Genomic DNA, 46,028 nt, shown 5'->3' on the forward strand with positions numbered 1-46,028 from the left:
CCTTTTCTACTTGTCTTCTTTCAAATTCAAGTATAAGAAATTCAGGTGTTTTTTTCTTGCTTCAGGTGGCTAAACTAATTTTACAATTTGCCATCTTAAAAAAAACTCAATTTTTTAAATAATAAAGTAGGGTGAAAAATATAATTTGCATTTCTTTCTTCTATTGTGTTAATCAATTCGATTAAAGTATAAAACAAAAATAAAAAATATCAATCAAATTTTGCAATTTGCCTTCGATAAATAAACTTGTTCGGTCAAAAAATTAAAGGGTATGAACAAAATATATATTCAGAAACCACAAAAATAGATTAGTGTTTTCAATAATTTCTTCAGCAGAAATAAATTTAGGTCTTGACAAAAGAATTAGGGAACACTTAGGCCGGAATTGTTAGGTTTTTTTTAAGGAGAATACTTAATCATATTCACAAGGTTTAAACTAGGAAAACTTCTTGAGAATTACACAAATAATTGAACGTTAATAAAAAAACATACAAAATCATTTATTGGAACAGTTACAGATAAACGTGCTTTAAGTTCATTTAACTTTAAGTATGACAATTTGATAGGGTATAATAGAAGAATAGATAGGAGTTTCATGGAAAACTATACAAAAATTGCTGAAAAATTGAATATCTCTCAAAAGCAAGTAAAAACGATTTTAGATTTGACCGCTGAAGGAAATACAGTGCCTTTTATTGCCCGTTATCGTAAGGACATGACTGGTAGTTTAGATGAGGTACAGATTAAGGCAATCATTGATGAGAATGGTTTGATGACCAAGTTAGCTGACAGGAAAAAATCAGTCTTAGCTAAGATTACAGAACTCGGAAAACTAACAGATGCTTTAGAAGCTTCGATTCAAGCAGCTGAAAAGCTCTCTGAAGTAGAAGATCTTTATCTCCCATACAAGGAAAAGAGGCGCACTAAAGGAACAATTGCGAGAGAAGCAGGACTTTTTGATCTTTCACAAATGATGGTAAAAAATCAAGTCGATATTCAGGCGGAGGCATTAAAATTCTTATCAGAGTCATTTCCAACGGTAGATAAAGCCATCCAAGGAGCTATTGATATCCTGTCTGAAATGATTGCAGAAGCAGCGCCTTTAAGAAACTGGGTGCTTTCAGAAATTAAGCGTAATAGTACTATGACGTCGACACTTAAGAAAACAGCGGTTGATGAAAAACAAATTTTTAAGATTTATTATGAATTTTCGGAAAAAGTTTCTGAGTTGCCAAATTACCGCGTGCTTGCATTAAACCGAGGAGAGAAATTAGGAATTTTAGCTGTAAAATTTGAGAATGATGACGAAAAGATAAATCGATTTTTTGAATCAAGGTTTTCTGCTCAAGGAAATCCTTATATGATGGCAGCCATCAAGGATGCAACGAAGAAGAAAATCATCCCAGCCATGGAGCGCATCGTGCGTTCTGAGTTGAATGAAAAGGCTGAAGCATCTGCAATTGAAGCATTTGGTCAAAATCTGAAAAATCTTTTATTGGTAGCTCCTCTCAAGGGTTACACAGTTTTAGGTTTTGATCCGGGCTTTAAGAATGGCTGTAAGCTTGCAGTGGTCGATGCAACTGGGAAGTTTCTGGATGCCACAGTGATCTATCCGACAAAACCTGCCTCAGCTTCACGAATTGAAGCATCAAAAAAAGAGTTAGTAGCTCTCATTAAGAAATATCATGTTGACATGATTGCGATTGGTAATGGGACTGCAAGCCGAGAGTCTGAAGCTTTTGTTGCCGAAGTAATTAAGGAAAATAAACTTGATAAGACTTTTTATGTGATTGTCTCAGAGGCTGGTGCTTCCGTTTACTCTGCAAGTGAAATTGCACGTGAAGAGTTTCCTGATCTTTCGATTGAGAAGCGATCAGCTGTCTCAATTGCTCGTCGTATACAAGATCCACTTGCTGAACTAGTAAAGATAGAACCTCAAGCGATTGGGGTAGGACAGTATCAGCATGACGTGTCTGAGAAAAAGTTGGAAGAAAATCTTGACTTCGTCGTTGAAACTGTGGTCAATCAAGTTGGAGTTAATGTAAATACAGCAAGTCCGTCACTTTTGAGCCATGTTGCAGGTTTGAATGGAACATTAGCCCAAAATATTGTGGCTTACCGAGATGAAAATGGTGCATTGAAATCTCGTGCGCAGCTAAAAAAGGTTCCTCGACTTGGAGAAAAAGCATTTGAGCAGGCGGCAGGTTTTCTACATGTTCCAGAAGGAGAAAATTTCTTAGATAATACTGGTGTTCACCCTGAATCCTATTCAGCTGTTAAGAGAATCTTTGACTTACTTCAGATTGATGAAGGAAAACTTGAGCAACTTAAGTCAGTTGATATAAAGGAGCTCGCTACAAAACTTGAAGTTGGTCCCGAAAGTTTAAAAGACATCATCGAAGACCTACTGAAGCCTGGTCGAGATTTGCGGGATAGTTTTGATGCACCAGTTCTACGTCAGGATGTTTTAGACATAAAAGACCTATTTATTGGACAAAAATTAGAAGGCGCAGTGCGAAATGTGGTCGACTTTGGCGCCTTTGTAGACATCGGTCTTCATGATGATGGTTTGGTACATATTTCAGACCTCTCAAAAAACTTTGTTAAAAATCCACATGAGGTGATTGCCGTGGGTCAGATTGTGACAGTTTGGGTTAAATTAATAGATAAAGAGCGTGGAAAAATCAATCTAACGATGATAGAGCCAAGAAGTTCAGAAAGAAAATAAGTTCAAAATTAGAGAAGTGCAATGGAGCACAATTTTTAGAATTTAAAGGAGTAGTTTTAATAATGAAAGTTCAAAAAGATTGTTGACACATTTATAAAAAAAGTATAAAATCTGAAAACTTTGAAAAAATCTGAATATTGAATTAAAAACATAAAAAGACCTTTTGAATTGTGAGCAAATCATTAAAGAATGTGTTATCCTATAAATATGTTTAAAAAAATTGTAACGGTTTTCGTTGTAATATTGGGGCTAATTGTCTTGTCTTATGGCTATTTTCACTATCAATCCAAACTAAAGAGTGTAAGTGAAAATAACATAACAAAAAGTGCAATAAAAGGTTCTGTTTTGAACAGTCAGATGGTAAGTTCATCTTCCAGCACTGCAATTAGTAACATTTCGAAGTTGGATAAAAATCTTCCAACCACCGTGCAAGAGGGACTCAAAAAGGCAGCAGCTGAAAATAAACCATTTGTTTTGACTATTTTTGTAAAATCGAATTCAACGCTTACAGATACTTTGAAAAAATCGATTTTGTCAGCTTATGGGGATGGTAGCTGGACAATTAATGTGATTAATTATAATCAAGAAACTTCAGCTGACCTTGTAAATAGTTCTCTTCTTAGTCAGGTGGGTCAAACTCGGCCAGATTTGATTTTGTATGAAGCTCCATTATTCAATGATAATTTGAATAATATTATAGATGGCTCAATCCAAAATGAAGAAAGTATCTTGTCAACGTTGTCTAAGACAGGAGCAACATTGATGGTTGAACCTTCAGCACCTATCTATAATGGTATTGTCTATCCAACGCAGGAAACAAGTTTAAAGCAAGCTGTTACAGGAAAGTATAATTACGTTGATACTTGGTCTACCTTTCCCGCTGGTAATAGTGTAGAGATGAAAAATCTCACGGTTAACGATGGTAGCTTTTATACTTTAAATGATGCCGGAAATAAAGTATGGTTAGATTATCTTAATCAGCTTTTTATATCAAAATAAGAATAAAATTTGCCTAAGAATAAAATTTATGAATTAATAGAGAACAATATTGGAGGAAATATGCAAGAGCAAACAGTGGCAACGATTGATTTAAGAGGAATGCTTGGAATATTCCGCAAACGAATTGGCTCCATCATTTTGATAATCTTCATTGTGACCGTCCTTGGTTCAGTTTATACATTTTTCATTGCAACACCAAAATATACTGCAACAACACAGCTTGTTGTCAAGTTGCCTTCATCCGATAATTCAGTAGCTTATGCGGGACAAGTTACAGGTAACATTCAGATGGCAAATACCATTAATCAAGTCATTACGAGTCCTGCAATTCTTGATAAAGTAAATACTAACCTTAATCTTGGTTCAAATGTGAATTTAACCAACAATATAAGCGCAACAAACACAACAAATTCTCAAGTAATTACGATCAATGTGACATACAGCAATCCATACACGGCTCAAAAAATTGCAAATGAAACTGCTAAAGTCTTTAGCGATAATGCCCAATCAATATTAAATGTTACGAACGTGAGTGTGCTAGCAAGTGCCACAGTCAACACCTCACCAGTCAGTCCTAAACCGAAATTTTATATTTCGATTTCAGTTATAGTCGGGCTGATCATTGGACTTGGTTTTGCTTTACTCACTGAGGCCTTGAACAACAAGGTCAGAACAGAAGAAGATATTATCGCTTTAGGATTTAACAGTTTAGGTTCAACGCCGTATGTGGATTCAAAAGATCTTCGGGTCGGTTATGAAGTAGGGACTTTACATAAAGAAGTTAAGACTGAAGTTACTTTGAGAAGAAAACACTAAGAGAGGGGGAAAGATGGCAAAGAGAAGCAAACAAATCAACACGAATCGTGAATTGATCACAAGTGTGAACCCAAAGTCTCCAATCTCAGAGCAGTATCGTACCATTCGTACGAATATTGAGTTTATGATGAGTGATCGGAATCTCAAAGCGATAATGATTACATCACCTGAAGCAGAAGTTGGTAAGTCAACGACCATTTCAAATCTTGCGGTTACCTTCGCACAACAAGGAAAAAAAGTCCTTCTGATTGATGCAGATCTTCGTAAACCGTCAGCATATATTACTTTCCATGTTGAAAATCGTGTGGGGTTGACGAACGTTTTAACAAGACAAGTGGACATTAATTCCGCTTTGCAGGGAACACGAATCAATGAAAATCTAACGATCTTAACCTCAGGCCCTATTCCCCCCAATCCTTCAGAGCTTCTTGGCTCGGAAGCTTTTCGTCTACTTATTGAAAATGTATCTCGCAGCTTTGATGTGGTTCTGGTTGATGCACCACCAATTCTTGCAGTTACTGATGCTCAGATCTTGAGCCGAATTACAGATGGTGTAATGCTTGTTGCGCGAGCAAACCAAACCAAAAAGGAAGAATTGGTTAAGGCTAAAAAATTACTTGACCAAGTTCAAGCAAATGTTTTGGGCGTGGTTCTACATGGTGTAGACTCAAAAGAAAACGCCTACTATTACTATTATGGAGCCGAATAAAGGATAAAAAATGATAGATATTCACTGTCATATATTGCCGGGAATTGATGATGGAGCAAAAACATTGGAGGACACTCTAACGATGCTGAAAGTTGCTATTGAGGAAGGAATCACTGTCATCACGGCAACTCCTCACCATAATCCTGAGTATAAAAATGAACGGCCACTGATCTTGCAGAAAGTACAAGAAGTTGAACAGATTATTGAGGAGAATAATCTTCCAATTCAAGTTCTTCCTGGGCAAGAAGTAAGGGCATATGGTGAAGTGATCGCAGACTTTAAGGATAACAAGCTTTTGACGGCAGCAGATAATTCGCGGTTTGTGTTGATTGAATTTCCAAGTGATCATGTACCAGGTTATGCAAGTCAACTCTTCTACCAAATGCAGTCAAATGGGTTCCAACCCATACTTGTACATCCAGAGCGTAATTCAGAGATTATTGAAAATCCAAATATCCTCTATGATCTAGTTAACAAAGGCGCGTTAAGCCAGATAACAGCGTCTAGTGTGACAGGACATTTTGGAAGAAAGATCCAAAAGTTAACCTATCAAATCGTCGAAAATAATCTAGCTCACTTTATCGCCTCTGATGCCCACAATGTGACATCACGAAGCTTTAAAATGAAAGAAGCATTAAAAATTATAGGGGACGAATTCGGTTTTGAATTATCAGAATATTATAAAAATAATTCTAAGCAGGTTATTATTGATGGACAAATCTACCCAGACAAGCCATCAAAAATTAAAAACAAAAAAATTTTAGGACTATTTTAAAATGTAAATTTGGAGAGTATGCATGGAAGAAGGCAATAGTTTATTTTTAATGGATAAACATCATCATAGGGAGTATGATGAAATACTAATTAAAAAAGGGTTAGTGGATCTAAAAAAATGGTCTATGACTGAGCTTTTCATCAAACGATTCTTGGATATTTTTGGAGGAATTGTTGGTACTTTAATTTGTATTATTGTTGCACTTATTTTGATAATTCCATATATAACTAGTAATGAAAAAGATAAGGGACCTATATTTTTTAAACAAAAGCGCAGGGGAGTACATGGAGAAATTTTTTATATCTTAAAATTTCGGACTATGATTGTGGATGCTGATACTTATCTAGAAAACCATCCAAAAGTGAAGCAAAAGTATCATGAGAACGGAAATAAATTGTTGGATGATCCCAGAATTACAAGGCTAGGTCAATTTATAAGGCAATACTCGATTGATGAACTTCCTCAATTTATTAATGTACTAAAAGGGGACATGGCACTAGTTGGTCCAAGACCAATTTTACTCTTTGAAGCAAAAGAGTATGCCGAAAAACTTCCCTATTTACTCATGTGTAGGCCCGGTATTACAGGATTTTGGACTACTCACGGAAGAAGCAAGGTACTTTTTCCAGAGAGAGCAGATTTAGAACTACAATATCTCAAATATCATAGTACTACCAAGGATATAAAACTTCTCGCAATTACTATTTGTCAAATTTTTAAAGGAACGGATGCGTACTAATAAAAGAACATGAAAAATAAAAAAATGAAGCTCTTGTTAATTAGTCAAAGTGGAAGAGGCGGTCTAAGAAAGCATTTATGTGACATATTAACGAATATAGATTACAGTAATTTTGATATATGGATTGCATACAATGACTTTGAAGTTGATGATAAATTTAGAGATACAATAAATAAATTAGGTGAAAAAGTGAAACCTATTTTGATTGAGGAATTTGTTAGAGAGATCAATTTAAAAAAAGATTTTCAAACTTATCTAAAAATAAGTGGGCTTATTAAAAAAATCGAACCAGACATAGTACATTGTCATAGTTCAAAAGCTGGAGTAATTGGAAGAATTGCTGCTAAAATCAACCATGTGCCAAAAATTTTTTATACGGCACATGGCTATGCTTTTTTATCACCGGAGTTTTCAAATAAAAAGAAAAAGCTATTTGTATTTATCGAACGTTTTTTAAGTAAATATGCAACAACCAAAAATATTAATACTTCTTACGGTGAAAAAGAAGCAGCTCTGAAAGAAAAAATTGACATATCTTCAAAGTTTGATGTCATTTATAATGGACTAGAAGTTATAAAGTATCCTTTAAAAAAAGATATCAGAAGATTGTTACGAATTCCTCTAGACAATTTTCTCTTTGGTACAATGGCTCGTATGGATTTTCCTAAAAATCCAGAATTATTTTTCTCAATTGCAAATAAGGTTGTTAAAATTGATTCCAATATTCATTTTCTATGGATTGGAGATGGCGAATATAAATCAAAAATTAATAAGTATATTTTAGACAATAATTTGAGTTCTAATGTCCATTTAATGGATTACCAAGAAAACACAGATATCTTGGTAAAGGGGTTTGATGCTTTTTTATCAACGTCCAATGGAGAGAGTTTTGGTTATTCAGTAGTAGAAGCACAAAGAGCAGGGGTTCCTTTATTATTAACAGATGTGATGGGGCATCAAGAAATGATCTTAGAAAATATTAATGGAAGACTTTTTTCGAAGGAAAGTATTTTGAATAATATTTCTGAGGTCTTTAATTTCATTGAGTGGGCAAAATATATGGATAGATCGAAAATAACAGATTCTTTTTCAGGGCGATTTTCAATTGAAAAAATGATTGATCAAATAACTAAGGAGTATGAATGAAAAAGCAAGTTTTAAGTTATACCAGTAATTTACTTCTTTGTCGCACAGATAGGAAACGATATTTTAAATATTTGAACATACTAAATAATGAAAGTTCGAAAAGACACCTTTTCAATATTTACAGACTTTTTTGGATTAAGAGACAAGATTCTAGAAATAATTGTTCTTTTGGGGCAAATATAGGTAAAGGAGCTACATTTGAAGAAAAACCTCATTTTCCACATGGATTTAATGGAATTATTATTCATCCTAATGTTAAAGGTGGGAAGAATATTACTATATTACATCAGGTAACAATTGGAGAAAGTTTTAGTAACAATGAAGGATGTCCAATATTAAAGTCCGATATTTTTATTGGGGCAGGGGCCAAAATTTTGGGTAATATAGTAATTGGTAATCATGTTAAAATAGGTGCAAATGCTGTTGTGACTAAAAATGTTCCGGACCATTGTACAGTGATTGGTTATAATAAACAACTAACTGGAAAAAAATTATGAAAGTCTAGTATCTAATGTTAATTTATTTTATTTTACCTACTATTATGCTTATAGTTTATCTGATAACTAAGCCTTATCAGCTAAGGGCATTATTTATAATTATTTCATTTGGTATGATGGGGTTAGTAGGGGCTTTAAGGGCAAGTAGTGTAGGTGTAGATACAGGAACTTATGAATTTCTTTTTACATATTTTACAGGTGATCCTACAACTGCAAGGCACTATCCAACTTATGACTATTTAAGTCGATTTGTTCAACTCTTTTCATCCAATCCGCATGCAATTACAGTGGTAGTTTCTACTTTGACAGCTATCTTATTCGCAATATTTTTAATTAGAGTTAAGGAAGTTAACGCATTGTTTGCTGTCTTTCTGTATCAGGCATTCCTACTTTTTGGGACAAGCATGAATTCATCAAGACAATTTCTGGCAATTAGTTTAGTAGCAAACGCAGCAATATTTTTATTTAAAAAAAAGTGGATTTATTTTATAGTTCTTGTTATAGTGGCAATTGGGGTTCATTCAACAGCGGTTGTTTCATTAGTCTTAATTCCAATTTATTTTTTAAAGTGGAGTAAAAAAACAATGATTTCTTTTCTAGGTATTATTTCTATTATATTCCCGATTAAAAATTTCATGTTAGTTCAATTTATGAAAATTTTCCCAGATTATGCCATTTATGATGGCCGTGGCGGCCTGAGTGCTAACACACAGGGAGCTGGGGGCTCAGCCCTATTTAATTTATTTATTTTTGTTGTTTACTTTGGAATAATTTACTTTCTTTTACAAAGAGAAACAGCATTCACAAAATTTGAAAGTAATATTATATATAGTTATGGAATTTATGCTTATCTTGATTTAATTTTATCTAATCTAGTTATTTTGCAACGGATCTTCATGTATTTCTCATTAATGGGAATTATTGCAATTCCTCTTTTATTTAGAAAATTGTCCGAAAATGTTGACAGAAGGACATATTATTTTATAAATTCAGTATTTATCCTTTTTATGATATTTTATCTATATATTCAACTTGAACATGACTATATTGGAATTGTACCTTATTTATTTTTTTAGGAGAAGCAAAGATGAAGAAGATAGTTGTTATTATGTCTGCATATAATGGTGAAAAATATATTCGTGAACAAATCGATAGTATTTTGAATCAAGATTATACAAATTTTTACATAAGCATCCGAGATGATGGCTCCTTGGATAAAACAAATAAAATTTTGAATGAGTATAAATCAAACAATGCTCAGATTAAAGTTGAATTTGGGGAAAATCAAGGATATAGTAAAAGTTTTTTTGATTTATTGAAAAAAGAAGAAGCTGACTACTACGCTTTAGCAGATCAAGATGACATTTGGTTAGCTAATAAATTAAGTACAGCTATTTCTGATATACAAAATCATGAAAGAGATAATTTACCATTATTATGGTTCTCAAATTTAGATTTATATGATGGAGAAATGAATTATATAGGTACACCAAATCCTGATAAACGTAACTATGATCTAGCAAGTTCTCTTTTTACTTGTATTGGTCCAGGCATGTCTTATGTTATAAATAGGGAAGCTCGAGATAGAATAATAAATTATTCTACTGATACAATTCACGAGCATGATTTTTGGATATCACGTGTAGTGGAGGCTACAGGAAAGGTAATTTACAATCCAAAATCCTTCATAAAGTATCGAAGACATAAAAGTAATGCTTCCCAATACTCTAAAAGCACAAGTGAACGTATTAAACTTGGGTTAAAAAGGTTAATCACTTCAGATGTTTATAAGAATACAAAGGAAGAAAATATACTTTTAGAAGAGCGTTATAGATACCAGATGAACGAGAAAAATTTAAAAATTCTTTCAATGTATAATGATCATAGTTTAAAAGGGCGCTTAAAGAAAGTACTAACTAAAGATAGATTAAAAGATAATTTGAGAAATGAAATTATATTCCGTCTTATATTGTTATTAAATATTCTATAAATGAGGTAACTATGCAAAGAATCAAAGAACTTATTAAAATGACCGGAAATCCTACAATATTTTTTTTTAGTATTATTAAATCTTTTTATTGGAATTTTAGGATTTTTGGTTTAAAGAGAGCTTTATCAACACCAATTTTGTTTCATTACAGAACAAAAATAAAAGTTCCTAAAGGAAGCATAAAGGTATTTTATGGTAAGAGAGTATACTATGGATTTGATGGATCTGCTTGGATCTCGCGTGTTCCACAGACTAGCCTAGTCATTACAAGTGGGATTCTCGAATTTAAAGGTAAGGCTTTGATTGGACAATCACCCAATATTAGAATTGATAGTGGTGGAAAAGTCATATTCGGGGATGGTATTTTTATAAATAAGAATTTTAGATTAAAAATTGTTTCTGAGTTTTATTTAGGAAATAATGCTTTAATTGCCTCTAATATAAGTATTCGTGATGATGATGGACATGAAATTAATGGTAAACAAGAAGTTATGCCTATAAAAATTGATGAACATTGCTGGATTGGAGATGATGTTTTGATTTTAAAAGGGACTAAGTTGGGAAAAGGTTGTGTAGTAGGTGCTAGAAGTGTAGTTACACAATCAATTTCTAGAAGTTTTCTTCCAACTTATGATGTAATAGGCGGTAACCCAGCAAAAATTATAAAAGAAATTGCATGCTGGAAAGCATGGTAAAAGGGAAACGGGAGAAATATATAATGAAGCAAATGAATTTTGGAATAGTTTATAAATGTAAACGAAGAATTCAGGTTTTTTTTTTGAATCGTAAAGGTAATAGAGTTGACTACTCTGTCACAACTTTTAGCCAATGTCACTATGAGGGAGCGGTTTCTATTTTTTATAATTGTTATATTTCAAGTTCAGATATAGGATATGGTAGTTTAATTAATCATCATTGTCAATTATCAAAAACAAAAATTGGCAGATATTCTTGTTTAGCACCTTATTGCAATACGATGCTAACAAATCATCCGGTAACTGAGTCAGTTGCAACAAGTTCAATATTCTATAGCGATACACATTCAAAAATTATTGATTACAATCCACAAAGTAATTTCAAATCTGAAAAATTTACTGATAACTTAGGAAAATATACTGTTGAAATTGGAAATGATTGCTGGTTAGGATTGGGCGTAAAGATTTTAAACTCCATCAAAATTGGAGATGGGGCAGTAATTGCTGCTGGAGCAGTTGTTACAAAAGATGTTCCACCGTATGCAATTGTCGGAGGAGTGCCAGCCAAAATTATTAAATATAGATTTACAGAAGATTTAATTGAGAAATTATTAAAAATAAAGTGGTGGGATTGGGATATTAACACTATCAAGGAGCGCGCTAAAGAGTTCGATGATATTTATAACTTTGTAGATACCTATTACAAGAATTGAGAAAAAATGGATAAATTGAAAAAGATTATTTACACTTGTATCACAGGAGAATATGATACCCCTGAAGAACATTATTATGTGGATCCAAATTTTCGGTATATTTGTTATACTGACAAAAAGGTTTTACCCCAAAAAAGTATATGGGAATTCCGTCCTTTGAAATATTCTTCTGCTGATAATGTTCGAAATGCTAGATGGCACAAACTTTATCCTCATAAATTGTTTCCCCAATATGAGGAGAGTCTATGGATAGATGGAAATATAAATATTACCTCGAAAGAATTTTTTGAAAAAATGTATTACTTAAGGGGGAGTGAGTTTATTGCAACAGTAAAACATGAGCGTGCAAAAACGTTATCAGATGAAGTTCATGAATGTATTATTCAAAAAAAAGATAGTAAAAGTACAATCTGTGCACAACATCAATTAATTAAATCTAGTGGATTTGACGGAAATTATGATGGTCAACGATTCTTTGAGACAAATGTTATTCTCCGTCGTCATTGTGATATGAGAAGTCAAAAATTGGCAGATGATTGGTGGTATTGGATTAAGAATTATAGTTATCGTGATCAACTAAGCTTTACTTTTGTACTTTGGAACAATCAGTTTATTGTTCAAGATCTTTTTGAAGATTATCTTCGTTATGCTAACTTTATTAAAATAACAAATCACGGTAATACTCCTAAATTACTTGAGAGAAAAGTAGCCGGACTTAAAAGAAAACTTAAAATTTACTAAATTAAGGGACATGTTAGTAGTAAAAAATTATAAATATATTGAAATTTATTTATATTGTAAGGAATGTTTATGAATTCAGAAAAGAATTTTTATCTCAAAACAAAAAATCGAGCAGTAAATTTATTTAGAAATATTCAAAATTTTAATTTGAGAAGATATTTCTATTATTCAAAAACAAAAAATAAGAAGGATTTTAAATATTATTTGTCTGCAGCCATTATTATCAAAAATGAAGCAGATTATGTTGCTGAATGGATTGAATACCATCTACTGGTGGGCTTTGATCATTTTTATATTTATGATAATGGCAGTGATGATGATATTCAAAAAGTATTAGCTCCTTACGTAGCGGAAAATATAATTGAATACATTAATTACCCAGGTGAAGGAATGCAACTTTCAATGATAAATGATGCAATCAGGCGTTCATCATCTGAAACATTTTGGCTTGCAATCAATGATATTGATGAGTTTTTTGTCCCTAAAACTTCCAACACAGTATCAGTTTTCTTAAAAGAGTTTGAATCATTTCCAGCTGTAGAAGTTAACTGGTTAGTTTATGGCAGTAGTGGCCAATTTAAAAAAAATAAGGGACTTGTAATTGAACGATTTAATAAACATTCAAGTCCATCAGAGTATTTTTCTAATCATTTTGTTAAACTTATATATAATCCTAGAGCAACCAGTTATGGTGATGTCCATCGGGGATTTTATTGGAACCTAAAACTTGCTGTAAATACAGACAAAGAAAAAACAAGACTCACTGCACTACAACGTCAAGGAAAATTTGATAAGCTTGTCATAAATCATTATTATACTAAAAGTTTTGAGGAGTATCAAAATAAAATGGGAAAACCACAGGTTGATGGTACAGCACCACTTCACAATATGAAAAGTTGGGAAAATGATGATGAAAAATCAAAGATTGAAGATAATATCATGGGCAAATATATAATGGAAGTACGTAAAAATATCTTTAACAGATTTAAAGAGTAATCAAGATAAATTTTTGTATTAATCAACTAGTTAGTTCGATGATTAAAAATTTTCGTATTAAACTAGCTGAGAAAGGTGCAAATAAAAATATTATCTTTTTACAAATCAATTTGAAAGCAATTTTGAAATACAGAGGTGGTGGAATTTACGTAAAAAATATATAAAAGCAACAGGTTATTATAAAAAAATCTTTATCATTGTCTTACTGGATTTGATGTAAAAAATGTAGCTTATATGGAAATTGGTTATCCAGAAGTCGTAGAAATTGAGCAACTACCAAACTTTAGACATGGGTCTCATGTGATTCATATATCATCAATAAGCAGTATTGGTTATAATGTTACGATTTTTCAACAAGTAATAATTGGTGGGGTATCTGCCGGTAAACGTATCAAGATAGGTGCAAATTCAGTTGTAACGAAAGATGTTACCACAGATTCTACTATTGTTGGGTTTAATCGGATTATCTATCATGAAAATTTTATAAAATTTGATAACGAAAAGATAAAAATATGTTAAATTTTTTATATACAAATATGGGAAATAATATGCGAAATTTTATGCGCTTGGTTTTTAAAATGACAAGGTTTTTAGTGGTTCATAAATCGTACCCAGATGTGATGACTGCTGATGAGACTATAGATTTTATCATAAAAAACCATTGTTCTGTTTCAAGGTTTGGTGATGGGGAACTTTCCTATTTGGTTGGAAATCGCAATCCTACTTTTCAGCCATGGAGTAAAAAACTTGCAAATGAATTGAAAAATCTATCAAAATATAATGACAGTAATGAAAAAATTTTGGTTTGTATTCCAGATATATTTGATGATGCACGTTTGGATAGATTAACAGATAATATTAAAAGTTTTTGGATAATAAATAGGAAGAAGTACGCCTTTTATTGGAAAAACTTTTCTAAAAGTCATCAATATGGAGACTCACTGTTTTCACGTTTTTACACTATATTGAAAAACAAAGGGGAGGCAAAAATTTTTATTTCAAAAGTTAAAAATATTTGGAATAAAAAAAACGTACTGATTATTGAAGGAGAACTGTCTAGGTTAGGTGTAGGAAATGATCTTTTTGAAAATGCTTTAAAAGTTAGAAGGATTCTTGCTCCTTCTGTTAATGCTTATTCAAAAATTGATCAAATTGAGGAATACGTTACTTCTAAAATATCACGTAAGGATTTAATTCTTTTGGCATTGGGACCCACAGCAACAGTCTTAAGTATACGTCTATCAAATCTTGGTTATCAAGCTATTGATATTGGACATTTAGATATTGAGTACGAATGGTTAAAAATTCAGGCAGATAAAAGAGTTCCAATAGAAGGGAAATTTGTTTATGAGGCCGGTGATATGGATAAAAAAAGGATAATATCATCTCCGAAAAATGAACAGTATCAAAATGAAATACTCGTTAAAATATTATGAAAATATTAAAAAATTTCTTGTACTCTAGTGGCAATCAGATTTTGATAATGTTAATCCCTATTGTTACTGCTCCATATATCACACGAACACTTGGTACTACAGCGGTAGGAATAAATGCTTTCACTAGTTCAATAATTTCCTATTTTTTATTAATGGCTGCACTAGGAACGGGGGCTTTTGGATCAAGAGAAGTCGCATATGTGCAGAATGATAAAATAGCTAGAAGTAAAATTTTTTGGGAGATTAATTTTGTACAAGCAGTGACAACTCTAGTGTCTTTGATTATTTTTGTTACTTTTAATTTGTTTTATGGACAGTATACTTTTTTCTTTTACTTACAAGGAATTAATGTTTTTGCTGTATTGTTTGATGTAAGTTGGTATTTTTCTGGACGTGAAAACTTTAAGCTTATTATGGTGAGAAATATTACTGTTCGCATCACATTTGCATTAATGATTTTTATGTTTATAAAAAGTCCTAGAGATCTACCACTTTATATTTTGTTATATGCTTTATCTAACTTGATTGGCAACATTTCACTTTGGCCTTACTTAAGACTTGAAATATGTAAGCCAAAATTTAAAAAATTAAGGTTTTGGCGTAATTTAAAACCGTCGTTGGCATTTTTTACAGTGAGCGCACTGGCTCAGGTATATCAAATATTAAATAAAACTTTAATTGGTTTTTTTGCTTCGACTACTGCAGTTGGTTTTTTCAGTTTATCTGATCAAATAATTCGTCCATTTTTATGGTTAGTTCAAGCACTTTCTATTGTAATGGTCCCTCATATAGCAAAAAAGTTCGCATCTGGCGATAATAAAGGGGTAAAAAGCTCTATTTTACGCTCTTTTAATATTGGCTCAGGACTCTCTATTGCATTTTCATTTGGCTTAGCAGCAATTTCAATCAATTTTGCACCATTTTTCTTTGGGAATAAATTTGAAAAGGTTGGAATGATTATGTTTATCGAATCATCAATTATCATATTTAGTTATTTTGGTTCGGTTTTTGTGGGTCAATACTTACTTTCCGTTAACAGAATGAGAGAGGCTATGATCAGTTTCGGAATTGGTGCAATAACAAGTATTATATTAGGAATTCCACTAACAATAGCTTGGGGAGTCACAGGTGGAACTATTGCTACTGTTATAGCTGAACTAGTAGTTGCATTAGTTTCATCCTACTTTGTAAGAAAAGATATTGATTTATTTACCGCCTTTTTAGGACTCATTAAATATATTTTTGCTGGGTTAGTCATGTTTATAATTGTTTTTTGGATGAATAATCAGTTCGAAATGACGATTGTCCAATTGCTGTTACAGATTTTGGTGGGCGCTTTAGTTTATGTTATGGTTAATGCATTGTTGAAGACACAACTTTGGCAATTAAGTGCGGATATTTTTAGTAAATCTATTCGACATAAACAAAAAACTAAGTAATATTTAAGAATAAAGTTAATAAATAAATCGGCAAATTTATGTCTAGAGTACAAGGGCAAAAATGTTTTTCGATTTATGTTGCCATAGTAAAAGTAATAATATCGATGAAAAATATTTTTTCGAAAAATATAAAGAGAGTAGTTAGATTTACTGTTCTCGAAAAAATTTTTTATATTGAGTATTAATTTAATACCTTATCCTTCTTTAAGATATAAACTTAGAAAATAAATAGGATAAATCATATTTTTAACCAAATCTAAAAACAAGCAAAAAAAATATGAATTTGTTATAAGTGAAATTGAGGGTTCTAGAATAGTTAGATATTATTAAATTTATTTTAAAACAAGTTATTAGCTAATTTATTGATAATGCAAGGTAAAAAATAGGAAGGTGAAAAAATTAACATTCTTTTAGATATAAATTATTATCTTAAAATTTAGTATATAAAAATTAATATAAGAGATTGGATCTTAAATGAATTATATCTATGTCAGTCGAACTAAATTTTATTCAAACAAGTTTTTATATTTAAGCTTGGTCCTATCACTTTAAAATGGGAAAGATTTTGGGAGGAAAAAAGTGAAAATTGCAGTTGTTGGAACGGGTTATGTTGGCCTGTCAATTTCAGTACTCTTAGCACAACACAATGAAGTTGTTGCTTTGGATATAATTCCGGAAAAGGTAGCCTCGATTAATTCTAAGCGCTCGCCTATTGTGGATAAAGAAATCGAGGAGTTTTTGGCAAGTAAAGATTTGAATTTAATTGCGACTACTGACACAGAAATGGCAATCAAAGGAAGTGAGTTTGTGATTGTAGCAACACCTACTAGCTATGACGATTTAAAAAAATACTTTAATACAGATTCTGTGGAAGAGGTGATTGAAGAAGTCTTAGAGCTAAGTCCAAAAGCGACAATCATGATCAAGTCTACTATTCCAGTCGGATTTGTGATAAAGATGAGGGAAAAATATGGCGTTGATAACATCATCTTTTCACCTGAATTTTTACGAGAAGGAAGAGCATTGTATGATAATCTTTATCCTTCTCGAATTGTGATAGGAGAGCAATCTGAACGTGCCTCTCAATTTGCAGGGCTTTTGTTAGAAGGTGCAGTCAAAAAAGACGTTCCTGTCCTTTTGACGAATCCTACAGAGGCTGAAGCAATCAAACTTTTCTCAAATACATATTTAGCACTACGTGTGGCTTATTTCAATGAACTGGACACTTATGCAGAAATCCGCGGATTGAGCACCAAACAAATTATTGATGGTGTGGGACTTGATCCTCGTATTGGCACACACTATAATAACCCTTCATTTGGTTATGGAGGCTATTGCTTACCTAAGGACACTAAACAGCTTCTAGCCAATTATCAGGATGTTCCTGAGAATTTGATTGAGGCTATTGTAGCATCAAATAGTACTCGTAAAGATCATATTGCAGAAGTAATTTTGAAGCGAGAGCCATCTGTTGTTGGCATTTATAGGCTGACTATGAAATCAGACTCAGATAATTTCAGATCAAGTTCTATCCAAGGTATAATGAAGCGAATCAAAGCAAAAGGAATCGAAGTAGTAGTTTACGAGCCAACTTTGAAGGAAGATAATTTCTTTCACTCACGTGTCATCCGTGACCTTGAAGAATTTAAAAAACTTTCCGATGTTATCGTTTCTAATAGATTTGCAAAAGAGTTAGCTGATGTTGAAGGTAAGGTCTATACACGGGACTTATTTGGAAGAGACTAGATTTTAAAAATATATTTGATTGTATATAAAAGTCATTAATATTTGTTTGAAGATGGACCAAAGTTATTTATGAGAATATTAATAACTCAATGGTTAATAATATTCTCTTTGAAAAAATGTTTTATGGTACAATAAATTACATAAAAACAGGGAGTGAGAAATGCAACGTAAGAGAAAAAAGAAAAGGCGATCTTTATGGTTGTTTCTCATCATTTTGGTGATTCTTATCATTGGAATAGGTACATATTTTGTTAAAAGTTTTTTTGCCCCAGCAAATTCTGTATCCAAAACAATTTTGAGCAAAACTAACAGTCCAACTCAAACGAGTGTTCAAAACGGTTATGTGTCCCAAAGCAGTAGTGAAGTTCAAGCAGCTTTAAGTACTGGGTTTGTTGCTGATGCAGGCACTCCTGAGTGGGTAAAGGTTCCTTCTCCTAAAAAATTAAATAAATTCACGGATCTTTCAAAAAATGGTCTCACGATTTATCGAATCAATAATCCAGAAGTATTGAAGACGACACAGACTCTTGCACAGACTCTTGTACGTATGTCTGATATGATTGCTATTTATCCCAACACACTCATAATGAATGCTTCCGCATTCGCTATGGGGACTACAAATGAAGTGGTTGGACTTCAAATTAATAATGGGAAGCTTTTAGGTGACTGGCCACCAACAGGAACACAATATGCTTTTGTCATTAATAAAGATGGCTCATGTAAGATTTATGATTCGGCTACGTCAGCTGACACGATTATTCAAAATGGTGGGATGCAGAGTTATGACTTTGGAGCAGCATTAATCCGTGATGGTCAAGTTGTTCCAAGTGATGGCTCAGTCAATTGGGAAATTCACGCTTTTATTGCTAATGACAAAGATAATAATCTTTATGTTATTTTAAGTGATACAAATGCTGGTTATAACACAATCATGGCGGGTGTTAAAGACTTGAACCTAAAGAATATGCTTCTTTTAGATAGCGGTGGATCTAGCCAACTTTCTGTTAATGGTAAGGTAATTGTGGCAAGCCAGGATGATCGTGCTGTTCCTGATTTTATTGTGATGAGGTAAAAAAGTTACCTGGATAAAATAAGTAATTATACTATATAAAGATATATAAAATAAAAAAATGGATTGAACATTTAAATTCAATCCATTTTTTATTTTAAAGTTTTCTCAAACAGTGCTTTGACATTATTAAGCTCATCTGCACTAATCATTTGAATTCCATTTTGATCAGAAGAATGAAGATTTAGTTTACCAGTATTAGTAAGGGCCTTGTTGTAGTGCAACGCAATTTCTTTAAATTCATTGAAGCTAATATTTGTTTTGACTGTGTCCCCAAAAGCATAAAGGATATTTCGATAATAATTAAAGTTTAACTTAAGATTGCTTTTATTTGTTAAGCCCTTAATGTTTTGGTAGAGTGCCATTGAAACGTTTTGTAATCGTGTAATCATAGCTGCTTGATCGTTTGTGTCAATTTGAGAAAGATAGGCCGTGACTTGATCGGAGGTACTTAGTGTAACAGTACCTTGATTAAATTTATAACCATTTGAGACAAACGTTCTAGGATTTTGTATACTCACACCACCTGTAGTTTCGATTAATTCTCCCATTTTATTAACATTTACATTGACAATTTTATTTATTTTCAATCCCAACAATGTTTGAATGCTTTGAAGTAGGCCATTTGTACCTCCAGTTGAGTAAATTGAATTAATTGTGGTTTGATCAGGTAGAACATCTGTCACAGGAAAGTTCAGGATGGTTGTTTTCTGAGTTTGATCATTAGTTGAGGAGACCGCAGTAGCATAGACCTGTTTCTGATTGTTGGTTGTTCCAGTAAGAACCAACAAAGTTGTGAAAGGTTGCTTCTTAGAAAAGTCAACTGCAGTTGTTTTAGAATTGGCACTATAAGCATTATTATAGCCATTTTCTACGCTTTTATAAACACCATAAGTGATGCCACCAATGAGAAGGACTAGAAGTACAAGAACACTTAGAAAGATCTTTAGACCTAAATGTCGTTTTCTGCGATGGCGACGATGATGGTGGCGTTGTTGCTCACTCATTTATACACTCCTCAAAACTAACATATTTTTTATTATAGCATAATATTAGCTCTGTGATAGGCTCAGTTGAGGATAGATAGTATCAAGGTCGATAAAAGAATAAGCATGAGTTGAGTTTTAAAGCTTAAATAAAATCAAATAATTGTATAAGCAATAAGTATTGTCGGGTATATTTTTGTGGAGAAAAGTTCACCTTGGAAATTATAATTTTGAAGCCTGTGATATAATTATTTTATGAAATTTAAAGCTGTAATTTTTGATATGGATGGTGTAATTGTAGATACTGAACGTTTTTTCCACCAAAAACGTTTAGACTATCTTGAAAATATGGGAATCGATACTTCTTCATTTCCTCGATCATACTTTGCCGGTGGACGTATGAGAGATATGTGGCCGTTTTTACTTGGTGAGAGATATCATGAAGAGGATGCTGAGACTCTTCAAGCAGATTACACGGCCTTTAAAGAGTCTACAAATTACTCATATCATGATCTTCTTTTTTCAGATGCGTATGATTTGCTTGATTTTTTAAAAATCGAAAACTATAAAATTGGAATTGCTTCAAGCTCTGATCATAAGCAAATTCAACGCTGTTTTGATGAAGGCGGGATTGGCAACTATTTTGATGTTGCTTGCTCCGGTGAAGATTTTAAAGAAACAAAACCAAACCCAGAAATTTATTTAAAGACGATGGAGATGCTTGGAGTTAGCCCAGAAGAAACTTTGATTATTGAAGATTCAAGTATGGGAATTGAAGCAGGAAAATCAGCAAAAGCGACCGTATGGGCAATCAGAGATACATTTTTTGGGTTAGATCAGTCTCATGCAGATCGTTTAGTTGAAAGCTTGACTGAAGTAAAAGAGATACTTAATAGGAGTTCTGGGAAAAGTGCTGACAGATCTTGAGTTAACCCAATATGTTGATCAGCTAAGCCACTTGAAATTTGGCCAGTCTTTCAGACATAATGCTGTCTGGAACATCCGTTTGCGTACAACGGGTGGTCGTTTTTTTCCAAAAGATGGCCACTTGGACTTTAATCCAAAATTTGCTGATCATGAGAGCCTAGATAAAATTATTTTGCATGAGCTTTGCCACTATCATCTCTATTATGCCCACGCTGGATATAAACACGAAGATAAAGATTTTAAGATGCTTTTGAAGAAGGTAGGCGGCTCTCGGCATGCTCCATCTCTTTCATCCAAAAAGATTCATTACCTTTATATGTGTGAGTCCTGCGGTCGCTCATATCCTCGCCAAAGAAAGATTGACACATTGAAATATCGCTGTGGCAAATGTCGCGGAAAATTAAAAGCTATCAAAAATGCTTCCTGATTTCTCAGAAAGCATTTTGTTTTTCAATTATATCTTTAATTATTTATCTGGACTCATGACCATAGGCACCACCAAAGGTTCTCTTTCAGTCTCACGATAGAGGAAAGGACCTAAAGCATCGCGCATTGCACGTGCCACGCCAGCTTCATTGATACCTTCTTCATTTAAAGCGGTACGAATGGCATTGAAGAGGACACGTTGCCCGCTTCGAATCAAATCGCCTGATTCACGCATATAGATAAACCCACGACTGAGTAAGTCTGGACCCGCAACAATTTTCTTCTTGGCAATGTCTACGTTGGCAACTGCAATCACGATACCATCTTCAGACAACTCATGACGGTCATGTAAGACCGCATTTCCGATCCCACCAATATCATTACCGTCAACATAAATGTCATCAGCACGGAAGTGATCTGCGAGACGAGCAGTATCACGTGTTAAAGCAAGGACGTCTCCATTTTCATGGATGAAACAGTTTTCTTTAAGAACACCAGTGTCTTGAGCAAGACCAGCGTGGATCTTCAACATACGATACTCACCGTGGATTGGCATGAAGAATTTAGGCTTAATCAATCTCAACATGAGCTTTTGTTCTTGTTGACCACCGTGACCGGAAGTATGTATGTTGTTCATCTTACCGTAAATAACTTCCGCACCAGCTTCTGCGATCGTATTAATCAATCTATTCACGCCAGAAGTGTTACCAGGAATCGCGTTTGATGAAAAGACAACTGTATCACCTGTTTGTAGGGTGATATGCCGGTGCATCCCATTTGCAATACGTGACAAAGCAGCCATTGGTTCACCTTGAGAACCTGTACACATAATGACAAGCTTCTCTGAAGGGACTTTACTCACTTCAGAAGGGTCAATAATTGTTCCTGCAGGTGCATGAATATAACCAAGCTCAAGTCCGTTCACAATAGATTTTTCCATAGAGCGTCCAAAGACGACAACTTTACGGCCAGTTTTTACAGCGCCATCAATGGCTTGTTGTAAACGGAACATATTTGAGGCAAATGATGCGAAAATGATACGGCCTTCAATACGTTCAAAAATGTTAATGATATTGGCACCGACAACCTTTTCAGAATTTGAGAAAATTGGAATTTCTGCATTAGTTGAATCTGACATGAGAAGAAGGACACCTTCTTCACCAAGTCTTGCCATCTTATGCAAATCAGCTGGCTCACCTACTGGTGTAAAGTCAAACTTAAAGTCACCTGTTTCAACAATGACACCTTCTGGTGTGTGAATTGCTACCGCCACTGGTTCTGGAATTGAGTGTGTGGTGCGGAAGAAATCAACCCACATATCACCGCCAAATTTCAAGACTGAATCGACATTGATTTCGAAAAGTTTGGCATCACGAAGGAGCCCGTGTTCTTCCAATTTACCACGGATTAAAGCAAGAGAAAGTGGACCTGCATAAATTGGTAGGTTCACTTGTTTTAAAAGCCAGGGAATTCCACCAATATGATCTTCGTGACCGTGGGTGATTACTACCCCCTTGATTCGATCTTGGTTCTCAATGATGTAATTGTAATCTGGAATGATATAGTCAATCCCTAAAAGATCATCGCCTGGGAACATAACGCCGGCATCAATGATGATGATTTCATCCTTGTACTCGACTCCATAACAGTTTTTTCCAATTTCGCCCAGTCCGCCTAAAGCATAGACTGCCACTTCGTTGGATTTAATTTTTAATTTTGTAGGCATCTGGCCCTTTCTATAGTTTTCAATAGAATGCTTGAAAACTAATTTTCTATTGTATTTTTATGGTTTTTAATAATTTCATAAAATAACAAAAAACTCTGTCATTCCACTAATATAAAGTGATTGACAGATTCTAATTTATTCAGTTGTTTTGATTACTTAATTTCTGTTAATTTGAATGGTGCATTCTCTTTTTCGTATTCGAGAGCCCCACCTGTAAGAGCATCCATAAACTCAATACGATAATTTGTTTTTGACATGATTAATTCGCGAAGAAGGATGGTACCTTCAAGTACCTCAGTTGCATCAACTTCAACATACATGCTATAGGTATTTTCACGGCGGGGTGTTGTATCTTTATTTTCTTGATAAAAAACTTTAAAAATCATCTAATGTTTATTCCTTTTATTATTTATTTAATTTTCTGCCTTTTGCAATTACTTTCATTTTACCATATATCATGAAATATAAAAAGGCTTGAGGTTCCTTCCTTGAGAAGAATTTAAAAAATTGCTTGTTTTTATGTGGCAAAGAGCTTTTGTGTCTGGCTTAGATGACGATCTTTTTGGTAAACTTATGTAACTTTATTAAAAACTTTTCAGAAAGAACAAGCTTCATTTATGGAAATTATGCACAGAATGTCAACTCTGAAGAGTGAATCTGTTGGGTTAGCAAATAATCACACATTGTCTTCGTTTTAATTATGAAAATGTCCTTGAATTGATTTAGGAGATTTTCTTCACTTCGTAGAGTGCTTAAAACTTTATAGCGTGTTGTTTTACTTGGATTATTTTTGATTCTGAATTTTGCATTTAGTCCTCTTTTACCCTATAATAAATAGATATGAAAGTACTAGCATTTGATACCTCAGCCATTGCTACATCGGTTGCGATTGTTGATGACGGAAAGTTATTAGCTGAAATTTTACTTAACACCTCTTTGAATCACTCAGTGACATTAATGCCAACGATTGATTTTTTAATGGCTCAGGTTGGTTTAAAGCCCAAAGATTTGGATCGGATAGCTGTCTCTCAGGGCCCTGGTTCTTATACAGGGTTGCGTATAGCAGTCACGGCAGCAAAGACGCTTGCTTGGACTCTAAAAATTGACTTGGTTGGTCTTTCAAGCCTTGAAGCTATTGCGGCTCGAGTTAAAGAAAACACGGTTGTTATTCCATTGATGAATGCCCGTAGAGGAATGGTTTATGCAGGTGTTTATCGTTCGGGTCAAAGTTTGATAGAGGATCAACATATTGAGCTGTCTAAATTCTTACCAACTCTTTCTTCATATGATAATCTCATTTTCACAGGAGATGCAGAAATGTTTGTGGAAGAAATTCATTTAGTCTTTCTAGATGCAAAGATTATTATGGATGCACCAGAGAATCTTCCCTCAGCTTTTGACTTGGCAAGAATTGCAAGTCATCGAGAACCAGTCGAAAATATTCATGATTTTAATCCAATTTACCTAAAAAAAGTAGAAGCTGAAGAAAAGTGGGAGGAAGCAAGTGGGCTTGTGGCAGATGATAAAGACTTGGTTTCACAGGTCTAAAAAATCTTCTGAAGTTTCAGATTTCAAATTTAAAAATGCAAAGACAGTCGATTTTCGTTTTGCGACAGAGGCTGACATTAAGCAGCTACTTGCTGTGGAACGTGAGGTCTACGAGGAAATACCTTGGACTGCCAGCCATTTCAAGCATGAAATAAATGAAAATCGCTATGCTTGCTTTATTGTGGCAGAAGAATCGGGAATAATTCTTGGTTACATTGGCCTTCGTTGGGATAGAAAACATACAGATTTTCATATTTCTAATTTCATTGTGAGGAAGACTGAACAGGGTCAAGGACTTGGTTCAGAGCTTTTTGATAATGCGCTTGAGCTGTCAAAGATTCTTGAGATTTCTAAAATGTCGCTTGAAGTTGCACTGGAAAATCGTGGAGCTCAGGGATTTTATAGGAAGCGGGGCTTTGAAAGCGAACGAATTCTGTCTCATTACTATTCCGATGGAAACGACGCACTGGAAATGCTTAAGGAGATTTAATGAGGATTAAGAATAACCGCTTGGTGGCTAATTGTAATGCTCTTGCAAAAGAAATCTACAATATTTTATCCAGCAATTATGAAAAATCTCCATGGACTTTGAAGCAAATTAAAGACGATATGAACCTTCCTAGTAGTCTTTATTTCCTAGCATATGATGATAAGAAGAACTTGGTTGGCTTTATGGCGACTGTGCAAGTTGTAGATGAGACAGAAATTACGAATATTGCTGTTTCATCTGATTCTCAACGACAAGGAATTGCTGAAGCCTTATTGAGCCAATTAAATGAACGACAAGGAATTTTATTTCTTGAAGTACGTGAAGGAAACTTTCCAGCTCGAAGGCTTTATCAAAAACTTGGTTTTGAAGAGTTTAATCGAAGAAAGTCGTATTATTCTAATCCAGTTGAAGATGCCTTACTTATGAAAAAGGAGCAGTTTTTATGAAAGATAAATTTGAAAATTATATATTAGCCATAGAGTCTTCTTGTGATGAGACTTCAGTGGCTGTTTTAAAAAATGGCCAAGAACTTCTGACAAATGTAATTGCGACACAGATAGCTAGTCACAAACGTTTTGGGGGAGTAGTGCCTGAAATTGCAAGTCGTCACCATACTGAACAAATTACTTACTGTATTGATGCCGCTTTAGATGAGGCTGGGATCCCTCTTGAAGAGTTGTCTGCGGTCGCAGTAACTGAGGGACCGGGTCTAGTAGGAGCTCTTTTGGTTGGTATGACTGCTGCCAAAGCTTTTGCTTGGGCACATGAACTTCCGTTAATTGGCGTGAATCATATGGCCGGTCACTTAATGGCTGCCAATTTACCAGATTCAGGCGGCCCGATTGAATATCCAGCTTTATCTCTCCTTGTTTCTGGAGGACACACAGAACTTGTTTATGTTGCAAAAGAAGGGGAGTACAAGAAAATTGGTGAAACCCGGGATGATGCAGTTGGCGAAGCCTATGATAAGGTAGGACGTGTGATGGGGTTGACCTATCCATCAGGTAAGGCCATTGACCAAATGGCTCACGAAGGAAAAGACGTTTATAATTTCCCTAGAGCGATGATCAAAGAGCCAGGTTATGAGTTTTCATTTTCAGGGTTAAAATCTGCTTTTATTAATCTCGTTCACAATGCTGAACAAAAAAGCGAGGTTCTGAAAAAGAGAGATTTAGCAACAAGTTTTCAGGCAGCTGTCCTCGATATCTTATTGGCAAAAACGAAATCTGCTTTGGCAGAGTTCCCAGAGATCAAAACTCTTGTTGTAGCTGGGGGAGTCGCAGCTAATAAAGGCTTGCGTGAACGCCTTGCCGAAGAAATAACAGATATTAAAGTAATTATCCCACCACTCAGGCTCTGCGGAGATAATGCTGGGATGATCTCGTCGGCGGCATATGCAGAATATAAAGCTAAGAGTTTTGTAAAATTAGATGAAAATGCTTATCCGAGTATGGCATTTGACACAATCAAATAAGAATGAGGATTTAGAATATGAAATTTACTTTTCAAATTGAGAATGGAATGACCTTTACAGAGGAGTTTGATACACCTGCTGACTTTATTGTAGGGCAGTTGGATGATTATGATGTGCTACCAGATAGTGGAAAAGTTTTAGAACTTGTGGTAAATGGTGAAAAAGTAGACTTTGAGGGGACCGTTCTAGATCTCTATAATTTATACGCTTAATGATTAATACGAATTAATTTTTATGATTAAAAACTTATTGGTCCAGGGTTACTCAGCTTTTGACTTAGGTATATTTTCGGATAAAGACCCTAAGTTGAAAATTATTAGAAAAGCCATCGATGAGCGTTTAGAGACTTATCTCAATGACGGACTCGAATGGCTTGTTTTTGGTGGAAATCTGGGCTTTGAGTATTGGGTCCTTGAAGAAGCACGAAAATATTCGAAAGATTATGGACTGAAGTGCTCGACGATTTTCCCATTTAAAACGCATGGGCAAAATTGGAATGAAGCCAATCGTGCCAAGCTTCAAAAATTTAAACAGGTTGATTTTGTAAAATATAGCTTCGATGACTATCAAGACCCTGGGCAATTTCGAGCTTATGATCAGTTTTTAATTGAAAATACGGATGCCGCATTGGCCTTATACGATTCAGAAAATGAAACAAAACTTCATTTTTTGATTGACATGATGGGGAAGTGGCCGAATTATTCAATTGATTTCATTACTTTTGAAAATTTACAAAATATTGCAGAAAATGAAAACGGCGATTGAATTTAACAATTGCCGTTTTATTTTGAAATAGATCAACGTGATCTTTTCCTAGATTTTTGTACACTGTACTTATAAAAAGTTGGATAAGATAAGTGAAGAATTGATAAGCCAAAAAGAGCACCAGCAATTGTATCCGTTGGGTAATGAACGCCTAGATAAACACGGCTTGCCATTACTGTTAAAACAATTACGGAAGCAACAATTCCTAATAGAACTTTCAAAGGCAGAGATCTTATGTTGGAGACTATTACCAGAAATAATCCACCAATTAATAAGGTAGCTCCAGTGGAATGCCCTGAAGGGAAAGATTTATCAGTTTCTGTTATCAGCTGTGTTACAAAAGGACGAGTTCGACCGACGAGATTCTTAATTTCGGTATTTAAGCTGATCCCAACACCACTAGTTGTCAAAAGATAAATGGATGAAATCCAGCGATTAGCCTTTTTGAAAATAAGGACTAAAATGACAAAGACAAATATCATGACCAATCCTCCATTAGGGCCAAAACCAACGTTGATGTATTTAGCCAACGTAGTTAAAAGATTAAAATGAAAACTAAAGATAAATTTTTGAATGGTAGTATCATTAATAAAAATATTAACAGGCGCCTTTTGAAATTTTAAATGGACCATAATTGCCAACATGGTAAAAAGAACAAGGCAAGTACCACCTAAGCTGTAATGAAACTTTTTATGCATTTAGGTTTATTCCTCCAATTTTTTCTGAGTTAAGGGAAGTTACAATGACACGTAAATATTTTTGAGCTTGATGGAAATCATCAAGGCTAAAAAGTGTTTGGTGGCTATGAATATATCGTGCACATACACCAATTGTAGTTGAAGGTACCCCTTCATTCGCGAGGTGAGCTGCGCCTGCATCCGTGCCACCTTTTGCAATATAGTATTGAGTCTTAATATTTGCCTCAGTGGCTGTCTCAATTAAGAAATCTTTCATTCCAGGAAGCATGATATGACCAGGGTCAAAGACACGCAGGGTTACACCCGCACCTAATTTGCCGTTGTCATCTCCAAAAGTATCAGCGGCAGGTGAACAATCAACCGCAAAGAAGAGATCTGGATAGAACTTTGTCGTCGATACACGAGCACCACGTAAACCAACCTCTTCCTGGACATTGGCACCAATAATCAATGTTACAGCGAGTTCTTTGCCCTTCAAGTATTCTAAGAGCTCTAAGATTTCTAAACAACCATAACGATTATCCCAAGCTTTGCTGATGATGTTTTTGCCATTCGCTGTTAAAATAGTTTCTGTTTTTGGAACGATCACGTCACCTTGACGAATACCAAAGCTCTCAGCCTCGGCTTTATCTGCGAAACCTGCATCAAAGACGATGTCGGAAATATTTGGAAGATTTGGCTGAATTCCATTTCCACGTGTGAGATGTGGTGGAACACCACCAGTGATAACAGGAATTTCATTTCCTTCGGACGTGAAAAGACTAAACCGTTGAGCACTGACAACGAGGGGATTCCAACCTCCGAGGTTAACTGCACGGAAGGTCCCGTCGGCTTTTATTTCAGAAAGCAGGAAACCTACTTCATCCATGTGGCTTGCAATCATTACACGAGGAGCATCCACAACTTTAGATTCTATCGTTGTAAAGATACCTCCAAGGCCGTCGTAAAAAGGTTCATAGCCCAAATTGATCATTTTTTTCGCCAAATAGTCACGCATTTTTCCTTCGTGACCACTAGTAGCTTGGATTTCAGTAATTTCTTTAATTTTTTCAAAAAGTTTCATTATAGATGTGATTTTTCGAGCAAGCATTTGGCTTGCTGCCTTTCTCTGATTACTAATGTCATCTATTATACCTCTATCGAGAAAATATCTCTAATCAAATTATTATTAAAGGACAAATTGTCAGTTTTTTCGTCATTTTTAAGTGTTTCGCTTTAAAATATGATAAAATCTAGGCATGAGTAAATTTTGGAAGTTTGGTCTGGGTCTTGCAGTCGGTGCTGCGGCAGGTGCAGGTCTTTATATGGCCTATCAAAAAAATGAAGACGACTTGCGCCGTGACTTAGTTGATGCAGTTCGAACACATTTTGATTTAGAAGAAATCGATGTAGTTTGGCTCTTTGATGAACCAATTCGTGAGGGCGTCTTTGCAGGTGGCTTGAATCTCTCGTCAGGAAAGTCAATTTCTTTTGAGATTGAAGAAAAGTCACAAAAAATTATTAAAGAAGAGAAAGAAGAGATTGTAGAATGATTTTCCCAGAAAATATAGAGAATCTTGCCACTTTGGTTAATGGCGAAGGTAAAACTGTTTTCTTTTTTAGTGCTGGATGGTGTTCTGATTGTGCTTTTATCAAGCCAAAGATGCCAGAAATTGAAGCTGAAAATCCAGAGTTTAAATTTGTGGAAGTTGATCGAGATGAATACATTGACGTAGCTCAAGAATGGGATATTTTTGGAATTCCAAGTTTTGTTGTTTTAGAAAATGGCAAAGAGATTGGTCGTCTTGTTAACAAAGCACGTAAAACTAAAGATGAGGTTAATAGCTTCCTCTCAGAATTTAAATAAACCAAAATAAATAATTAGAAAAAAACACATGATTGCATTTTTTAATAAGAATATTGGGAATGTCTTGATGCTCGTCATTGCAGACAATCAAGGCACAAAAATCGATTACGAGCGTAGGGCTGATATTACACGCATCTTTCGTGAGGATACGGGCGAGACGGTCGCTTGGAACTTCTTTGGTAAGGAATTTGAAAAGAATGGTGAAATCAAGCTGAGTGAGAAAAAAGTTTGGAAGCTTGAGGACGAGATCGCCGAGGCGGGATTTATGGATACAATTGAAGGGACGGCGGCTTCGCAATTTAAGGTGGCTGAAATCGTTGAGATGGAAGATCATCCTGATTCAGATCACCTTCATGTTTGTCAAGTGAATGTTGGCAACCCAGAGCACTTGGTCCAAATCGTTTCGGGAGCTCCTAATACACATGTTGGTTTGAAAACTGTGGCTGCACTCCCAATTTCATTGATGCCTAACGGTACCTTGATTTTTGAAGGTAGTCTACGAGGTGTAACAAGCTTTGGGATGCTCTGTTCAGCTCGTGAATTAAATTTGCCAAACGCACCACAGGTACGTGGCATTATTGAATTGTCAGACAATTTAGTAGCAGGTCTTGACTTCAAAGAAAAGGAAATGTGGCATGGCTAAGATTTCTGTTATAGTACCTTGCTATAATGAAGAAGAGAGCCTGCCTTTTTTCTATAATGAAATTGAGAAAATTCGTCCGCAAATTCCAACAGATTTTGAGTACATTTTTGTAAATGATGGTTCAAAAGACGAGACTTTAAAGATTTTACGTAAACTTAATCTTGAAAATCCCGAATTGGTTCATTATATCAATTTATCAAGGAATTTTGGTAAAGAAGCTGCCATGTATGCAGGGCTATCAGAGGCAACCGGAGACTATGTGACATTGATGGATGCAGATTTGCAAGATCCCCCAGAAACCCTGATAGAGATGTATCATATATTGCAAGATCCAGATGTAGATTGTGTTGCCGCTCGTCGTTCAGATCGTAAAGGTGAACCCTGGTTACGTAGTTTCTTTAGCCACCTCTTCTATAAGATTATGAATAAGATCTCAGAAACACCTGTAATTGATGGGGTCCGTGATTTCCGTTTGATGAAACGCCCGATGGCGGATGCAGTGTTGGATTTAGCAGAATACAATCGTTTCTCCAAAGGTCTCTTCACTTGGGTAGGGTTTAATACAGAATATGTGGCTTATGAGAATCGTGAACGTGTTGCAGGGGATACTCACTGGAATTTCTTCAGGCTTTTAAAATATTCAATTGATGGTTTTATTAATTTCTCCGAAGCGCCATTGAATTTAGCAGTTTACTTTGGTTTGTTCGTTGTGTTTGTGGACATTATTGCGGTTATTTTTGTAATAGGAAGAGCAATTTTCTGGAGGGATCCTGTAAGTGGCTGGGCCTCAACCGTGACAATTATGCTCTTTGCTTTTGGAGTTACACTCTTAATGCTTGGAATCATTGGTAAGTATATCGCGAAGATTTTTTCTGAAGTCAAAGGCCGTCCAGTTTTTATTATTAAAGAAAAGAAATAAGTTCGAAATTTTTATTTTGAGCTTTTTTATTGCTTATGAAAAAATTTTGTTGATGCTAAGAAATGTGTAAAGATTTACAACTGTCAAATTTGAACCTTGTTAAGGTAATTAATATCAAATTGTTAGTATATCGAAATAGAAAATCGAAGTTGAAAGATATAAATATTCGGTTTTACTATTTTGGGGAAGATTAATATTATTTCCACATATTTATAATTGAAAGCCATCATCACAAATAAAGATAAATAATAAAAAATTTTAAAAGGATGATTTTCATACCAAACTTTTCAAATTTGGTATGAAAATCATAGGCTTTATACAAGAAGAATAATAATTTTTATAAAAAACTCTGATCTTTTCAAAAAAATGGCAAATTGGTGATTTTTTCAAGTTTACTTCTTGACTATTCTTGACCTTTGAGCTAAAATAAGAATGTAAGTTAGCAGTCTTGATAAAAGAGTGCTAATATAAAATATTGGAGGTCCAAAATGTTAAAACCCTTAGCAGATCGCGTCGTTTTACGTGTTAAAGAAGAGGAAGAAAAAACAGTTGGCGGTATTGTCTTGACAAGTGCTGCCCAAGAAAAGCCTCGTACAGCCGAAGTTGTTGCTGTTGGAGCTGGCAAACGTAATGAAGAAGGAAACTTAATTCCACTTGAAGTTAAAGTTGGAGATACAGTTATTTTTTCTGAGTATGGTGGCAGCAAAGTTAAAGTTGAAGGCGAAGAGTTTTTGATCACACATGAATCTGACTTGCTTGCGATTCTCTAAAATTTAGTAAAAAGAAGGTATTTATAAAATGGCAAAAGAAATTAAGTTCTCATCTGATGCACGTGCCTCTATTGTACGTGGTATTGATATTCTAGCTGATATAGTTAAAATAACCCTTGGTCCAAAAGGACGTAACGTAGTTCTTGAAAAGTCTTTTGGTAGCCCATTGATTACTAATGACGGTGTCACAATTGCTAAAGAAATTGAGCTTGAAGATCACTTCGAAAATATGGGCGCAAAGCTTGTCTCAGAAGTTGCTTCAAAGACAAATGATATTGCAGGTGATGGTACAACTACAGCAACATTGCTGACCCAAGCAATTGTTCGTGAAGGTTTGAAGAATGTAACTGCAGGTGCTAACCCTATCGGCATCCGTCGAGGTATCGAGCTTGCAACAGAAGCTGCAGTTGCTGCTCTTAAAGAATTAGCCATTCCAGTTTCTGGTAAGTCTGCGATTGCTCAAGTAGCGACAGTGTCAAGTCGTTCTGAAAAAGTCGGCGAGTACATCTCTGATGCGATGGAAAAAGTAGGTAGCGATGGTGTAATTACGATTGAAGAATCAAAGGGAATGAGCACTGAGCTTGATGTTGTCGAAGGGATGCAATTCGATCGTGGTTACTTGTCACAATATATGGTAACTGACACTGAAAAGATGGTTGCAGACCTTGAGAATCCTTACATTTTGATCACTGACAAAAAGATTTCAAACATTCAAGAAATCTTGCCTTTGCTTGAATCAGTTGTAAAATCAGGACGTCCTTTGTTAATTGTGGCTGATGATGTAGATGGTGAAGCTTTACCAACACTTGTTTTGAATAAGATCCGTGGTACTTTTAATGTAGTTGCTGTTAAGGCACCTGGTTTTGGTGACCGTCGTAAATCTCAACTTGAAGATTTGGCAATCTTGACAGGTGGTACAGTTATCACTGAAGAACTCGGTCTTGAGTTGAAAGAAGCCACAATTGAGTCACTTGGTACAGCTGCTCGTGTCACTGTTGATAAGGATAAAACAACAGTTGTAGAAGGTGCAGGCAATAAAGATGCAATTTCTCAACGTGTTGCAGTAATCAAGGCTCAAGTTGAACAAACAACTTCAGATTTTGATCGTGAGAAGCTCCAAGAACGTTTGGCTAAATTGGCTGGCGGAGTAGCTGTAATCAAAGTTGGTGCTGCTACAGAAACTGAACTTAAGGCTATGAAGCTTCTGATTGAGGATGCTTTGAATGCCACACGTGCCGCTGTTGAAGAAGGTATTGTTTCAGGTGGTGGTACAGCTCTTGTCAACGTTATCTCTGCTCTTGATAAGATTGAAGCAAAAGGAGATGTTGCTACTGGTGTAGCTATCGTCCGTCGTGCTCTTGAGGAACCTGTTCGTCAAATAGCCGTTAATGCAGGCTTTGAAGGTTCAGTTGTCATTAACAAACTGAAAGAACTTAAAGCTGGCGAAGGTTTCAATGCTGAAAATGGAACGTGGGTGAACATGATTGAAACTGGTATCATTGATCCAGTCAAAGTTACACGTTCAGCATTGCAAAATGCTTCAAGTGTTGCGGCTTTAGTCCTTACAACTGAAGCAGTTGTAGCATCTAAGCCAGAGCCAAAAGCTCCTGCAGCTCCTGCAATGGACCCTAGTATGATGGGTGGCTTCTAAGTAAACATTATGAATTTGAAATCTCGTTCCTAAGGGAATGGGATTTTTTTATAGTAGGAAAAGCCGTTATCGTGGCTTCACCAGGTCGAAATAAGCTTTTTTTTGCTATACTATAAAGTGAGATTTCTCAAATAACAGGTTTCATTTGCCTGAATAGAAGGAGAGGCTTAAATTAAATAGCAACTGCTAATTCGACTTAAGCTAATTAATCAAAATGACAGAAAATAAAACTTTTTACATTACAACACCAATCTATTACCCGTCAGGTAAATTGCATCTAGGCTCTACCTATACAACAATTGCCTGTGATGTTTTAGCACGTTACAAACGTCTTATGGGCTATGAGACTTTCTATTTAACAGGTCTAGATGAGCATGGCCAAAAGATTCAGAAGAAGGCTGAAGAAGCTGGCTTGACACCTAAGGAATATCTTGACCCGATGGCTGAAGATGTAAAAAAACTTTGGTCTTTACTTGATATTAGCTATGATAAATTTATCCGAACAACCGATCACTATCACGAAGAAGCTGTGCAAAAGATATTTGAACAGTTGCTTGCTCAAGATGATATTTATCTTGGAAAATATGAAGGCTGGTATTCTGTTTCAGATGAAGAATTTTTTACTGAAAGCCAACTTGCTGAAGTTTATCGTGATGCTGACGGTAAGATGATCGGCGGTATGGCACCTTCAGGCCATGAGGTGGAAAAAGTTGAGGAAGAATCTTACTTCTTCCGTATGGGAAAATATGCTGATTGGCTTTTAGAATATTATGCGGAACACCCAGATTTCATCCAGCCTGAAATTCGTAAGAATGAAATGATTAATACCTTTATCAAACCTGGTCTTGAGGATTTGGCAGTGTCTCGTACGACATTCACTTGGGGAGTTCCAATCAAATCAGATCCTAAACATGTGATTTATGTTTGGCTTGACGCATTGTTCAACTATATAACAGCACTTGGTTACGGGACAGAAGATGATAGTCTTTATCGAAAATTTTGGGCTACAAAAGATGACCAACCAAATGCTGTCAATATGGTTGGAAAGGATATCTTGCGTTTTCACACCATTTATTGGCCAATTTTCTTGCATGCCCTTAATTTGCCGACACCTAAACAGGTCTTTGGTCATGGTTGGTACCAAGTAGATGGACGTAAAATGTCAAAGTCTTTTCATAATGTGATTTATGCAGAGCCATTGGTTGAACGCTATGGTCTAGATGCCTACCGTTACTACATCCTTCGTGCAATGCCTTTTGGAAATGATGGAAACTTTACTGCTGAAAGCTATATTGATCGTATCAATTTTGATTTAGCCAATGACCTTGGCAATTTGCTGAATCGTACTGTTGCCATGATTAACAAATATAATTCGGGAAAAATTAAAAAAGGCGAAGCAAGTGAGTTTGATGCAGCATTGAATGAGGTTGTTGACTCAAGTATTAAAAACTATCATGTAGCTATGGATAAGTTTGAGTTTTCAGTGGCCTTGTCTGAGATTTGGGTTCTGATTTCACGCAGTAATAAATACATTGATGAAACAGTACCATGGGTGTTAGCTAAATCTGAAAATGACGAGTCAAAACTTAACAATGTGCTGTATCATTTGGCGGCTAATCTTCGAATTGCTGCTGCTCTTTTACAGCCATTTATGCATGAAACCTCAGAGAAAATTTTCAGTCAGCTCGGCTTAGCGGACAGCCAAATTTCAATTGAAAATCTTCAAGTTGAAGTTGATTTTGTTAATCCTGTTGTAAAAAAGGGTGAGCCAATTTTTCCTCGTCTTGAACGAGAAGAAGAAATTGCTGTGGTGAACGGCTTTATTGGCGGTGAAAATGAAGTAGTTAATGAACTTTCAGAGCACAAAGATATCATTCAATTTGACGATTTTGATAAGGTTGAGATTCGTATTGCAGAAGTTCTAGAAGTTGAAAAAGTTGAAGGTTCTAGTAAATTACTTAAGTTCACTTTAGATGATGGGGAACGCAAGGACCGTTGCATACTTTCAGGCATCCAGGCCTTCTATCCAAATGAGAAAGAACTTGTTGGTAAGAAACTTCAAATTGTGGCAAACTTAAAACCGCGTAAGATGATGGGAAAATATGTCTCTGAAGGGTTGATTCTTTCTGCTGAAAGCCCAGATGGTAAGGCACTCCAACTCTGTACAGTGGACGCTTCAACTCCAAATGGATCATTGATAGGTTAATTTTATGAAAGTCGAAAAAATAAATTTTGAAACAGCTCTTCCCCTTTTAAAAGCTGGGAAAAAAATTGTAAGAAGTGGTTGGGAAGGTGGTGAAGATTACATTAAACTCTTTAACCAAATTTTTGATTCCTCGGGTAATCAAATTGAGGTAACCCCTTATTTCCTAATTAAGGTAAAGGGAGAGGGATTCTCTATGTTCTCACCTACACCTTGTGATGTACTTGCTGAGGATTGGGTTTTGGTAGAATAATGCGATTCTCAGGTCAAAAAGTACTTGTTACAGGTGCAGCTTCAGGAATTGGAAAGGCCCAGGCTCAAGCCTTCAGAAATGATGGTGCAGAAGTCGTAGCGGTAGATATTCATGAGGCTGATGGGATTGTTAAATGTGATGTTTCAGATCCTATTCAGGTTAAACAAATGGTAAATTTTGTCGGTGAAATCGATATTCTTTGTAATACAGCTGGAATCTTAGATGGTTATAAAACACTTGACACAACGGATTATAGGTTATGGAAAAAAGTTTTAGAAACAAATCTCGATAGTATTTACCTAACTTGTTCAGGATTTTTACCTCAGATGAAAAAGCGAGGATCTGGTGTTATCATTAATATGGCTTCTGTTGCGGGACTTGGTACAGGTGGAGGAGGTCTGGTTTATACAACAAGTAAGCATGCCATCGTTGGCTTTACCAAGCAACTGGCTTCGGATGAAGCGAGACATGGGATCCAAGTTCTTGCAATTGCACCCGGTGCAATTAAAACTCCAATGACCGCATCAGACTTTGATAATGATGAAAAGGTAGCGAAAAAAGTTGCTGCGGATATTCCTTCAAAACGTTGGTCGGACCCAGAGGAAGTTGCTGAATTGACGCTTTTTCTTGCCAGCCCAGCAGCTAAATATATGTCAGGAGCGGTGATTCCAATTGACGGAGGCTGGTCACTTGGTCATATGAATTATTAAAATTTAAAAAAAGAGTTCTGGTAGGTTTATCAGGCTTTTCTTTTTGATTAGATTCTGTTAAACTATACAAGTTAATGTGGGCTAAAGAAGTTCAATATTAATCCCTGAGACTTTTACCTTTGCTCAGGCATACTACACTGCGGGTAGATTTCATGTCCTACCACGCATAAAGGAGAATTCATGAAAAAAAATATCAAGGTCTTCGATATCGTATCAATTGCGATAGTTGCGGCACTCTACATTGTCCTCACAGTCGCACCCGGGTTCAATGCCATTAGTTATGGCCCAGTTCAATTCCGTTTTTCAGAAATGTTTAACTTTTTAGCCTTCTATAATAAAAAGTACATTATAGCGGTAACGCTTGGATGCATGATCTCAAATTTTATGAGTTTCACGATTGTAGATGTTATTGTAGGTGGACTTTCAACTTTAATCTTTGTTTGGTTAGGTGTAATCTTATTTGATCGTTTCAAGGACCAATACTTCTTAAATGGTCAGTTAAATAAGGCTTTCGTCTTCTTCGCTATTTTCTTTGCTTTTACAATGTTTACTATTGCCATTGAACTCGTTTTTGTAGCAGGTGCTCCATTTATCTGGACATGGTTTACACTTTTCATTGGAGAATTTGCATCCTTAATTGTGGGTGGTATCATTATTGACAAGTTAAGCAAGCGAATTGACCTGAGTAAATAATTTGAAATGAAGGTAAAACAAGACTGAAAACGCTGACAGCTATCAGTGTTTTTTGATATAATCGGAACTATGGAAAAAAAATATATTTTAGCGATTGATCAGGGTACGACCAGTTCACGAGCCATTATCTTTGATAAAAAAGGCAATAAAATTGCGGTTGCACAAAAAGAGTTTCCTCAGTACTTTCCAAAATCAGGTTGGGTAGAGCATGATGCTAATGAAATCTGGCAGTCTGTTCAGTCAGTATTAGCAGACCTTTTCATACACTCAGGCGCTCAACCGTCTGAAATTGCAGCGATTGGGATTACCAATCAACGTGAGACAACAGTAGTTTGGAATAAAAACACTGGGCTTCCAATTAGTCATGCATTAGTCTGGCAATCTCGTCAGTCCGCAGATATCTGTGATCAGTTAATTGCGGATGGGTATGAGAATTTCTTCCATAAGAAGACGGGTCTTGTAATCGATGCATATTTTTCCGCGACAAAAATCCGATGGATTTTAGACAATGTCCCAACTGCCCAAGAAATGGCTGAAGCAGGAGACTTACTTTTTGGAACAATAGATACTTGGTTACTCTGGAAATTAACAAATGGTGAGTCTTTTGCGACTGATGTCACTAATGCCAGTCGAACAATGCTTTATAACATTGTTGAAGAGAAATGGGATGAAGAAATTTTACATCTTCTAAATATTCCAGTTAGTATGTTGCCAGAAGTTCGAAAGAATTCTGAGATTTATGGTTATACAAAGGATTTTCATTTCTTCGGTGAATCTGTTCCTATCGCTAATCTTATGGGGGACCAGCAGGCCGCTTTGGTCGGTCAACAATGCTTTGAGGAAGGCATGATCAAGAATACCTATGGAACAGGTGCTTTCATTATAATGAATACAGGTGAGAACCCACATTTTTCAGAAAATAAGCTTCTGACAACAATCGCTTATAAGCTAGATGATAAGGTGACTTATGCTTTAGAAGGCTCTATTTTTATTGCTGGATCAGTTGTTCAATGGCTGCGTGACGGGGTCAAAATCTTAACTCATGCAGACCAATCAGAAGAAATGGCATATAAATCGGATACAGACGATGATATTTATTTGGTCCCTGCATTTACTGGTCTAGGTGCCCCATACTGGAATCAAAATGCTCGGGGTGCTATTTTCGGCTTGACACGTGCGACAAATGATAATGATCTGGTAAAGGCAGCTCTTCAAGCAATTTGTTATCAGACAAAAGACATACTTGATACAATGACTAATGATACTGGAATTTCAATTCCAAGCCTACGTGTAGATGGTGGAGCAACAGCTAATTCTTACCTAATGCAGTTTCAAGCTGACGTTCTAAATGTTCCGATTCGTCGACCGGAAAATGCTGAAACAACTGCCTTTGGAACAGCTCTATTAGCAGGATTAGCAATAGGTTTTTGGAAAAATAAGACAGAGGTTGAACGAATGGATGGCAAGCTTTACCAACCAAATATGGATAAAGAACGCCGAGAAAAACTTTACCAGGGATGGGTGAGAGCCGTTACAGCAACTCAAACATTTTCAAAGTAGAAAGTTAATTTTAGACTATTTCTTATTTAGACTGTAATAATTAAAAGAAAGTAGCTTGAAACTCTATAGAAAAATTAAATACAAGTTTAAGAATGCTGTTAACATCAAAGTGGTTATGATGACAAAAACAGATAAAGCGAAAGCCCATCTCAACATTGACCTCAGATAGAATCTAAAATAAGTTAAAGTATTCTCAACAGGTACACAAGATGGTTTGTCCTACAAGTTCAACAGGATAACTAGATTGAAAGATTTAATTTGAAAACTTTGATGAATAAAATTGAAAGAAACAACGAAGTTACAAAGTTTTCAAAGCTTTTTTAATAATTTGGAAGAGTAAGGGCTGATAAAAATTCAGACCAAGATTTGAATAATTTACTTTGAACTAATATGTGATGATACTTATAGTTAAAGCGATTTTTTTAAGACTCGCTTTTTTAAAAATTTACTTGGGAATTTTGTTATAATTAAGGCTATGGGAAAATTAGAATTAAAATTAAAAAACGACTTTAATATCGTTTTTTCCGATTCAAAATTACTTGAAACTGCATTTACGCACACATCTTATGCCAATGAGAACCACCTCCCAAAGACTGCAAGCAACGAACGTTTGGAATTTTTGGGAGATGCTGCTCTATCACTGACAATTTCGGAATATCTTTACTTGAAATTTCCAGAAAAATTAGAAGGTGAACTTTCAAAAATTCGCTCATCATTGGTTCGTACCGAATCTTTATCAAGGTTTTCAAAAAAGTGTCATTTTGATGAATTTATCAAGCTTGGAAATGGTGAAGAGCAAATGGGCGGACGTTGTCGTGATACAACACTTGAAGACCTTTTCGAAAGCTTTTTAGGCGCTCTTTTGTTAGACCAAGGTTTTGAAGCAGTTAAAAAATTCCTTAATCTGGTTGTGATTCCTGACTTTGAGGATGGAGACTTTATAGGTGTGACAGATTATAAAACAGCACTTCAGGAACTCCTTCAAGTTAACGGGGACACTAAGATTGAATACCGTGTCATTGAAGAGACTGGTCCTGATCATAAAAAACAATTTAAAGTAGCCGTTTTTGAAAATGAGCTCCAACTAGGATCAGGACATGGACATTCGAAGAAGCTTGCAGAACAAGCTGCAGCTCAAGATGCATTCAAAATGGCAATTAGGAGCAAAAGATAATGTACTTGAAGAAACTTGAAATTCATGGCTTCAAGTCTTTTGCTGATCGTACAAAAATTGATTTTGACCATGGCATTACAGCGATAGTGGGTCCTAATGGATCAGGAAAATCAAATATTACTGAAGCATTAAGATGGGCATTAGGCGAGCAATCTGCTAAATCTTTACGTGGGGCAAAGATGCCAGATGTTATCTTTGCTGGTACAGAAAAACGAAAAGCACAAAATTTTGCTGAAGTTACTGCACATTTTGATAATACCGGTCGTTATTTGGACTCTGATAATAAAGAGGTTGTTGTGACCCGTCGCCTCTATCGAAATGGAGATTCAGAATTTCTAATCAACGGAAAGAAAAAACGTCTTAGGGATATTCATGACATGTTCTTGGATACAGGTCTGGGACGTGATTCTTTCTCAATTATTTCCCAGGGGCGTATTGAGTCTGTATTCAGTTCGAAACCTGAAGAGCGTCGAGCGATTATTGAAGAAGCGGCTGGTGTCTTAAAATTTAAGACTCGCAAGGCTGAGACTGAAAGCAAACTTAAAGCAATGCAGGATAATCTGGATCGTCTGGAAGACATTATCTATGAACTATCTGGTCAGTTGCCAAGTTTGAAGAGCCAACGTGATGTAGCTTTGCAATTTCAGACGCTTGATGCATCCCGTCATAAATTGGCACTTTCACTATTAGTTGCTCATGTTAAACAGGCACGAAGCCAGTATGATGATTCATCAACTGAGGTTGAAGAAGTATTGGGCTCGTTAGATGCATTGATTCTCTCTCAAAAAGACTTTGAAGATAAAGTTCAAAGTTTAAAGTACCAACGTGACCAAGCAGATAAGGAACGAGAGTCCTTACAAAGTCAAGCTCTTTCGCTGACAGAACTAAAATCTGATCTAGAAAAGCAGATTGAACGCTTTGATAGAGCTGCAGAAGATCAGACTAAGTCTGATCAGGCGAGAGCTGAGCAAATTGAGACATTCAGTCAGGAAAAAACAGAACTTGAAAAGCGACTTTCAGAGAATCGTGAGGTACTAGAAAATTTACACCATCAAAAATTAATTTTGGATGGGAAAATTAAGGAACTTGAAGAGGATTTAGAAGCCTTTTCAGAGAGCCCTGAAGCGCAGACGGAGCATCTCCGTGAGAGCTATCTGATTCTGGTTAATAAAGAATCAACTTTATCAAATCAATTAACAAAAAATCAGGCTGATGCAGATAATCTTTTGCGCCAACAGGTTGAATCTGACTCTTCAAATAAAGAAAACTTAGAAAAGTTAACTATAATTTCTTCCGACCTTCTGAGGATTCAAGCAGATTATGAAACTCAAAAATCTGAAATTGATATGATCTTTTCTGATCTTCAAACTAAGAATCAAGCACTTCAAAATGTCCAGTCCCAAAAATCAGAATCTGAGCTAGCTCAATATAAAGTACTTGAACGTTACAATAAGCAGCGAGCTCAGCTGAATTCACTTGAGAATATTCGAGAAAATCACAGTAATCTTTTTGCCGGTGTACGTGCCGTTATGCGTGAAAATCCCAATGGAATCATAGGTGTTGTTGCGGATCTTCTTTCCTTTGATAGCAAGTACGAGCCAGCGCTAGAAGTCGCTTTGGGTGGTGGTGCGCAAAGTATTGTGACTGAAAATGAGCAGGCGGCGCAGGCAGCCATTCGTTATTTGCGTGAAAGTAAGCAAGGCCGAGCAACATTCTTGCCACTGACAACAATTAAGTCGCGAGAATTCCGAGATTATTCACGTGTATCAGGTATGCCTGGCTTTATAGACTTGGCCAGTAATTTGGTTCAATTTGATGAAAAGTTGAGACCAGCAATATCAAGTCTTCTTGGAACAACTATAATAGTTGATAACGGCGATAATGCAACAGTTATTGCCCGTGCTATGAATTTCAACGTACGCATTGTCACTCTTGATGGTAGCCTGCTTTCACCAGGTGGGTCATATTCAGGTGGTTCCCGTCAAAATCGAAACAACTCAACTTTTATTGCTAATGAAATAGAGCAATTGAAGCAAGAGGTTAGCCAACTTGAAAATTTGCTTAAAGAAAAAGAGAAAATCGCTCAAAAATTTGTAGATGCTGAAAAGAGTTTAACTGCAGAAATTACTCAACTTCATACACAAGGTGAGGAAAAACGCCTACTTGGAAAAGAATCTGAACTTAGAGTAAAGCAGCTTTCACAACAAAAGGATGATTTGGAAGAACTGATTTCTCTTTCATCAGGACCAGAAACTGAAGAACTTATCACTCAACTTAAATTGGATAACTTTGAAATTCAAGTTGAGCTCGATGAGATTGCAAAGAGTAAAGACAAAATTAATTCTGAATTGGATATTGTAAAGTCAAGCTCTGAAGAACGTAATAGTTTAGTCGCTGAAAAATCGGCATCTTTGACAGATTTCAAAGTAGAAGTTTCAAGAATCAACTCAGAGCTGAATTTTAGCAAGACTGAAAATTCGAGATTTGAATCTTCCTTGGCGAACATAAGTCTACGTCTTGACTCACTTAATCAGGCAGAAACAATTAAAATCGATTCTGCAACGCGGGCCAATTTTCAAAAACAATTGATGGAAGCTAATCAAAAATTGCAAGATACAAATGTCAAACAAGTTTCATTACGCTTTGCACGTGAAGATTTCAGTGCTCAGATTGAAGATTTAGAAGTTAAAAATTTCTCAGCCCGGGAAGAGATTCAAATATATCATGATCGGAAAACACGTCTAGAACTTCAAATTGAACAACTTGAGGCTAATCTTAAAGCTGCTCAGATTAGTCTTTCAGAAGAGTACCAAATTAGTTTTGATGAAGCTGAAAGCCAATCAGAGACGATTGATGATGGAGAGCTTCCGAAAGCAGAGAGAGATCTCCGTGGCGTAGAGCATCAAATTCGTAGACTTGGTCCAGTCAATCTTGATTCGATTCAACAATATGCTGAAGTAAGTGACCGTTATGCATTTCTAAACACTCAAAAAGGCGACTTATTAGAATCTAAAAATCTTTTGATTGGCACAATGACAGAGATGGATGATGAGGTACGTGCTCGATTTAAGTCAACGTACGATGCCGTTCGTGTCAGTTTCAAACAAACCTTTTCTCAAATGTTTGGCGGCGGGGAAGCTGATCTTGTTTTAACAAGCGACAACCTTCTTGATGCAGGAATTGATATTTTGGCTCAGCCACCTGGAAAACGTCTGGGAAGCTTGACTTTGATGTCAGGAGGTGAGAAGGCATTGACTGCACTTGCTCTTCTCTTTGCTATTTTACGTGTCCGCACGGTTCCATTTGTTGTGCTTGATGAAGTAGAAGCTGCTCTTGATGAAGCCAATGTTAAACGTTTTGGTGACTATATGAATCATTTTGATAACTCTAACCAGTTTATTGTTGTCACTCATCGTAAAGGGACTATGGCAGCTGCCAAGGGTATGTACGGAGTTACCATGAGTGAAGCAGGTGTCTCAAAGATAGTATCTGTCCGTTTTGAGGAAAAATAATTAGAGTCATTACATAAAAAATAAGTGAGCTTGCGTCACTTATTTTTATAACTATCTTAAGATGGACACAGTTCAGGGTTTCTCAGTACCTTCGGCCTTTTGGATGAAGCGCAAAACATTGGATTTTGTTATAATTGAAAACAAGTATAAAGAAATTGGGTTATTATAAATGGCATTTGAAAATCTAACTGAACGTCTTCAAGGCGTTTTCAAAAATTTACGTGGGAAGCGAAAGATCACAGAAAATGATGTTCTTGAAATTACCAAAGAAATTCGTGTCGCTTTGCTTGAGGCCGATGTTGCTCTTCCCGTCGTAAAGAAATTTATCAGAAATATTCGTGAACGTGCGATAGGTGTAGAAGTTTCTGAGGCTCTAAATCCTGCACAACAAATAATTAAAATCGTTAATGAGGAATTAACTGCCATCTTAGGTGGAGGAGAAGCTGAACTTCTTAAATCGCCACATATTCCAACTATCATCATGATGGTTGGACTTCAAGGTGCAGGCAAGACAACTTTTGCTGGAAAATTGGCGAAGAAACTCAAAGAGGAGCAAAATGCTAGGCCTTTGATGATTGCTGGTGACGTATATCGCCCTGCTGCCATTGATCAGTTGAAGACATTAGGGCAACAGTTAGATGTTCCAGTTTATGATGAAGGAGTTTCGGAAAATCCAGTTAATATCGTGCGTAATGGTCTTAAATTTGCTTCAGAGGCTCACAATGACTATGTTCTGATTGATACTGCAGGACGACTTGAGATTGATGATAAGCTCATGAATGAGCTTAAAGAAATCAAGAAATTGGCTAACCCAACTGAAATTCTTCTCGTTGTTGACGCTATGACTGGTCAAATTGCTGCACAAGTGGCAAAGACGTTTGATGAAATCTTAGATATTTCGGGTGTAATCATCACCAAACTTGATGGTGATACACGTGGTGGTGCGGCTTTATCGATTCGCGAGATCACAGGTAAACCTATCAAATTTACTGGTACAGGCGAAAAGTTGACTGACCTTGAAATCTTTTATCCAGATCGCATGTCCAGTCGTATCCTTGGTATGGGCGATATGCTGACACTAATTGAACGAGCGCAAGCCAATTATGATCAGGAACAACAAGCAGTTTTAGCTGAGAAGATGATGGACAACCGCTTTGACTTTGGTGATTTCATCGACCAGCTTGATCAAGTTCAATCAATGGGACCTATGGAAGAAATAATGAAGATGATTCCAGGTATGAATGAAATTCCAGGCGCAAGTAACATAAAGGTTGATCCCAAAGACGTTGCTCGCAAGAAAGCGATGGTCTTATCAATGACTCAAGCTGAGCGTCAGCTTGAGGTAGAACTTTCACCAGCACGTCGTCGTCGCATTGCGGCTGGATCAGGAAATAGTTTTATTGAAGTAAATAAATTTATTAAACAATTTAGTCAATCTAAGGATATGATGCAGGCAGTTATGAATGGGGATATGTCTGCCATGATGGGTGCTATGGGGCAGCAAAAAGGTCGTGGAAACCAAAAAATGCAGATGCCTGCTGGAATGCCTGACATGTCGGCTTTGCAAGATATGATGGGGGGAATGAATCTCCCTCAAGGTGCTGGAATGCCTGATATGGGACAGATGTTTGGTGGCGGTCTTAAAGGTAAAGCAACTGAATTTGCTATGAAGCAAGCGATGAAAAGAGCTCAAAAGAAGATGAGAAAAGGAAAGAAAAAATAATATGGCAAATTGTAAAATTAAGTTAGCCACCTGAAGCAAGAAAAAAACACCTGAAACCTTTATACTTGAATTTGGAAAAATAAAGTAGAAAAGGATT

46 protein-coding genes and 1 riboswitch are annotated in these 46,028 nt (G+C 35.6%); of the genes, 41 read left to right on the forward strand and 5 right to left on the reverse strand.

Annotated elements, in window-relative coordinates; all coding sequences use genetic code 11:
• Positions 1-595: 595 nt before the first annotated feature.
• The 19 genes from HNQ37_RS04240 (at position 596) to HNQ37_RS04330 (ending at position 19,237) form a co-directional block, all read left to right on the forward strand.
• Positions 596-2,728, forward strand: coding sequence for a Tex family protein (locus HNQ37_RS04240; protein WP_183539620.1), 2,133 nt, complete (start codon positions 596-598; stop codon positions 2,726-2,728).
• 207 nt (positions 2,729-2,935) lie between these two features.
• Positions 2,936-3,727 carry a polysaccharide biosynthesis protein gene (locus tag HNQ37_RS04245; RefSeq protein ID WP_183539623.1) on the forward strand — a complete coding sequence of 264 codons (792 nt, stop codon included), beginning with the start codon at positions 2,936-2,938 and terminating at the stop codon, positions 3,725-3,727.
• A gap of 60 nt (positions 3,728-3,787) precedes the next feature.
• Complete coding sequence (locus HNQ37_RS04250) at positions 3,788-4,543, forward strand: Wzz/FepE/Etk N-terminal domain-containing protein (protein ID WP_183539625.1); 756 nt, start codon at positions 3,788-3,790, stop codon at positions 4,541-4,543.
• A 13-nt stretch (positions 4,544-4,556) separates the two neighbouring features.
• Complete coding sequence (locus HNQ37_RS04255) at positions 4,557-5,252, forward strand: polysaccharide biosynthesis tyrosine autokinase (RefSeq protein ID WP_183539627.1); 696 nt, start codon at positions 4,557-4,559, stop codon at positions 5,250-5,252.
• Positions 5,253-5,262: 10 nt separating this feature from the next.
• The gene (locus tag HNQ37_RS04260) at positions 5,263-6,027 is read left to right on the forward strand and encodes a tyrosine-protein phosphatase (protein WP_183539629.1); all 765 of its coding nucleotides are present in this window, start codon (positions 5,263-5,265) and stop codon (positions 6,025-6,027) included.
• 22 nt (positions 6,028-6,049) lie between these two features.
• Entirely contained in the window at positions 6,050-6,766 is a 717-nt protein-coding gene (locus tag HNQ37_RS04265) for a sugar transferase (protein WP_246415595.1), read from the forward strand.
• 9 nt (positions 6,767-6,775) lie between these two features.
• On the forward strand, positions 6,776-7,912 hold the full coding sequence (locus HNQ37_RS04270; protein WP_183539631.1) for a glycosyltransferase: 1,137 nt from the start codon (positions 6,776-6,778) through the stop codon (positions 7,910-7,912).
• On the forward strand, positions 7,909-8,409 hold the full coding sequence (locus HNQ37_RS04275; RefSeq protein WP_183539633.1) for a serine acetyltransferase: 501 nt from the start codon (positions 7,909-7,911) through the stop codon (positions 8,407-8,409). Before HNQ37_RS04270 ends, HNQ37_RS04275 begins: the two co-directional genes overlap by 4 nt.
• 14 nt (positions 8,410-8,423) lie before the next feature.
• Positions 8,424-9,485: an EpsG family protein gene (locus HNQ37_RS04280; RefSeq protein ID WP_183539635.1), complete on the forward strand. Its 1,062-nt coding sequence runs from the start codon at positions 8,424-8,426 to the stop codon at positions 9,483-9,485.
• Positions 9,486-9,496: 11 nt separating this feature from the next.
• Complete coding sequence (locus HNQ37_RS04285) at positions 9,497-10,399, forward strand: glycosyltransferase (protein ID WP_183539637.1); 903 nt, start codon at positions 9,497-9,499, stop codon at positions 10,397-10,399.
• 11 nt (positions 10,400-10,410) lie between these two features.
• Complete coding sequence (locus HNQ37_RS04290) at positions 10,411-11,094, forward strand: acyltransferase (protein ID WP_183539639.1); 684 nt, start codon at positions 10,411-10,413, stop codon at positions 11,092-11,094.
• A gap of 32 nt (positions 11,095-11,126) precedes the next feature.
• On the forward strand, positions 11,127-11,807 hold the full coding sequence (locus HNQ37_RS08570; protein ID WP_183539641.1) for a CatB-related O-acetyltransferase: 681 nt from the start codon (positions 11,127-11,129) through the stop codon (positions 11,805-11,807).
• 6 nt (positions 11,808-11,813) lie between these two features.
• The gene (locus HNQ37_RS04300; RefSeq protein WP_183539643.1) at positions 11,814-12,548 is read left to right on the forward strand and encodes a glycosyltransferase domain-containing protein; all 735 of its coding nucleotides are present in this window, start codon (positions 11,814-11,816) and stop codon (positions 12,546-12,548) included.
• Positions 12,549-12,617: 69 nt separating this feature from the next.
• Positions 12,618-13,544 carry a glycosyltransferase family 92 protein gene (locus HNQ37_RS04305; protein ID WP_183539645.1) on the forward strand — a complete coding sequence of 309 codons (927 nt, stop codon included), beginning with the start codon at positions 12,618-12,620 and terminating at the stop codon, positions 13,542-13,544.
• A 234-nt stretch (positions 13,545-13,778) separates the two neighbouring features.
• Positions 13,779-14,063: an LbetaH domain-containing protein gene (locus HNQ37_RS04310; protein WP_183539647.1), complete on the forward strand. Its 285-nt coding sequence runs from the start codon at positions 13,779-13,781 to the stop codon at positions 14,061-14,063.
• Between the two features lie 29 nt (positions 14,064-14,092).
• Entirely contained in the window at positions 14,093-14,980 is an 888-nt protein-coding gene (locus tag HNQ37_RS04315; protein ID WP_183539649.1) for a GT-D fold domain-containing glycosyltransferase, read from the forward strand.
• Positions 14,977-16,419 (forward strand): oligosaccharide flippase family protein, encoded by a 1,443-nt coding sequence (locus tag HNQ37_RS04320; protein WP_183539651.1) that lies wholly within the window; start codon positions 14,977-14,979, stop codon positions 16,417-16,419. Before HNQ37_RS04315 ends, HNQ37_RS04320 begins: the two co-directional genes overlap by 4 nt.
• Before the next feature lie 579 nt (positions 16,420-16,998).
• Positions 16,999-18,165: a nucleotide sugar dehydrogenase gene (locus tag HNQ37_RS04325; RefSeq protein WP_183539653.1), complete on the forward strand. Its 1,167-nt coding sequence runs from the start codon at positions 16,999-17,001 to the stop codon at positions 18,163-18,165.
• A gap of 160 nt (positions 18,166-18,325) precedes the next feature.
• Complete coding sequence (locus HNQ37_RS04330) at positions 18,326-19,237, forward strand: phosphodiester glycosidase family protein (RefSeq protein WP_183539655.1); 912 nt, start codon at positions 18,326-18,328, stop codon at positions 19,235-19,237.
• Positions 19,238-19,326: 89 nt separating this feature from the next.
• Here the strand turns inward: HNQ37_RS04330 and HNQ37_RS04335 are convergent, their stop codons facing one another.
• The gene (locus HNQ37_RS04335; RefSeq protein WP_183539657.1) at positions 19,327-20,241 is read right to left on the reverse strand and encodes an LCP family glycopolymer transferase; all 915 of its coding nucleotides are present in this window, start codon (positions 20,239-20,241) and stop codon (positions 19,327-19,329) included.
• Between the two features lie 234 nt (positions 20,242-20,475).
• On the opposite strand from HNQ37_RS04335, the gene HNQ37_RS04340 reads away from it, so the two are divergent.
• Together HNQ37_RS04340 and HNQ37_RS04345 are read left to right on the forward strand one after the other, a co-directional pair.
• Positions 20,476-21,147 carry an HAD family hydrolase gene (locus HNQ37_RS04340; protein WP_183539659.1) on the forward strand — a complete coding sequence of 224 codons (672 nt, stop codon included), beginning with the start codon at positions 20,476-20,478 and terminating at the stop codon, positions 21,145-21,147.
• A complete protein-coding gene (locus tag HNQ37_RS04345; RefSeq protein WP_183539661.1) occupies positions 21,131-21,574 on the forward strand; it encodes a SprT family protein in 444 nt (147 codons plus the stop codon). The genes HNQ37_RS04340 and HNQ37_RS04345 overlap by 17 nt, the downstream gene beginning before the upstream one ends.
• A gap of 39 nt (positions 21,575-21,613) precedes the next feature.
• On the opposite strand, the gene rnjA is transcribed toward HNQ37_RS04345, so the two are convergent.
• Positions 21,614-23,299: a ribonuclease J1 gene (gene rnjA, locus HNQ37_RS04350; protein WP_183539663.1), complete on the reverse strand. Its 1,686-nt coding sequence runs from the start codon at positions 23,297-23,299 to the stop codon at positions 21,614-21,616.
• A gap of 152 nt (positions 23,300-23,451) precedes the next feature.
• Entirely contained in the window at positions 23,452-23,685 is a 234-nt protein-coding gene (locus HNQ37_RS04355; RefSeq protein ID WP_183539665.1) for an RNA polymerase epsilon subunit, read from the reverse strand.
• Positions 23,686-24,139: 454 nt separating this feature from the next.
• Between HNQ37_RS04355 and tsaB the strand changes: the two genes are divergently transcribed.
• From tsaB to HNQ37_RS04385, 6 genes are read left to right on the forward strand one after another with little or no spacing between them, the layout of a single operon-like run.
• Entirely contained in the window at positions 24,140-24,847 is a 708-nt protein-coding gene (gene tsaB, locus HNQ37_RS04360) for a tRNA (adenosine(37)-N6)-threonylcarbamoyltransferase complex dimerization subunit type 1 TsaB (RefSeq protein ID WP_183539668.1), read from the forward strand.
• The gene (rimI, locus tag HNQ37_RS04365; RefSeq protein ID WP_183539670.1) at positions 24,819-25,337 is read left to right on the forward strand and encodes a ribosomal protein S18-alanine N-acetyltransferase; all 519 of its coding nucleotides are present in this window, start codon (positions 24,819-24,821) and stop codon (positions 25,335-25,337) included. Before tsaB ends, rimI (HNQ37_RS04365) begins: the two co-directional genes overlap by 29 nt.
• Positions 25,337-25,783 (forward strand): ribosomal protein S18-alanine N-acetyltransferase, encoded by a 447-nt coding sequence (gene rimI, locus HNQ37_RS04370; RefSeq protein WP_183539671.1) that lies wholly within the window; start codon positions 25,337-25,339, stop codon positions 25,781-25,783. Before rimI (HNQ37_RS04365) ends, rimI (HNQ37_RS04370) begins: the two co-directional genes overlap by 1 nt.
• The gene (tsaD, locus tag HNQ37_RS04375) at positions 25,780-26,811 is read left to right on the forward strand and encodes a tRNA (adenosine(37)-N6)-threonylcarbamoyltransferase complex transferase subunit TsaD (protein ID WP_183539673.1); all 1,032 of its coding nucleotides are present in this window, start codon (positions 25,780-25,782) and stop codon (positions 26,809-26,811) included. Before rimI (HNQ37_RS04370) ends, tsaD begins: the two co-directional genes overlap by 4 nt.
• 17 nt (positions 26,812-26,828) lie before the next feature.
• Positions 26,829-27,023 (forward strand): DUF4649 domain-containing protein, encoded by a 195-nt coding sequence (locus HNQ37_RS04380; protein ID WP_183539675.1) that lies wholly within the window; start codon positions 26,829-26,831, stop codon positions 27,021-27,023.
• 22 nt (positions 27,024-27,045) lie between these two features.
• The gene (locus tag HNQ37_RS04385; protein ID WP_183539677.1) at positions 27,046-27,576 is read left to right on the forward strand and encodes an SLOG family protein; all 531 of its coding nucleotides are present in this window, start codon (positions 27,046-27,048) and stop codon (positions 27,574-27,576) included.
• A 32-nt stretch (positions 27,577-27,608) separates the two neighbouring features.
• On the opposite strand, the gene HNQ37_RS04390 is transcribed toward HNQ37_RS04385, so the two are convergent.
• Both HNQ37_RS04390 and pepA read right to left on the reverse strand, forming a co-directional pair.
• Positions 27,609-28,274: a phosphatase PAP2 family protein gene (locus tag HNQ37_RS04390; RefSeq protein ID WP_183539679.1), complete on the reverse strand. Its 666-nt coding sequence runs from the start codon at positions 28,272-28,274 to the stop codon at positions 27,609-27,611.
• Entirely contained in the window at positions 28,267-29,337 is a 1,071-nt protein-coding gene (gene pepA / locus HNQ37_RS04395) for a glutamyl aminopeptidase (RefSeq protein ID WP_183539681.1), read from the reverse strand. The genes HNQ37_RS04390 and pepA overlap by 8 nt, the downstream gene beginning before the upstream one ends.
• 175 nt (positions 29,338-29,512) lie before the next feature.
• Here pepA and HNQ37_RS04400 point away from each other — a divergent pair, with 175 nt between their 5' ends.
• The 14 genes from HNQ37_RS04400 (at position 29,513) to ffh (ending at position 45,931) form a co-directional block, all read left to right on the forward strand.
• On the forward strand, positions 29,513-29,806 hold the full coding sequence (locus tag HNQ37_RS04400) for a hypothetical protein (RefSeq protein ID WP_183539683.1): 294 nt from the start codon (positions 29,513-29,515) through the stop codon (positions 29,804-29,806).
• Positions 29,803-30,120 (forward strand): thioredoxin family protein, encoded by a 318-nt coding sequence (locus tag HNQ37_RS04405; RefSeq protein ID WP_183539685.1) that lies wholly within the window; start codon positions 29,803-29,805, stop codon positions 30,118-30,120. Before HNQ37_RS04400 ends, HNQ37_RS04405 begins: the two co-directional genes overlap by 4 nt.
• A gap of 28 nt (positions 30,121-30,148) precedes the next feature.
• On the forward strand, positions 30,149-30,763 hold the full coding sequence (ytpR, locus tag HNQ37_RS04410) for a YtpR family tRNA-binding protein (protein ID WP_183539687.1): 615 nt from the start codon (positions 30,149-30,151) through the stop codon (positions 30,761-30,763).
• Positions 30,756-31,682 (forward strand): glycosyltransferase family 2 protein, encoded by a 927-nt coding sequence (locus HNQ37_RS04415; RefSeq protein WP_183539689.1) that lies wholly within the window; start codon positions 30,756-30,758, stop codon positions 31,680-31,682. Before ytpR ends, HNQ37_RS04415 begins: the two co-directional genes overlap by 8 nt.
• Before the next feature lie 488 nt (positions 31,683-32,170).
• Positions 32,171-32,452, forward strand: a complete 282-nt coding sequence (gene groES, locus HNQ37_RS04420) for a co-chaperone GroES (RefSeq protein ID WP_183539691.1) — start codon at positions 32,171-32,173, stop codon at positions 32,450-32,452.
• A gap of 28 nt (positions 32,453-32,480) precedes the next feature.
• Positions 32,481-34,103 (forward strand): chaperonin GroEL, encoded by a 1,623-nt coding sequence (groL, locus tag HNQ37_RS04425; RefSeq protein ID WP_183539692.1) that lies wholly within the window; start codon positions 32,481-32,483, stop codon positions 34,101-34,103.
• 214 nt (positions 34,104-34,317) lie between these two features.
• Positions 34,318-36,309 (forward strand): methionine--tRNA ligase, encoded by a 1,992-nt coding sequence (gene metG / locus HNQ37_RS04430; RefSeq protein ID WP_183539693.1) that lies wholly within the window; start codon positions 34,318-34,320, stop codon positions 36,307-36,309.
• A gap of 19 nt (positions 36,310-36,328) precedes the next feature.
• Complete coding sequence (locus HNQ37_RS04435; protein WP_183539705.1) at positions 36,329-36,559, forward strand: Thoeris anti-defense Tad2 family protein; 231 nt, start codon at positions 36,329-36,331, stop codon at positions 36,557-36,559.
• The gene (locus tag HNQ37_RS04440) at positions 36,559-37,269 is read left to right on the forward strand and encodes a 3-oxoacyl-ACP reductase (protein WP_183539694.1); all 711 of its coding nucleotides are present in this window, start codon (positions 36,559-36,561) and stop codon (positions 37,267-37,269) included. Before HNQ37_RS04435 ends, HNQ37_RS04440 begins: the two co-directional genes overlap by 1 nt.
• Before the next feature lie 53 nt (positions 37,270-37,322).
• Positions 37,323-37,452, forward strand: a riboswitch (PreQ1 riboswitch).
• Entirely contained in the window at positions 37,450-37,962 is a 513-nt protein-coding gene (locus HNQ37_RS04445) for a QueT transporter family protein (RefSeq protein WP_183539695.1), read from the forward strand. Its footprint overlaps the riboswitch before it by 3 nt.
• Positions 37,963-38,031: 69 nt before the next feature.
• Positions 38,032-39,522 carry a glycerol kinase GlpK gene (gene glpK / locus HNQ37_RS04450; RefSeq protein WP_183539696.1) on the forward strand — a complete coding sequence of 497 codons (1,491 nt, stop codon included), beginning with the start codon at positions 38,032-38,034 and terminating at the stop codon, positions 39,520-39,522.
• 475 nt (positions 39,523-39,997) lie between these two features.
• Positions 39,998-40,696: a ribonuclease III gene (gene rnc, locus HNQ37_RS04455; RefSeq protein WP_183539697.1), complete on the forward strand. Its 699-nt coding sequence runs from the start codon at positions 39,998-40,000 to the stop codon at positions 40,694-40,696.
• Positions 40,696-44,208, forward strand: a complete 3,513-nt coding sequence (gene smc, locus HNQ37_RS04460) for a chromosome segregation protein SMC (RefSeq protein WP_183539699.1) — start codon at positions 40,696-40,698, stop codon at positions 44,206-44,208. The genes rnc and smc overlap by 1 nt, the downstream gene beginning before the upstream one ends.
• A 169-nt stretch (positions 44,209-44,377) precedes the next feature.
• A complete protein-coding gene (gene ffh / locus HNQ37_RS04465) occupies positions 44,378-45,931 on the forward strand; it encodes a signal recognition particle protein (RefSeq protein WP_183539701.1) in 1,554 nt (517 codons plus the stop codon).
• Positions 45,932-46,028: the final 97 nt, after the last annotated feature.

Source organism: Lactovum miscens (genome assembly GCF_014202895.1).
GTDB lineage: Bacteria > Bacillota > Bacilli > Lactobacillales > Streptococcaceae > Lactovum > Lactovum miscens.

Excerpts from the sequence above, each read along its gene's own strand:
- HNQ37_RS04240 (WP_183539620.1), top strand. The coding sequence starts at position 596 with ATGGAAAACTATACAAAAATTGCTGAAAAATTGAATATCTCTCAAAAG.
- HNQ37_RS04245 (WP_183539623.1), top strand. The coding sequence starts at position 2,936 with ATGTTTAAAAAAATTGTAACGGTTTTCGTTGTAATATTGGGGCTAATT.
- HNQ37_RS04250 (WP_183539625.1), top strand. The coding sequence starts at position 3,788 with ATGCAAGAGCAAACAGTGGCAACGATTGATTTAAGAGGAATGCTTGGA.
- HNQ37_RS04255 (WP_183539627.1), top strand. The coding sequence starts at position 4,557 with ATGGCAAAGAGAAGCAAACAAATCAACACGAATCGTGAATTGATCACA.
- HNQ37_RS04260 (WP_183539629.1), top strand. The coding sequence starts at position 5,263 with ATGATAGATATTCACTGTCATATATTGCCGGGAATTGATGATGGAGCA.
- HNQ37_RS04265 (WP_246415595.1), top strand. The coding sequence starts at position 6,050 with ATGGAAGAAGGCAATAGTTTATTTTTAATGGATAAACATCATCATAGG.
- HNQ37_RS04270 (WP_183539631.1), top strand. The coding sequence starts at position 6,776 with ATGAAAAATAAAAAAATGAAGCTCTTGTTAATTAGTCAAAGTGGAAGA.
- HNQ37_RS04275 (WP_183539633.1), top strand. The coding sequence starts at position 7,909 with ATGAAAAAGCAAGTTTTAAGTTATACCAGTAATTTACTTCTTTGTCGC.
- HNQ37_RS04280 (WP_183539635.1), top strand. The coding sequence starts at position 8,424 with ATGTTAATTTATTTTATTTTACCTACTATTATGCTTATAGTTTATCTG.
- HNQ37_RS04285 (WP_183539637.1), top strand. The coding sequence starts at position 9,497 with ATGAAGAAGATAGTTGTTATTATGTCTGCATATAATGGTGAAAAATAT.
- HNQ37_RS04290 (WP_183539639.1), top strand. The coding sequence starts at position 10,411 with ATGCAAAGAATCAAAGAACTTATTAAAATGACCGGAAATCCTACAATA.
- HNQ37_RS08570 (WP_183539641.1), top strand. The coding sequence starts at position 11,127 with ATGAATTTTGGAATAGTTTATAAATGTAAACGAAGAATTCAGGTTTTT.
- HNQ37_RS04300 (WP_183539643.1), top strand. The coding sequence starts at position 11,814 with ATGGATAAATTGAAAAAGATTATTTACACTTGTATCACAGGAGAATAT.
- HNQ37_RS04305 (WP_183539645.1), top strand. The coding sequence starts at position 12,618 with ATGAATTCAGAAAAGAATTTTTATCTCAAAACAAAAAATCGAGCAGTA.
- HNQ37_RS04310 (WP_183539647.1), top strand. The coding sequence starts at position 13,779 with ATGGAAATTGGTTATCCAGAAGTCGTAGAAATTGAGCAACTACCAAAC.
- HNQ37_RS04315 (WP_183539649.1), top strand. The coding sequence starts at position 14,093 with ATGCGAAATTTTATGCGCTTGGTTTTTAAAATGACAAGGTTTTTAGTG.
- HNQ37_RS04320 (WP_183539651.1), top strand. The coding sequence starts at position 14,977 with ATGAAAATATTAAAAAATTTCTTGTACTCTAGTGGCAATCAGATTTTG.
- HNQ37_RS04330 (WP_183539655.1), top strand. The coding sequence starts at position 18,326 with ATGCAACGTAAGAGAAAAAAGAAAAGGCGATCTTTATGGTTGTTTCTC.
- HNQ37_RS04335 (WP_183539657.1), bottom strand. The coding sequence starts at position 20,241 with ATGAGTGAGCAACAACGCCACCATCATCGTCGCCATCGCAGAAAACGA.
- HNQ37_RS04340 (WP_183539659.1), top strand. The coding sequence starts at position 20,476 with ATGAAATTTAAAGCTGTAATTTTTGATATGGATGGTGTAATTGTAGAT.
- rnjA (WP_183539663.1), bottom strand. The coding sequence starts at position 23,299 with ATGCCTACAAAATTAAAAATTAAATCCAACGAAGTGGCAGTCTATGCT.
- HNQ37_RS04355 (WP_183539665.1), bottom strand. The coding sequence starts at position 23,685 with ATGATTTTTAAAGTTTTTTATCAAGAAAATAAAGATACAACACCCCGC.
- tsaB (WP_183539668.1), top strand. The coding sequence starts at position 24,140 with ATGAAAGTACTAGCATTTGATACCTCAGCCATTGCTACATCGGTTGCG.
- rimI (WP_183539670.1), top strand. The coding sequence starts at position 24,819 with ATGATAAAGACTTGGTTTCACAGGTCTAAAAAATCTTCTGAAGTTTCA.
- rimI (WP_183539671.1), top strand. The coding sequence starts at position 25,337 with ATGAGGATTAAGAATAACCGCTTGGTGGCTAATTGTAATGCTCTTGCA.
- tsaD (WP_183539673.1), top strand. The coding sequence starts at position 25,780 with ATGAAAGATAAATTTGAAAATTATATATTAGCCATAGAGTCTTCTTGT.
- HNQ37_RS04380 (WP_183539675.1), top strand. The coding sequence starts at position 26,829 with ATGAAATTTACTTTTCAAATTGAGAATGGAATGACCTTTACAGAGGAG.
- HNQ37_RS04385 (WP_183539677.1), top strand. The coding sequence starts at position 27,046 with ATGATTAAAAACTTATTGGTCCAGGGTTACTCAGCTTTTGACTTAGGT.
- HNQ37_RS04390 (WP_183539679.1), bottom strand. The coding sequence starts at position 28,274 with ATGCATAAAAAGTTTCATTACAGCTTAGGTGGTACTTGCCTTGTTCTT.
- pepA (WP_183539681.1), bottom strand. The coding sequence starts at position 29,337 with ATGAAACTTTTTGAAAAAATTAAAGAAATTACTGAAATCCAAGCTACT.
- HNQ37_RS04400 (WP_183539683.1), top strand. The coding sequence starts at position 29,513 with ATGAGTAAATTTTGGAAGTTTGGTCTGGGTCTTGCAGTCGGTGCTGCG.
- HNQ37_RS04405 (WP_183539685.1), top strand. The coding sequence starts at position 29,803 with ATGATTTTCCCAGAAAATATAGAGAATCTTGCCACTTTGGTTAATGGC.
- ytpR (WP_183539687.1), top strand. The coding sequence starts at position 30,149 with ATGATTGCATTTTTTAATAAGAATATTGGGAATGTCTTGATGCTCGTC.
- HNQ37_RS04415 (WP_183539689.1), top strand. The coding sequence starts at position 30,756 with ATGGCTAAGATTTCTGTTATAGTACCTTGCTATAATGAAGAAGAGAGC.
- groES (WP_183539691.1), top strand. The coding sequence starts at position 32,171 with ATGTTAAAACCCTTAGCAGATCGCGTCGTTTTACGTGTTAAAGAAGAG.
- groL (WP_183539692.1), top strand. The coding sequence starts at position 32,481 with ATGGCAAAAGAAATTAAGTTCTCATCTGATGCACGTGCCTCTATTGTA.
- metG (WP_183539693.1), top strand. The coding sequence starts at position 34,318 with ATGACAGAAAATAAAACTTTTTACATTACAACACCAATCTATTACCCG.
- HNQ37_RS04440 (WP_183539694.1), top strand. The coding sequence starts at position 36,559 with ATGCGATTCTCAGGTCAAAAAGTACTTGTTACAGGTGCAGCTTCAGGA.
- HNQ37_RS04445 (WP_183539695.1), top strand. The coding sequence starts at position 37,450 with ATGAAAAAAAATATCAAGGTCTTCGATATCGTATCAATTGCGATAGTT.
- glpK (WP_183539696.1), top strand. The coding sequence starts at position 38,032 with ATGGAAAAAAAATATATTTTAGCGATTGATCAGGGTACGACCAGTTCA.
- rnc (WP_183539697.1), top strand. The coding sequence starts at position 39,998 with ATGGGAAAATTAGAATTAAAATTAAAAAACGACTTTAATATCGTTTTT.
- smc (WP_183539699.1), top strand. The coding sequence starts at position 40,696 with ATGTACTTGAAGAAACTTGAAATTCATGGCTTCAAGTCTTTTGCTGAT.
- ffh (WP_183539701.1), top strand. The coding sequence starts at position 44,378 with ATGGCATTTGAAAATCTAACTGAACGTCTTCAAGGCGTTTTCAAAAAT.